This is a genomic window from Rhodoferax sp. ZS1R8, assembly GCF_056521325.1.
Genome location: NZ_JBWMBA010000007.1, coordinates 1 through 56,994, shown reverse-complemented (window position 1 = coordinate 56,994; position 56,994 = coordinate 1). Strand labels below are relative to the sequence as shown.

Here is a 56,994-nt window from a genome sequence, read left to right as displayed (position 1 = left end):
GCAGGTGCTGCGGGTGCCGACGGCACGGCCTCTGACAGAGCCCCTATTGTCAATGCTCCAGTTGTTTTGTCAGATAGCGCTGGGCATTCGGTTAGTACCACTACGGACGCGCAGGGCTACTATCGCGTCAACATTAAAGGTTTTGTCCCTCCCTTTGTTGCAAGAGTCACGCGAACTGACGGCACGGCTTGGTACTCGCAATCGTCAGCAACTGTAAAGACGCGTGGTTTTATCACCGTGAACATAAACGGTTTGACCGACAAAGTGGCGGGGTATGTGGCTGTTGCAATGAATCTGGGTGGGGATGCATCAAAAGTCACGCCGACGATGCTGGCGGCAAATCCGAGCCTTCTGCCGGCGTCCCGGAATAAGCTGAACGGCGGGTTGACGTCGCCCTTGGCGTTTGTGGGTCTTAGCCCGGAGTCTTTTGATCCGGTAGGGCTGCCATACCAAGCCTTGGGGACCCAAGCCTACAACCAACTTCTGGAACGCGTATACGCCACAAAAGACAAGGTGACGGGCAAAACGGTAGTGGTTGGCACCTTTGCAGGCACAACGGAAAATTATGTCGACGGCCCACTTTCGTTGGCAGGCTTCAAGTACCCAGCGGATGTCGCCGTGGACAGCAATGGCACGATCTTCGTGGCAGATACTGGCCATCACGCGATTCGAAAGATCTCCCCGGCTGGGTTTGTCAGTACCTTGGCTGGCATCGGAGCTTCGGGTTTTACCGATGGCGTCGGTGCCGCGGCGACTTTTAACGCGCCGAAGGGTATAGCAGTAGACCGAAATGGCAACGTCTTCGTGGCCGACTCAGGCAACCAAGCCATCCGCAAGATCACTCCGGCAGGGGTGGTTAGTACTTTGGCAAGCAGCGCACTGTTAGGTATAACCTATAGCGTTAGCCAAGAGGCTGGTTTCGTTGCTCCTACGGGTATCGCCGTGGATAGCAACGGAAATGTGTTCGTGGCCGATACCACTAACCATGCGATTCGCAAGATCACACCAACTGGTGTCATCAGTACTTTTTCTGGTTCTGGAACAGCAGGCTTTGACGATGGCGCTGGCGTGGCGGCGAGCTTCAACCAACCAAGGGGTCTCGCAGTGGATGCCAATGACAATGTGTTTGTCGCAGACACCGGAAACCAAGCCATCCGCAAAATAACCCCAAGTGGTTCAGTCAACACACTTGCCGGAAACAGGAATTTTGGCTTTATCGACGGCACTGGTGTGGCCGCGCGCTTCAGTCAACCAAGTGCCGTCGCTGTAGATAGCGGTGGCAATGTGTTTGTCGCAGACACCAGCAATCACGGCGTGCGCAAGATCACTCCTTCGGGCGTTGTTAGCACGCTGGTGGGCGATGGACCGGTGGGGCTCATTCTTCACCGGCCAGGGCGGCTGACCGGTCCCAGCGGGTTGGCGGTAGGCGTTGACGGCAATGTCTTTGTGACTGGCACTGCCGACAGTGTCATATGGATACTTTTACAGTAGGGTGGCGGAAGTGGCGATCATTAGCTCGCTCGGAGGGAATCCTCTGTCACCATCTGTATCTCTGCTGTGACCGCCCCTGAGGAAACTCGCTGCCCCTGTATGTCCAGGGGCAGCGAGTTTCAGGCTGTTGACGAAGGGGCAGGCAACGTCTTTACGCCAAGTGCCGCAGCTCCCGCAACGCCACCGACACGGGCGCCAGGTCAGGCCCTTGCGTGCTGATGGTTGTCAGCAGCGCTTGTAGACGCCCGATGGCCTGACCGTGCTGTGAGCGCCAGGCCTCTACGCCTTCGGCACCGCGCGACAGCTGGCCCAGCGTGATCTGGCGGGCGATGGAGTACACATCGTCACGCGCACTGCCACGCGCCTGGGTTTGCCACAGTGTGTCGGTGGGCAGGCGGTTGATCTGGGTGCGCCAGTCGGTCAGGCACAGATCGGCCTCGATACCAAAGTAGGCGCGTGCGGCCTGCTCCAGACCGGTATTTGCGCTTTGGGCCAAGTCCACCAAATCCAGTGCCGGGAAGATGAATTCCAGCGCTGTCAGGTTTTGCGCCAGGGCCGCGTCCACCCCGGCTTTCACCAGTACATCGGTGGCCTGTTGCCAGCTGTCTTGTGCGCTTTGCGGCAACCAAGCGGCCAGGTTCTTGCGCAGTTCGCGCGCTGCCGGCTGGTAGCGCTGGATCAGTGTGGGCAGATCGGTGCCCTGGGCGCGGATGCGCAGCATCCAGCGTGAGGCGCGTTGTGCGATGGCGATCAGCTTGCTGAGCAAATCGAGTTGCAGGCTGGCGTCGATCTTGTAGTCCAGCGCATCGAGTTGGTCCCAGATCGGTTCCAAATCAAAGATCTCGCGGGCCAGCGTGAAGGCGCGGATGACGTCTGCTGCCGTCGCACCCGATTCGGCCGCGATGAAGTTGACAAACGTCGCACCGGTGCGGTTCACCACCGTGTTGGTGATAAAGGTCGCAATGATTTCGCGCTTCAGCGGGTGGGCTGCAATGGCGGGGGCAAACTTCTCGGTCAACACCTGCGGGAAGTAGGCCTTCAGAGCGCGGCTGAAGAACGGATCATCCGGCAAGTTGCTAGCCACCAGTTCGTCAAACACACTCATCTTGGCGTAGGCGAGCACCACCGCGTTTTCGGGTGAGGTCAGGCCGACCTTGCGGGCACGGCGCTTGGCGATCTCATCATCGGTGGGCAAAAATTCGATGGCGCGGTTCAGGCGGTTGCTGCCTTCCAGCCACTGCATCAGGCGCTGCTGGCCATCCAACACATACAGCGGACGGTGTGTCGCAATGTCCAGCGCCTGGGTCTGGTAGTAGTTGTCTTGCAGCACCAGGTGGCCTACTTCGTCGGTCATGGACGCGAGCAGGTCGTTGCGCTGCTTCAGCGTCAGGTCCCCAGCTTCGACCACGCCGCCCAGCAAAATCTTGATATTGACTTCGTGGTCGGAGCAGTCCACACCGGCCGAGTTGTCAATGGCGTCGGTGTAGATCAGGCCACCCTTTTGGGCGTATTCGATACGGCCGTTTTGTGTGCAACCCAGGTTGCCGCCTTCGGCCACGACCTTGCAGCGCAGCTCGCTGCCGTTGACACGGAAGGCATCGCTGGCCTTGTCGCCCACCTGTGCATGGGTCTCGAAGCTGGCTTTGACGTAGGTGCCAATACCGCCGTTGTACAGCAGGTCCACGGGCGCCTGCAGGATGGCTTTTAACAGCTCCAGCGGTGGCAGTTCTTCGGCCGTGATACCGATGACGGCACGCGCTTCGGGGCTCAGCGGAATGGACTTGGCGCTGCGGGGGAATACACCACCGCCTCGCGAGATCAGGCTCTTATCGTAGTCATCCCAGCTGGAGCGGGGCAGGTTGAACAGGCGTTGGCGTTCTGCAAACGACTTGGCCACATCCGGCGATGGATCGATAAAGATATGGCGGTGGTCAAAGGCCACGACCAGCTTGATGTGTTCGGACAGCAGCATGCCGTTGCCAAACACGTCGCCCGACATATCGCCAATACCGGCCACCGTGAAGGCCGTGGTCTGCGTGTTCACGCCCAGGCTGCGGAAGTGGCGCTTGACGGCCTCCCATGCACCGCGTGCGGTGATGCCCATCTTCTTGTGGTCGTAGCCCACCGAGCCACCTGAGGCAAACGCATCGCCCAGCCAGAAACCGTAGTCGGCAGAAACGCCGTTGGCAATGTCGGAGAAGGTGGCCGTGCCCTTGTCAGCGGCGACGACCAGGTAGGGGTCGTCCACGTCATGGCGCACCACGTTGAGCGGAGGCACCACGGTACCCTTGACCACGTTGTCGGTAATGTCCAGCATGCCCGACAGGAAGAGTTTGTAGCAGGCAATGCCCTCGGCCTGGTAGGCCTCGCGGTCGCTGGCAGGGGGTGCATTTTTCAACACAAAACCGCCCTTGGAGCCCACCGGCACGATGACCGTGTTCTTGACCTGCTGCGCTTTGACCAGACCCAGAATCTCGGTGCGGAAGTCTTCGCGGCGGTCCGACCAGCGCAGGCCACCACGGGCCACCTTGCCACCGCGCAAATGCACACCTTCAACCCGCGGCGAATACACCCAGATCTCGAACAGCGGCTTGGGCTCTGGCACGCCCGGCACTTCGCGTGGGTTGAGCTTGAAGCTGATGTAGGGCTTCTCGGAGCCCGAGGCAGCGGCCTGCCACAGATTGGTACGCAGGGTTGCGATCACGGTGGCGACAAACTGGCGCAGGATGCGGTCTTCGTCCAGGCTGGCGACGTTGCCCAGCGCGGTGTCAATCTGTTGCTTGAGTTGTTTTTGTGCGGACGCACGGTCGCCAGCAAAGGCGGGGTCAAAGCGGGCCATGAACAGCTCGACGATGGCCTGGGCGATGCTTGCGTTCTTGTTCAGCGCCGCTTCGATGTAACTCTGGCTGAACGCAAAGCCCAATTGCTTGAAGTAGCGGGTGTAGGCTCGCAGTACGGAGATGGCGCGGGCGTCCAGGTTGGTGACCAGCACCAGGCGGTTCAGGTCATCACTCTCCACGCCGCCGCGCCAGGCGGTGGCAAACAACGCCTCAAAGCGCGATTTGACCTTGGCGATGTCGGTGTCGGGCGGCAGTTGCAGACCCAGATCGTGTATCCACAGCGTGTCGCCGTTGCTGCCGATGCGGTAGGGGTGTTCGTCCAGTACACGGGCGCCCATGCGTTCCAGCACGGGCAGTGAGTCGGACAAGGCTACCTTGGACGTGTTGTAGATCTTCAGGCGCAAGATGCCGGCGCCGGCATCCAGCGGACGGTACAGCTTGACGGCCAGCGGCGAGGTGGGGGACAACGCCAGCAGCATGTCGGCGTCTTCTGCACCCACTTGCGGCGAGAAGTCTTCGCGGTAAGCGGTGGGGAATGCATCGGCAAAGCGGTGGGCCAGGGCAAGGCCGAGGCCTTCACCGTGGGCGCGCAGCAGCTCGGCAGTAGCGTCGTCTTCCCAGCGCTGGGTCAGGCGGGTGATACGGGCCTCCAGCGCGGCAAAGTTGGCAACGTGGGGTGCATTGTCCTTGGCGCGCACCAGGTAGTGGATGCGGGCCTGCGGGCTGTCGGTCAGCATGGGCGTGAACTCGATGGACTGGCCGTCCAGCGCGGCCATCAGCTCGTTGCCGATCTTGATGCGCAGCTCGGTATTGAAGCGGTCACGGGGCACAAACACCAGGGCCGACGTGAAGCGGCCAAACGGGTCGCGGCGCAGGAACAGGCGGGTGCGCTGGCGCTCTTGCAGGCGCAGGATGCCAATGGCGTGCTCGGTCAGCGTGGGAGTGTCGATCTGGAACAGCTCGTCGCGCGGGTAAATGTCCAGAATGGATTGCAGGGACTTGGCGGCGTGGCTGTCGGGCACGACACCCGCCGCAGCCATCACAGCGGCTACGCGGCTGCGCACCTGGGGGATTTCGCTGACCGGTGCCGTGTAAGCGGCAGCTGTGTAGAGGCCCAGGAAGCGCGCCTCGCCGATCACTTGGCCGGCCTCGTCAAAACGTTTGACTGCCACATAGTCCAGCCAGGCCGGGCGGTGCACGGTGGCGCGGGTCATTGCCTTGGTGACCAGCACCAGTTCATTGGATTCCAGCAGCGCCACCGCCTCGGGCGGCAACACGGTCTCCAGCGTGTGGACCGGGCCGCGCAAGATGCCCAGGCCAGTCTCGGGTTTGGCCACCATGCTGACCACTTCGCCATCGCGCTTCAGGTCGTAATCGCGTGCACCCAAAAAGGTGAAGTGGCGGTCTTCCAGCCAGCTCAAGAAATCAACGCCTTCCTGGCGGCCGGTGGGTGACAAGCTGGAGCGGGATGCGTCAGCGGCCATCTTCTGCGCGCGTTCCAACATGGCGCGCCAGTCTTGCACGGCGCTGCGCACATCGTTCAACACGCTTTCCAATTCAGTGGCCAGTGCCTGTTGTTCGGCTGCGCCGACGATGCGGTCGCATTCAACCTGGATCAGCGATTCGACTGGGTCAGTACGACCGGCTGCCGCAGCGGCAGCTGCGCTGCTGACAGTTTGTACCTTGCCTTTGGCATCACGCGCGACGCTGAGCAGCGGGTGAACGATCCAGTGGGCTGTGCGGTTGCTGCGGTTGATGGCCATGGTGACCGAATCCACCAGGAAGGGCATGTTGTCATTGACGATCTGCACCACGGTGTGGTCGCTGACAAATCCGTCTTCGGCCAGTGTGGGGTTGAAAACGCGGACTTTGGCGGTGTTGGGTGCACGGGGCGTGTCCAGCAGGCGCCAGTGCGCATTGGCGATGGCGAAGAGCGTGGCCGGGCCACGGGCCACCAACTCATCGGGGTCTGTGCTGTCAAAGTAGGCCGCTACAAAATCATTGATGCGACTGGGGGCCGGGCCTGCGTGTTCTTGGGTATAGGACAGCAGCTCGGTGAGCGCGGAAGAGGTCATTGGTTGCTCCGGGTTATCTTTTGGATGACGCGGATTCTAGGCTTGCAAAAGCCCTTTAGGGCACCCAGAGCTGGGGCATTCATGGCCTTATGCAAGAGTCGCATTAAGCTGCTGTAAGCCCCACGCGCTACCATTACAGGCTGACCCAACCATTTGTACCCACACTGCCATGCCGCTCCAATTCGCCACCCGTCTCGACAACGTAGAAACATCGGCCATCCGCGAACTCTTCAAGCTGCTGGGCAAGCCCGGCATCATCAGCTTCGCCGGTGGTTTCCCGGACCCGGCCATGTTTGATGTGGAGGGTATTCGCGAAGCCGTCAACACCGCGTTGACCGAGGAGGCCGGCGCCACGCTGCAATATGGGGCCACCGAAGGGCACAACCCGCTGCGCGAGCAATTGGCTGCTTTCATGCAAGGCAAGGGCGTGAAGGATCTGGCACCCGAACAACTCATCGTGACCACCGGCAGCCAACAGGGCCTTGACCTGCTGGGCAAGACCATGATCAGCCCCGGTGACAAGGTCATTGTGGAAGGCCCCACCTTTCTGGCCACCATTCAGTGCTTCCGCCTCTACGGTGCGGAACTGATCAGCGCACCGATCGATGCCAACGGTGTGCAGGTGGACAAACTGGAAGCGCTGATCGCCGAGCACAAACCCAAGTTCGTCTACCTGATCCCCACCTTTGGCAACCCCAGCGGCGCAATGCTGAACCTGGAGCGCCGCAAGCGTGTGCTGGAATTGGCGGTGCAGTACCAGACACTGATCGTCGAAGACGACCCTTATGGCGACCTGTACTTCAACGATGCGCCACCACCATCGCTGTTGACATTGAGCGCCGGCGTTCCGGGCAGCCGCGAACTGCTGGTGCACTGCGGCTCGTTGAGCAAGGTGCTCAGCCCTGGCCTGCGCGTGGGCTGGATGGTTGCGCCATCCGAGCTATTGGGCAAGGCCACGATGTGCAAGCAGTTTAGCGACGCACACACCAGCACCTTCGCCCAGGCCACCGCCGCCCAGTACCTGAAGGCGGGCCGCATGCCCGCCACGCTGGCCCATGTGCGCAAGGTCTACGCCGAACGGGCCCTGGCCATGGGCAACGCGCTGCGCAAGGAGCTGGGTGACGCAATCGAGTTTGTACAACCCCAGGGCGGCCTGTTTGTGTGGGCGCGCCTGACCGGTGCCGGTGGCAAAGTGAAGGATGGTGCCGAGTTGGCCAAGCGCGCGATAGAGAAGGGTGTGGCCTTTGTGCCCGGTGCGCCGTTCTATGCCAGCAACCCTGATTTATCCACGTTGCGATTGAGCTTTGCGACCGCCGATGTGGCGAAGATTGAAGAAGGTGTGGGTCGCCTGGGGCAAGCCCTATAACCGACCCACTCAGTTGAGTCCACCGCCATGTTGACCATTGAGAAGTTCTTGCTGTTGGTAGCAGCACCGACCATTCTGGCGTTGTCCTTGCTTGAGGCCCTGGTGCTGTCACGTATCCAGCACTTCGACTGGCGGGCCTTCGGGGTGTCGATGTTCGACTATGTGCTGCGGATCGCGGTTGCGTTGTTTGTGCCGTTGACTATTGCAGCACCGCTGATCACGTGGACTATTGAACACCGGCTGGCCCGCATCGAGCTGGATAGCGTGGGCGCCGTGCTGCTGCTGTTCTTCGCACTGGAGTTTTTCTACTACTGGCTGCACCGTGCCGGGCACCGCGTGCGCTGGTTTTGGGGCAACCACGCGGTACACCATTCGCCCAACCAGCTGAACCTGTCGGCGTCGCTGCGCATAGGCGCTTTCGGAAAGCTGACGGGCAACGTGGTGTTCCTGCTGCCGCTGGTGTGGATAGGGTTTGATTTGCGCCTGGTGCTGACTGCGCTGACGCTGAATTTGTTGTACCAATTCTGGATCCACGCCACGTGGATTCCCAAGCTGGGTTGGCTGGAGTATGTTCTCAACACGCCGTCATCGCACCGCGTGCACCACTCGGCCAATATCGAGTACCTGGACAGTAATTACGGCGGTGTTTTGATCATATTTGACCGCCTGTTCGGCACCTATATCGCCGAGCGGGATGATGTTCCCTGCCGTTATGGCCTGGTACACCCCATGACCAGCTACAACCCGCTTCACGTGGAGTTTGCGCAGTGGATCAGCCTGGGCCGCGATGTGGCAAAGGCACGCAGCCTGCGTGCCGTGTTGGGTTATCTTTTCATGCCACCGGGGTGGTCACCGGATGGCCACGGACAGACGACCGAGGAGCTGCGGGCGCGCAAAGCGCAGTCGACTGGGGCGCCGACGTCTGCGTTCGCACACTTGGATCCCATCAACCAGGAGGTCGCATGACCATAGAAACCGAAGACGACGTCGTTGCTCTCAAACGCATAGGAAAAATTGTCTCCAGTGTGCTCCACCAGATGCTGGATGCGGCCGAACCCGGCATGACGACGCGGGAGCTGGACGCGCTGGGTGCGGAGCTGCTGGCGCGCCACGGTGCCCGGTCTGCGCCCAAGCTGACCTATGACTTTCCCGGCTCAACCTGCATCAGCATCAACGAAGAGGCCGCGCACGGCATCCCCGGTGACCGGGTCATCCGGCCGGGAGACGTCTTGAACGTCGACGTGTCCGCCGAGCTGGACGGCTACTTTGCCGATACCGGCGGCACGCGCGTTGTGCCCCCCACCAACGCCGTGAAAACGCGGCTGTGCCACGCTACCCGCGTGGCCCTTGCACAGGCGATGCGGCAGGCCCGGGCTGGCCAGCCGATTAACGGCATCGGCGCGGCCATCGAGCGCACCGCAAAGACCTATGGCTTCAAGATCATCGAGAACCTGGGCAGCCACGGGGTGGGGCGTGCACTGCATGAAGAACCCGAACACATTGCAGGTTACTTTGACCGGACCGACACCCGTATCCTGACCGAAGGCATGGTCATCACGATCGAACCGTTTTTGTCTACCAAGAGCCGGATCGTCAAAGAGACTTCTGACGGATGGACGCTGGCTGGCGTGCGCGGCAACCTGTCCGCACAGTACGAGCACACGATGATCATCACCAAGGGCGACCCGATCGTCGTTACGCAACACTGAGTTCACGTAGTGCATCAGCGGCGATCCATCGCGCCGACTTGCTGCCCTGCTGCTGAGGTTGTCCCACAAAGCCTGGGCCAGCGCATGCTCACGCCCCAGCGTCCGGGCGATGCCGCGCATGGCGGGCACCGACAGACCCAGGCGCCCGTCGCCGATGATGCCGAAGCGCGCCAGGTCCTGCAGCGCCTGTGGGCGCGCGTGCGCGTGCAGCAAGGCCAGGGCCTCGGGCAGGCGTGCGATTGCAGGCATCCGCGGTGTGCTATGAAATCAGGAGCTGCTTACGCACGCTGCACGGGGGCTGGCGGCCAATTTGGTATATAACCACGGGTCGATGGCCGGCTCAGTAGCCCTTGGCCAGCCCGGTATTGCGCCGAGGGTCATTGGCGCCATAGAAGCGGTTTCTGCCCACCGGCTTGCCGTTCAGTGACGGCGCACCGACCAGGATGGCGGCCAGGTGGTTGGCCGGCTGGGGCGCGCCCAACTTATGCCCCATGCCTTCCAGGATCTTGCGGGTGTCGGGGCTGATGCCGAAGGTGTCCATATTGGTCAAATCCGGTAGCCATTGCTGGTGGAAGCGGGGCGCGTCCACGGCCTCCTGCACGTTCATGCCGTAGTCGATGATGTTCAGCAGCGTGTGGGTGACCGCTGTGATGATGCGGCTGCCGCCCGGCGTGCCCACCACGATGACGGGTTTGCCGCCCTGGGTGACGATGGTCGGGCTCATGGAGCTCAAGGGCCGTTTGCCCGGGGCGATGGCATTGGCCTCACCCTGCACCAGGCCGTACATATTGGGCACGCCCACCTTGACCGTGAAGTCATCCATCTCGTTGTTCAGCAGCACGCCGGTGCCGGCCGCGGTGACCTTGGCGCCGAACCAGTCGTTCAGCGTGTAGGTGACGGCCACCGCGTTGCCGTACCGGTCGACGATGGAGTAGTGCGTGGTGTTGCTGCCCTCGTGCGGGGCCACACCGGGCTTGATCTCTTGGCTGACGCCCGCCTTGGCCGGGTCTATCGCGGCGCGGATGCTGGCCGCGTAGGCCTTGTCCAGCAGGCGGTTCAGCGGGTTCTTCACAAAATCCGGGTCACCCAGGTAGCTGTTGCGGTCTACGTAGGCGTGGCGCATGGCCTCGATCTGGTAGTGCACGGCCTGCGCAGAGCGGAATCCCAGTTCCTGCAGCGGGTAGCCCTCGACAATGTTCAGGATCTCGCAGATGACAACCCCGCCCGAGCTGGGTGGCGGCGCTGACACAACGTGGTAGCCGCGGTAATCGCATTCCACCGGTGCCATTTCGCGCACGGTGTACTGGTCCAGGTCGGCCTGGGTCAATATGCCCTTGCCGGCGGTGCTGGCCGCCACGAGCGCGCGGCCGACCGGGCCTTTATAAAAACCGTTAGGGCCGTGCTGGCTGATCAGGCGCAGCGTCTTGGCCAGGTCTTTTTGCACCAATGCCTGGCCGGGCTCGAAGGGCTCACCCTTTTTAAGGAAGATGGCGGCGGACGGGCCGTCCTTGCGGAAATCGGCGGTGGCGGTGCGCAGCATGTCCACATCGCCTTGTTCCAGCGCAAAGCCCTTGTCTGCCAGCGCGATGGCCGGCGCCAGCAACGCGGCGCGGCCCATGCTGCCGTACTTGACCCGCGCCGCCTCCAGGCCAGCAACCGAGCCCGGCACGCCGACCGCCAGGTAGCCTTTGGTGCTCAAGCCCTTGACCACGTTGCCGTTGGCATCCAGGTACATATTGGCGGTGGCGGCCAGTGGAGCTTTTTCGCGGAAGTCCAGAAAGGTCTTGCGGCCATCTGCCAGTTGCAGCGTCATGAAGCCGCCACCGCCCAGGTTGCCGGCAGCAGGGTAGACCACCGCCAACGCATAGCCCACGGCCACGGCAGCGTCGATGGCATTGCCACCTTTCTTCAGCACATCGACACCGACCTGGGTGGCCAAGTAGTGGGCGCTGACAACCATGCCGTTTTCGGCGGCCACCGGCGCGACGGAAGCAGCTTGGCTGCCGTGTACGCAGAGCAGCAGGGCAATGGAACCCACCAGAGTGGTGCGGGTGAGGGGTTTTTGCATGGAACGTGTCTCCTGTAGTGGGCCTGAACGGCTGTTATTGCAGATCCTTGACGAGGCGCTTGAATTCCGGTGAGTTGTCCAGCAGTGTGCGCCCCGCCTGCTGTAGCGCCTGCACCTGCTCGGATTCCAGTTTGAAGGTGGTGGGAATGGCCATCATCGCCTTGCGTTCCGCGGGGTCGGCGATGTCGCGCAGGCTGGTCTCCACCAGGTAGAAGTCGGGCACGCCTTCGTAGGGGCTGCCGGCTTTTCCCGCCAGTTCGCGCGCCTCTTCGCGCCAGTAGTGGAAGCTGGAGCGCAGCCAGGTCTGGGTCTCGAACGAGATGTTGCCCATCAGCGTGTCCAGCACGCGCGACGCCATCTGGCGGATGCTGGGTGGATCGCCTGAGTGGTCTATGCCCGACTCCGGCAGCACCTCTGCGCTGACCACCAAAAACACCACCTTGCGCACGCCGTGCACACCCAAGCGGTTGAGCAGCGGTGCAAAGCCACCGCGCGCGATGCTCGATTCGAGCGGGCCGCGCAAACCCAGGTTGTCCGAGATGCCGCCGTCGATCAGGTGTATCCACGGGCGGCCACTCTCCGCGCTGGAGTCCAGGTAGGAGTCCACGTCCGCGGCGTGGCGTTGTGCCCGCAGCGTCCAGCTTTGGTCTTGCGGGCCGTTCAGCGCCGGCTGCACCCAGCTGGGGCGCTTGTAGCCGCAGCGCCCGCCGTGGTTCTTCAGCACGACCGGGCCAAACAAAATGGGCACGGCACTGGATGCGGCCACGGCCCGCGACAGGGGAAGCGTGGACAGATCCGTGCACATCGGGTCAAACTGGTCCTGCGTGAACTGAAAATCAGCCCCGCGGTTCAGGTCGGTGGCGTGGATGACGACCAGCGGTCGTGTCTTGCGCGCCAGCAGGTCGGCAAATGTTTTCTTGGCAAACAGGCGGCGCTCCAGAATGGCGCTGAGCAGGTCCACACGGTCGTTGGTGGACCAGCCCATGACCTGGGTCATGCCAGTGACGGAGATGTACCGGTCCCACAGCTCGGTCTGGAAGTCGGCGTTTAAAAACCGGTCAGGAAATTCGTCAAAAAAAGCATCGCCATACAAGCCGTAATAGGCGGCCGCATAGCTGCCGCCCGACACTGAGTTGATGACGTCGATTTCGTCGATCAGCCGGCGTGGCCTGCCACCCCAGCGTATGGGGGTGGTCCGCAGCTTGTCGAGCACACCATAGGCCAGCGCGGCAGAACGGGTGCCGCCACCAGAGAAGGCCACGACCATGAACAGGCCGTCGCTGTTGTCAGGCCCTGCCTGCAGGTTGGAGAAGCGGTAGCCGTATCTGGGGTTGACGGCGTCCAAGGGTTTGGCGGGCTCGGGCGGTGGCACTAGGCTCACACAGCCGCTGACCAGCAGCGCAATCCAAATGGCCAGCAATGGTTTGCGCACGGGGCAGAATCCCTTGGACGTTGATCAGGGTTTGCGTACGGCGAAGGTCCAGTAGCGGGCCAAGTCGGTCAGCCCTTCGGGGCCGGACACGGTAGCCAAAGTCTGCAACGCCTTGTCGGTTTGGCCGGCCTGGGCGTAGGCGGCAGCCAAGCGCAGCCGGCCGTCTTCGGCACGGCGCGGCAGGCCCTTGGCAATACCCTTTTCCATCAACTCCAGACCTTTGTCGAATTGCTGCATGCCGACCAGGTTGAGTCCGATATTGAACAGCGCCAACCCATCTGGCTTCTTTTGCGCGGCGGCAATGTCGGCAGTCATCGTCTTTTTGTCCTGCTCATTCTCTTGAACCAGTTTCGCGCGTAGCTTCTTGTGCGCCTCCGTGGTGCCCAGCTGTCCGGCGGCGACACCCTGGTCATAGGCACGCAGCGCCTCGCCGGAGAAGCCGGCTTTTTGCGCAAAGTCGGCGTATTCAGTGAAGTCGGTGGCTTCTTCCGGCGTGCCGGTGAAAAAAGCCAGGCGGAACACATCCAGCTGCAGGCGGCTGGCCAGGTCGGAGCGGCCCCACAGGCGGTTGATGACCGAGCGCCAGTGGTCTTTGCTGGGGTAGTACTGCACCAGCAATTCCAGCGCACGGGTGTAGCCGGCGGTATCTTTCAGGCTGTTACGGGCTTGGGCCAGCATTTCCAGGTAGTTCTGGGGCGGAGCGGTCTTGGCCAGTTGGGCTGCGGCAATCTCCTCATTGATCAGCTCGCTGCCACGCTGCAAGTTGCCCCCCAGTAGATATGCCTGGATGCGTGCACTCTTGACAGCTGGATCAGTACCCCCGGCTTTGATGTTGCGATCCATCCAGGCTGCGGCCTGGGCGTAGTCCTTGGTGCGGTAGTGGGCAATGCCCACCGCATGCATCAGCGGCAACGTTTCCTCGGGCTTGAGCCATGCGCCGCTGGTGTTGAGTTGCAGCACCTGTTCCAGCAGCTTGCTGGCGTTGGGGCCGTCGTCCTCGGCAAGGGCGACGGACAGCGCAACGCGGGCAACAATATAGGTCTCGTACGGTGTCTTGTCTGCTACCGCATTGGCAGCCTGGAGCTTTTCCTTGACCTGCGGGTATTTCTTCTCACTCAGCAAAGGTTGCGTGTCCAGCAACAGGGTGCGCAGTTCGGGGCGAATGGTGGGGCCGGCAGGGGCAGAGGCCGCAGCCACTGGCGCCACAGCAGTCTGCGCCCATGCCAGAGGCGCCGCAAGAGCGCAGGCCAGCACGATCGCTTTGATACACCCTGGGGACGAGAGGGGACGTGGCACGCTCATCGGATCAAGCCTTGCCGGGGTTGCACAGAGAGTGTTGGCCCATTTGGGTGACCAGATCACTTGCCTTTCGCACCTCTGCCGACGTGGCAACGGCCGCAATATTGGATGCCAGACCGCCTACATATTTGGCGTTAGCTTCGCTCAAGGTCTTGAGCGCATTGCAGCGGGTAACCAGCTGCTTCTTGGCAATGGCCATGTCACCAGCGTCCCGCACTTCCGCGGCTACCAAGCCCAGCGCAACCACGCCATCTGCAGTGGCATCGACCAGACCCAGTTGGGTGGTCACTAGTTTGAGCATTTCCTTGTCGTTGGGAGATGCGGTGCCTGCGCGCTTGGACAAATCGGCCAAGCTGGTAGCCAAGCTCTGCGATACCTTGATGAATTCGGCAACAGACTTGCCGACAGCGGCCTTGTTTTGGGCCATGGCTGGTTGGATCAGCAAGCTTGCTGCCAATATCGAGTAGGAAAAAATGCGAATCGTGGACATAGAAATGGAGTCTCTGGGGTTGAACGTGGGCGGAACTTTACACGGGTTTTGCAGGCGGTCGTTTCAGGCGAGCAAGTCCTGTGTGTCTGCTTGTAAGCCTTCGGTCTTTTCTGCGCACACCATGGACCGAAAAGGCCGCAGAATAGGGAAACTATGCACTCTACCGCACAGATAGTGGCACCATAATCTGGCTCATCCGCGGGCGTTTGGTTACTTTTTGCGAAAGACTGCAGCATGAATTTTTCGAACACAAAAATCAGTGTGAAGTTAAGCGGTGCGTTTCTACTGATGGTTCTGTTGACAGGCGCCATTGGCATGTTTGCCCTGGTGCAGTTAGCCCGTATCAACACCAGTACGGAAGAGATTGCCAGTAATTGGCTGCCCAACATCCAGTACACCGGAGAGTTACAGGGCCTGCTAAACGACCTGCGCCAGGCCGAGACCCAGCATGCAATGGCGGTGACGGCGGAGGAAAAGAAGCTCGAAGCCGACCGCATCAGCGCCGACAAGGCCAAGTTGGTAGATGTCGGAAAACGGGTCGAGGCCCTGCTGGACACCGCGGCAGAGAAGCAGGACTGGGAAAAGTTTTCGAAGGAACTGGGCGGTTATTACGCGGTGAGCACCAAACTGTTGGCGCTGTCTGACATTGGCCCGGCTGAAGCACTGGCGACCACGGAATTATTGAATGGTGAGTCCCGCACTGCGTTTCGCGCATTGTTCAAGAACATTGATGGTATGAATGCGCACAATACGCAAGGCGCAGCGGCCGCGCGTGAAGGAGCGAAGGCGACCTACGCCAGCTCCAAGTGGAGCGTGACATTAATGCTGGGCGTCACAGTGTTGCTTGCGGCAGGTATGGCGTTGTGGATCATTCCCCAGATCACCAAGCCGATCGAATTTGCCGTCGGCGCTGCCAAGGAATTTGCTGGCGGCAACCTGACCCATGCACTGCACCCCCGCGGCAGTGACGAGCCGGCCCAATTGCTGCATGCACTGGAATCTATGCGGCTGGCCCTCGTCAAGGTGGTAACCAATGTGCGGCAGGGGGCCGAAGGTGTAGCCACCGCAAGTTCTGAAATCGCACAGGGCAACCACGACCTGTCGTCTCGTACCGAGCAGCAGGCTAGCGCACTGGAGCAAACCGCCTCGTCCATGGAAGAGTTGGGATCGACGGTGAGGCAAAACGCTGACAATGCCCGCCAGGCCAATCAGCTGGCAATGAATGCGTCCACGGTGGCCATCAAGGGTGGCGACGTGGTAGCGCAGGTCGTGGAGACAATGAAGGGAATCAATGATTCGTCGCGCAAGATATCGGACATCATCAGCGTCATCGACGGCATAGCTTTCCAGACCAATATCCTGGCGTTGAATGCGGCAGTAGAGGCAGCGCGCGCCGGGGAGCAGGGTCGCGGTTTTGCGGTGGTGGCGTCAGAGGTTCGCAGCCTGGCTGGCCGTAGCGCCGAAGCCGCCAAGGAGATCAAGGGCCTGATCGGTGCCAGCGTGGAGCGTGTGGAGCGTGGCACCACTTTGGTCGACCAAGCTGGTACAACGATGACCGAGGTCGTCAGCAGTATCCGGCGCGTGACGGATATTGTCGGAGAGATCAGCGCTGCCAGCGACGAGCAGGCGCAGGGCGTGTCGCAGGTGGGCGAGGCTGTCGCGCATATGGACCAGGCCACGCAACAAAACGCCGCACTGGTTGAGCAAATGGCCGCCGCCGCCAGTGGGCTCAAGTCACAGGCACAAGACTTGGTGCACGTGGTGGCCGCCTTCCGGCTCAGCGACGTCGAGAATGCTGCGAACGATCGCTCGGCAGCCCGGCCGGTGGCTGCTGCGGCCGTAGCGAGGTCCCCGGCTAAAGCCTTGCCACGTACGACTACACAAGCCGCACCGAGGTTGGGCGCGCGGCCCCCCGCCAAGCCCACGCCTGCCGGTGGCGATGATGACTGGGAGTCTTTCTGAAATCTAAGGCATCCGGCCTTGCCGCACTGGGCGGCCTGGTCTATTCCACCGACAGTGGGCGCATGTGCCCAGACTGCCGTCAACCCGTTGCACAATGCACCTGCAAGCTGGCCGTGGCCCCTACCGGTGACGGCATTGTGCGCGTGTCGCGCGAAACCAAAGGCCGTGGCGGCAAAGCCGTCACGCTGGTCAAGGGCGTGCTACTGGACGCGGTGGCGCTGGCCGAACTGGGTAAGCAACTGAAAGCGGCCTGCGGCACTGGCGGAACGGTCAAAGACGGCGTTATCGAAGTTCAGGGCGACCATATTGATCGCATCATGCAAATCCTCAAGACCCAGGGCCACACAGTCAAGCGCGCAGGAGGCTAGCCACCAGCAGTAGCGGGTACGATGCGTCTTTAACAGCAGACCATACGCGCCCCATGGACAGTATCAACCCCGCCTCTGTAGCCCTGTACTGGGATTTTGAAAATCTCCACGCCGCCTTGTGCGAGGCCCGGCAAGAGGGGTCCTACGGCAAGCAGGACAACCGTTTCAGGGTGCAGGAGCCGCTGGTCAATGTGCATGCGGTGGTGGCGCTGGCCGCATCGCTGGGGCCTGTTGCCATCCACCGCGCCTATTGCAACTGGCAATACTTCGGCCGCTACCGCGACGCATTGCTGCACCATGCGATCGAGCTGATCCAGCTGTTCCCGCCCGGTGGCGCTGCCAAAAACGGGGCAGATATCCGCCTGAGCCTGGATGCCGTAGAAGATGTGGCGCGCTTTGACCACATCGGCGCCGTTGTCATCGTCAGTGGCGACAGCGATTTCATGCCGCTGGCACAAAAGATCAAGGCCAGCGGACGCCGCGTCATTGGCCTGGGTGCACGCAGCACCACCAACGGGCACTGGGCCAACAGCTGCCACGGATTCCATTACTACGAAGATTTGATAGCGACCACATGCTGACATTCAATGCAGACGAAGTAACCCACGGCATACAGCTGGCCGTGGCCCCGGTGTTTTTGCTGACCGCGGTGTCGGGCATGATTGGTGCGATCGCCGGCAGGTTGGCTCGCATCATTGACCGGGCGCGCCTGATTGAGGACAGGGCCCGCGAATCCACTGACCCCGAATTTCTGGAGCGCGCCTTCAAAGAGTTGGGCGAGCTGCGTTTGCGGGGGCGGTTGGCCAACGGCGGCATTGCATTGCTGACCTTTTGTTCTTTTTTGATCGGCCTGACCATCATCGTGCTGTTCGTGGGTGAAACCACTGGGTTCAAGATCAGCCGCTGGGCGGTGGGGGGCTTCCTGTTCGGCGTGGTCAGCTTTTTGCTCGCGCTGCTGTGCTTTCTGGCCGAGACGCTGATCGCTACGCGCCTGCTGAATTTCCATTTGCCCGGCAAGGGCTAGGCACCGGCCGCCTTCAGGCCATGGCCTGCGCGGCCAGTTCGTAAGACCGCTTGCGCGCCGTGTGGTCAAACATCTGCGACGTGATCATTAATTCGTCGGCACCTGTGCGTGCAACGAAATCCTCCAGACCCTTGCGGATGGTGGCTGCTGAGCCAATGGTGGTGCAGGACAGCACACTGCGCAGCAGGGCCTGCTCGGCCGGGCCGACCTGCTCCGCGTAGCCAGGTTTTGGCGCAGGCAGGCGGGCGGGGTGGCCGCTGCGCAGGTTGACAAACGCTTGCTGCATCGAGGTAGCCAGAATTTTTGCCTCTTCATCGGTATCGGCCGCAAACACGTTGAAGCCCAGCATGACATAGGGTTTGGCCAGCTGGGCCGACGGCTTGAAGCGGGCGCGGTATAGGTCAATAGCGTCCATCATCTGCGCGGGCGCAAAGTGCGACGCAAACGCATATGGCAGCCCCATCATCGCCGCCAACTGGGCGCCAAACAGGCTGGAGCCCAATATCCAGATGGGCACCTTGAGCCCTGTTCCCGGCACCGCGCGGACCTTTTGCTGTGGTTGGTCGGACATGAAATCCATCAACTCGGCCACGTCTTGCGGAAACTCATCGGCGTCGGACGCAAGGTTGCGCCGTAACGCACGGGCGGTCATCTGGTCCGAGCCCGGGGCGCGGCCCAGGCCCAGGTCTATGCGGCCGGGGTACAGCGACTCCAACGTGCCAAATTGCTCGGCAATGACCAGCGGCGAATGGTTGGGCAGCATGATGCCGCCGGCTCCCACCCGTATCGTGGATGTGCCACCTGCCACGTGGCCTATCAACACGGCTGTGGCGGCGCTGGCGATGCCGGGCATGCCATGGTGTTCGGCCAGCCAGTAGCGGTTGAAACCCAGGCGCTCTGCATGGCGCGCCAAGTCCAGCGTGTTGCGGAACGACTGGGCGGCATCGCTGCCTTCGGTAATGGGGGAGAGGTCGAGTACGGAAAACGGAATCATGGCCATGATTGTGCGGCGATACCTGTTCGGTACAGCGGTGCCCTGGATATGCCCCCTGCGCGGACGGAGAATAGGGCCGCGTGACTCTCACAAGGTACGCGTTGCGCTAGGGTTTAGACTGGCGTTAGCCCAGCTTCAGCGCCTGGAACACCCTAAGCGCGGCATACGCATCGTTGGCCGCGTAGACCAGTTGGGCTTCAGTCAGCTGCGGGTTGGCCCAGTTGGATGTAGCGGCCTTCTTGGACTTGAGGAAACGCTTGTTGAACAGCACGGCCACGGCACCTTTTACGCCCATGTCTTTGCGGTACCCACGTTCCCTGAAAACGGTATTGAGTTCTAACACACCACCGGGCTCCACGCCCAATTTGGAAATGATGCGTTTGCGGTCATCGCCGAGGCCAAAACCCGCTTTGGTAATGCCGCTGGTGGCCAGCAACTCTGCCACCAGGGCACTGCACTGCGGATCGTGCAGCTGGAAGACCCAGGCTCTGTCGGCGGTGGACAATTGCACAATGTGTGGCCCCTCCGACACCTGGTCCTTGAAGAACGTGGGTTTGGATTCTGTGTCGAAGCCCAGTACCTTGGCAGCCGCCAGCTCCGACGCCGCCCGGCTGGCCTGCTCGGCCGTGGCCACCAGCACGATGCGGTTCAGGCCCAGGCGCTCAAAGGGTTCCAACAGTGCGATCTCTTCCTTGCTGGGCGTCGGGTGGGTGGTATGCATAAGGGCAGAGTGTGCCGGATTTTTCCGCCCCCCCACACTCCGCCGCTATGCGGGTCGCTGCCGGCAGAGGGGCGCGTTTGCCTGGGGGCGGCCCGGCTGTGAAACAGCGCCAAGTAGTGGCGCAGCATAATCGCGGCATGAAAAAAACATTCAAACTCAATATCGAAGGCAAGAACCGTGACCGCGTGCTGGACGCCGTCAAACACGAGATCCGCAAATACGTCAAGCGTGAACGCCGCCGCGAGTTGCCCGAGGGCGTGGACTTTTGGGACTTTGATTGTCGCTTTGGTGCCACCGAGGAGCAGGCCGTTGTGGTCCACTTTGCAACGCTCACCAGTCTGATTGACGGTATTGCCAATGACGGCGGAGAGCAGTTTTACGTGGAAATTTTGGCATCGCATGGACGCCGCCAGGCGCGGCCTGCGGGTGCCGCTCCACTGGAGTAATTTGTTTTTGAATCTTGACCAGGAGAAAGTTTTATGCTGACGCTGTGTGGTTTCCCCGTTTCCAACTACTACAACAAGGTCAAACTGGCACTCCTGGAAAAGAACGTGTCTTTTGTCGAAGAAAACGTCAAGACCGGCCTGACCGACGAAGCGGTGCTGTCTGCCTCTCCGCTGGCCAAAATCCCTTTTATCCGCACGCCGCAGGGCACGCTGTGCGAGAGCGAAGCCATTGTGGAGTACATCGAGGCGGCGTACCCCAACCCGCCACTGCTGCCCGTTGACCCGTTTGCCGCAGCCAAGGTGCGTGAGTTGTGTATATACATCGACCTGCACTTGGAGCTGGTGGCCCGTGAGCTGTATTACCAGGCATTTTTTGGTGGCGCGGTCAGCGAAGGCACCCTGGCAAGGGTTCGCAAGCAGCTGGATAAAAGCATTCCCGCTGCCAAGCGTTTGCTCAAGTTCGCTCCCTATGCGGCAGGCGACACGTTTACGCTGGCCGATTGCGCTGCCTATGCCAGTCTGCCGTTGGTGGGAATGGCCACCAAGGCCATCTATGGAGAAGACCTGTTACTGGCCGGTGGCATCGATTACAAGAACTACATCAAGTTCATTGGTGAGCGCCCTTCGGCCCAACGGGTGGCGGCAGACCGCAAGGCGGCGACTGTTAAAGCCTAGTCTGGTTTGGGCTGGGCAGCCGCAAGTGCCCGCAGCTTGTCTTTCTTGCTAGGGCGCTTGCCCTTGATTCCGCCCTTGTCCGCAGCTACCTGCGGGGCGATGGGGGTGGCCACCTCGGTAGGCTCAAAGCCTTCAATTTCTTCCAGCGGCAGGCTCAGGCCCTGGCGCTTTTCAATCAGATGAAAGTGGGCTTCGGTATCGGCACTGACAAAGCTGACGGCCAGGCCGGGCTCGCCGGCGCGCCCCGTGCGGCCTATGCGGTGTACGTAATCTACGGCTGAGCGGGGCAGGTCGTAGTTGACCACTACGGGCAGCTTGGCAATATCAATGCCGCGCGAGGCCAGGTCGGTTGTGATGACCACTTCCCATTGCTCGTCCTTGAACTCGGCCAGCACCTGTTTGCGTGCACCCTGGCTCAGATCGCCATGGAAGGCCGTTGCGTAGATCTTGGCCTTGTACAGCTTCTCTGCCACCAGTTCGGCCGCGTATTTGGTGGCCACAAAGACCAGCACCCGTTTCCAGCCTTGGTCCTTGATCAGGTGGCGCAGCAGCTGTGTGCGTTTGTCGGTGTCGACCCGAATGGCCCGTTGTGTGATGTCTGCGGGCGGCAACTCGGTGGAGGCCACCGAGATATTGACTGGGTCGCGCAGCATCTGGCTGGCCAGGGCGCGCACATCTGGGGGAAACGTAGCCGAGAAAAACAGGCTTTGGCGGCGCGGCGGTAGCAGGGTCAGTACTTTGCCCAGTTCTTCTGCAAAACCCAGGTCCAGCAGGCGGTCGGCCTCGTCCAGCACCAGCAGGCGCACGGTGGCCAGTTGCACGGCGTTTTGAGCGGCCAGGTCCAGCAGGCGGCCGGGGGTCGCGACCAGCACGTCGGCACCGCCGCGCAGGGCCATCATTTGCGGGTTGATAGAAACGCCGCCTGAGGCCACCACGACCTTGGGGCTTTGCGGCAGGGCCTGGGCCAGGCTGCGCACCACGTCACCGACCTGCGCGGCCAGCTCGCGGGTTGGCACCACGATCAGCGCCCGAACCGCCCGGCCATACTGGTGGCGGTTTTCAGCGGGCAACTCTTGCAGGCGCTGCAGCAGTGGCAGGGAAAATGCAGCCGTCTTGCCAGAGCCGGTTTGGGCCGACGCCAGTACATCGGCACCGGTCAAAACCGCCGGGATGGCTTCGCTTTGAATGGGGGTGGGGTCCGTAAACCCGAGGGCGCTGGCGGCTTGGGCCAGCGTGGGGAGCAATCCGAGGGAAAGAAATGGCATGGCCGTATTGTCGGTCCTGCCGCTTGTGTCACGCCAGCAGCACCGAAATTTCGTAGAAGAATTCACCAACTGCCTGATGAAATCCAGAAATCAGCCCCAAGCTTTGTGTATTGATCCCAAGAACCGATGACCATGACCACAACCCTGAAAATTGATTTTGTATCCGACGTATCCTGCCCTTGGTGTGCCGTGGGCCTGGCTTCTTTGCAAACCGCGCTGGACCGTGTGGCGCCCGATGTGAAGGTGAACATCACTTTCCAACCCTTTGAATTGAACCCCCAGATGGTGCCCGAGGGCGAGGACACGACGGAGCACCTGCGCAACAAATACGGCTCCACGCCCGAACAGGCTAATGCCATCCGCGAGACCATTCGTGCCCGCGGCGCCGAGCTGGGCTTTACCTTCAACCTGGATAAACGCTCGCGTATCTACAACACCTTTGACGCCCACCGCCTGCTGCATTGGGCGCACGAAGAAGGTGGCGACCACCAGCTGGCTTTGAAGCAAGCCTTGCTGAAAGCCTATTTCACCGATGGTGAAGACCCCAGCAACCATGCTGTGCTGGTGCGGGTCGCGGGTGAGGTGGGGCTGGATACCGAGCGTGCCAAGGCGATTTTGGACAGCGACACTTACGCGGCTGAAGTGCGTGCGCAAGAACAGTTTTACCTGCGCCAAGGCATCAACTCCGTGCCTGCTGTGGTCATCAATGACCGCCATTTGATTTCTGGTGGCCAGCCGCCCGAGGTGTTCGAGCAGGCGCTGCGCCAGATCGCAGCAGGCTAATAAGCCCCCACGCTTGCCACTGCGTGTGCTGCGAACGGTTTCAGTTCTGCAGCACTTCCAGCAGCCGGTCCAGGCCACCCGATTCAATCGACACCATGGCCTGATCGCGTACCTTGGGCTTGGCGTGGTAGGCCACTGACAGGCCAGCTGCGCCCATCATCGGCAGGTCGTTCGCGCCATCACCCATCGCTATACATTGCTCGGGCGCTATGCCGAGCAGCGAAGCCACTTCTAACAAAGTGCGGCGCTTCTCCGCGCCGTCGCAGATTTCGCCCCAGGCTTGGGCAACCAGGCCGCCTGTCAGCTGGCCGCAGTTAGGGCCGCTTCGCACTTCCAGCAAGTTGGAGCGGGCAAAGTCGATGCCCAGGCGCTCCTTGACGCGGTCGGCAAAAAAGGTAAAGCCACCGGACACCAGCAACACCTTGAGCCCGGCCGCCTTGCAAGCCATGACCAACTCGGCCGCGCCGGGATTGAGCTGCAGGCGCTGCGCATACACCGCCTCCAGGTCGGCCACGGTGACACCCTTGAGCAGCGCCACGCGGCGGCGCAAGCTGGTCTGGAAGTCGGCAATCTCGCCCCGCATCGTGGCCTCGGTGATGGCGGCTACTTCGGCTTTGCGGCCCACGGCATCGGCAATCTCGTCGATGCACTCGATGTTGATCAGTGTGGAGTCCATGTCAAAGGCAATCAGCTTGAAGTCGGACAGCTTTTTGCCAGGCGTGTAGTTGCGCAGGACCAGGCCGGGGGATACTTCTGTGGCTTGCATGAAAATTGCTATTCTTTATATAGCTGCCAATGCAGCAATCACGGGGGCTAGAAAGGTATGTGGCCATGGGGTTTGTCCCACGACCGGATTGGAGTAGTTTAATCGCTCACCACCCTGGTGCCTGCGGCGAACGAAGATGCCAAGTCCGTTGCGGAGGTCGCTGAAGAGGGCAGCAGCAGCGCGTCCGGCCTGTATTCAGGTATTCTTGCCCACGGATTTCCCGTCTTCTTTTGTCGTTGCCAGAAGGTGGGAGGTCCCTTCGTATTCCTTGCGGATCGCCGACAGCGTCCGCTGAACTCCAACACTAGGCGTCTTCACGATACTATGCGCGCACCCATCCTCGCACTCATCGGCATCGTCTCTGCTCAGCCAGCACTGACCGCGCTAGCGGAAACCTCAAAACCTGCCCCTCGACAACTGTTGTCTCGCGCTGAGGTGCGCGCATGTTTTCTGCGGGAGATGGAACTGGGCTGGCGGGGTGCGATGCTGCGCGAAGCGCAAGAGGCCCACCGGCCCAATGGTTCGAAGCTGCTGGCCGAGGCACTCGAGCTCTCGCAGACTCTCCGCACACTGAACAGTGCCGATGAGGCTGCCGTCGATAACTACAACAAGCGCAACGATGCGCGCAACCTGGAGGTCGACGCCTACAACAAACATTCCGATGCCCTCAATTCCTCTGCGGACGAACTTCAGGCCGCCGAGGCGGACCACCTTGTGGCCTGTACCGCGCGACCCTTCCTGAAGTCGGACGAAGACATCGTCCTCAAGGAGCTCGGTCTCAAGCAACGGCCCTCGCGGAGGAACCTTGCAGCGCCCACACCTCGCCCCAAGCCGCTCGCTCTCCCGGCTACTTCGCAGCCGCCGCAGTAGCCACAGCCTCCACCACCGGTTGCCCCAGCGACTTCAAAACATCCCGAACCATCTGCGCCCGGTCCTTGGCCTGGGGTAGCTCCCGCTCAATCCGCAGCTTCTCATTCCCCGCCAGCTTGATGTGCTTGTGCTTCTGGATCAGGTGGATGATCTTCATCGGGTCAATCGGCGGGTTCTTCTGGAACGTGATGCTGATGATGCCGGGCGCGGCGTCTACTTTCAGCACGCCATAGGGCTTGGCCAGCACGCGCAGGCGGTGCACGTCGATCAAGGTCTGGGCTTGCGGGGGCAGCTTGCCGAAGCGGTCCACGATTTCTTCCAGCAGCGTGTCGACCTGGTCTGTGGTCTTGGCGGTCGCCAGTTTTTTGTAGAAACTCAGCCGCAGGTGCACATCGCCGCAATAGTCGTCTGGCAGCAGCGCCGGGGCGTGCAGGTTGATGTCAGTGGTGACGTTCAGCGGGCTCAGCAGATCGGGCTCAATGCCCGCCTTCAGGCAGCGCACGGCTTCACTCAGCATCTCGTTGTAGAGCTGGAAACCCACCTCCAGCATATTGCCGCTTTGGTTCTCACCCAGCACTTCGCCTGCACCGCGGATCTCCAGGTCGTGCATGGCCAGATAAAAGCCGCTGCCCAGTTCTTCCATGGCCTGGATGGCGTCCAGGCGTTGGGTGGCCTGCTTGGTTAGTCCTTCGATATCGGGCACCATCAAATAGGCATAGGCCTGGTGGTGGCTGCGGCCCACGCGGCCGCGCAGCTGGTGCAACTGGGCCAGGCCGAACTTGTCGGCGCGGCTCATCACAATGGTGTTGGCGGTAGGCACGTCGATGCCGGTCTCGATGATGGTGGAGCACAGCAGCAGGTTGTAACGCTGGGCGATGAAGTCGCGCATCACGCGCTCCAGCTCGCGCTCGGGCATCTGGCCGTGGGCTACTGCAATACGGGCCTCGGGCAGCAGCTCCTCCAGCTTGGCGCGGCGGTTTTCTATCGTCTCCACTTCGTTGTGCAAAAAGTAGACCTGGCCGCCGCGTTTCAATTCGCGCAGCACGGCCTCCCGGATTACGCCGTTGCCTTCGGTCCGCACAAAGGTCTTGATGGCCAAACGGCGCTGAGGTGCGGTGGCGATCACGCTCAGATCGCGCAGACCTTCCAGCGCCATGCCCATGGTGCGGGGGATGGGCGTGGCGGTCAGCGTCAGCACGTCGACCTCGGCGCGAAAGGCCTTCATCTGCTCCTTGTGGCGTACGCCAAAGCGGTGCTCCTCGTCGATGATCAAGAGGCCGAGGTTCTTGAAATGCGTGTCTTGGCTCAGCAGTTTGTGGGTGCCGACCACGATGTCCACCGTGCCATCGGCCACGCCCTTCAGCGCCAAGTTGATCTCCTTGGTGGAGCGGAAGCGGCTCATCTCAGCCACCTTGACCGGCCATTTGGAGAAACGGTCGGAGATGGTCTGAAAATGCTGCTCGGCCAGCAGCGTGGTTGGCGCCAAAATCGCCACCTGTTTGCCGCCGGTGACCGCGATAAAGGCGGCACGCAGCGCGACCTCGGTCTTGCCAAAGCCCACATCGCCGCAGACCAGGCGGTCCATGGGGCGGGGGCTGACCATGTCCTGGATCACGCAGTGGATGGCCGCCTTCTGGTCGGCGGTTTCTTCAAAGCCGAAGTCGTTGGCAAAGGTCTCGTAGTCATTGGCCGAGTAGCGGAAGGCGTGGCCTTCGCGCGCTGCGCGGCGGGCGTAGATGTTCAGCAGCTCGGCGGCAGAGTCGCGCACCTGCTCGGCGGCGCGGCGCTTGGCCTTTTCCCACTGGCCGCTGCCCAGCTTGTGCAAAGGGGCTTCATCGGCGCTGACGCCGGTGTAGCGGCTGATGAGTTGCAACTGGCTGACTGGCACGTACAGCGTGGCCTTGTCGGCGTATTCCAGGTGCAGAAACTCCTGCAACTCGGGCTCGCCATTGGGCATTTTGTTGCCCAAGTCCATATTGATCAGGCCGCGGTAACGACCAATGCCATGGGACGAGTGGACGACCGGGTCGCCGACATTGAGTTCGCTCAGGTCCTTGATCAGCGCTTCAACATCGCTGACCTGTTCCTGCTTCTTGCGCCGGCGTGTGGTGGGGGCGCTGGCAAAAAGTTCGGTCTCTGTGACCAGATCGATACCGTATTCCAGCCAGCTAAAACCTACGCTCAGCGCCGCAGTAGCAATACCAAATTTCTCGTCGCTGGTCTGGAACTCCAACAGCGAGTCAAACGACGGTGGGTTGATGCCACTGGCGCGCAAAAAGTCCAGCAGGCTTTCGCGGCGGCCATCACTCTCCGCCAGCACCAGGATGCGGTGCTGGGTGTTGCGGGCATGGGCCTTCAGACGGGCCAGCGGATCTTCGCTGCCGCGCTCGGCAGCCATGGGGGGCAGGGTGTCCAGCTCCGTATAGGGTGAGGCCGGAACCTCATTGCCAATCTGGGCTGTAGCCCCCGTGGAATCTACGGGTGCCGCTGCGGATTTGATAGCGAGCTGCGCGTAGCCATTGGCTCGCGCATAAAACTGCTCGGTTCCCAAAAATAGCGATTCGGGCGGCAGCGCCGGGCGCTCGGGGACGCCCTGCACCAGGCGGTAACGGTCCTTGGTGTCCTGCCAGAAGCGCTGGAAAGCCGGCTCCAGGTCGCCGTGCAGCACCACGGTGGCGTCCGGCCCCAGGTAGTCGAACACGGTCGCGGTTTCTTCAAAGAACAGCGGCAGGTAGTACTCGATACCGGCCGTGGCCACACCGGCGCCCATGTCCTTGTAGATGCGGCTCTTGGTCGGATCGCCCTCCAGCAACTCGCGCCAGCGGCTGCGAAAACGCGCACGGGCGTCGTCGTCCATCGGGAACTCGCGCCCGGGCAGCAGGCGCACTTCAGGCACCGGGTACAGGCTGCGCTGGCTGTCGGGGTCAAAGGTGCGGATGGAATCGATCTCGTCGTCAAACAGATCCACGCGGAAGGGGACTAGTGATCCCATCGGGAACAGGTCGATCAGCCCGCCGCGCACCGCGTATTCACCAGGGCTCACCACTTGCGTCACATGGCTGTAGCCCGCCAGCGTCAACTGCGCCTTCAGCTTGGCCTCGTTGAGCTTTTGCTTGACCTTGAATTCAAAGGTATAGCCGGCCAGAAAGCTGGGCGGTGCCAGGCGGTACAGCGCCGTGGTGGCGGGCACGATGACGACGTCGGCACCCGTGTCCTTGTCGCGCTGGCTGATGCGCCACAGGGTTGCCAGGCGCTCGCTGATCAGGTCCTGGTGCGGCGAGAAGGTGTCGTAGGGGAGGGTTTCCCAGTCGGGGAATAGGGCACAACGCAGGGTTGGGGCGAAGAAGCTGATCTCGTCCAGCAGGCGCTGGGCGTCATTGGCGTTGGCCGTGACCACGGTCATGGGCTTGCCAGCAGCCTTTTCGCGCTCACCCAGGCGGGCCAGCAGCATGGCGTCGGCGGAGCCAGCGGGGCGGGGCAGGGTGAAGCGTTTGCCGACCGTTAGTTTGGGTAAATCCATGGAGGGTTTGGGTGCAGAGCGGGCCTGGGAGAGCGCCCCTTCCGCAGAGAGAAAGGAAAGAAAATGGATTTGGTTCAGTCGATTTTAGAATGTCGCACCCTATCCCGACCGCCAGCCCACCAAAAACCTATTCCATGACAGCTCCGGTCACCCCTGCAGACAGCCCACCCCCCGCCCGCCTATGGGCGCTGATCCCCTGTGCCGGCAACGGCTCCCGCGCCGGTGCGGATGGGCCCAAGCAATACCAGCCTGTGGCAGGCCAGCCCATGGTGCTGCACACGTTGTCGGCCTTTGCAAGCGTGCTGCGCCTGAGCGGCGTGCTGGTCGTAGTGCCCCCGGGGGATACGTTTTTTGATGGTCAGCTCGCTACAGTTTTGGTAGCTGCTTGTGGTGGATCCACGAGGGCTGCAAGCGTATTCAATGGTTTATCTGCGCTGCTGGAGCATGGCGCTGGGCCCGCGGACTGGGTGCTGGTACACGACGCTGCCCGCTGCCTGATCACGCCCGAGCAGATCAATGCACTGATCGATGCTTGCCAGTTTGATGCCGTAGGCGGCCTGCTGGCGCTGAAGCTACCCGACACGCTGAAGCGCGAAGTCGGGGGCAGGGTTGCTGAAACCGTGGAGCGCGGCGACAAATGGCTGGCCCAGACCCCACAGATGTTCCGTATTGCCGAGCTGCAGCAGGCCCTGAAGGCCGCGGGCGACGCGGTAACGGATGAGGCCAGTGCGCTGGAGTTCGCTGGCAAGGCGCCGTTGCTCGTGGAGGGCAGTGCGCAGAACTTCAAGGTCACCTACCCGCAGGACTTTGCGCTGGCCCAAGCCGTGCTGCAGGCGCGGCTTGCTACCCAGGCAACATAGGCAGATACTGCAAGCAGAAATGGTGACACGATGACTTCTCGCAGACGCATGATTGGCCAAACCGCCTGTGCGGTGTTCGGCGCAGGCTTGCCCATGGCCGCACGGCCCGATGCCGACCGGTTTGCACCCTACCGCGGGCAGACCGTGGTCATCAGCATCCCCGAACATCCGCACTACGCCGCCATGCAGCAACTGTTGCCGGCCTTCACGCAGGCCACCGGCATCAAGGTGGAGGTACTGAAAGATCCCATCCTGCGCATGAAGCACGTCCAGTTGCGCGAACTGTCTAACCCCGACGGACAGTTGGACCTGGTCTGCTATGTGGTGATGTGGAAGACCGAGTACGTCAGCAAAAACCTGCTGCGTCCGCTTGCTCCGTTTTTTGCCAACCCCGCGCTGGCCGATCCCAACTACAAGATGCCGGACATCGTGCCCGGCTACCTGGCCAATCTGGGCCTGGTCGGTGGCCCCAAGGGTTACCTGCCGGGCCCGGGCGCACAGTTGTATGGCCTGCCGTATGGTGCCGAGACCTCGGTGCTAGCCTACCGGCGCGATGTGTTTGCCAAGCTCAACTTGCAGCCGCCTGCCACTTACGCCGAGCTGCAGGCGCTGTTGCCGGTCCTGCGCGACAAGGCGGGCATGGGGGCGCTGGCCACCCGCGGTGAAACCGGCCACCAGTGCGTGCATGCATGGCTGCTGCACCTGAACCCGCTGGGAGGGCGCGTGTTTGATGCACATTGGCATCCGACGTTTCAAGGCACGGCGGGAGTACATGCACTGCAACTGCTCAAAGACATCGTCGACACCGGCCCCGCCGGCGCTGCCAACATGAACCAGGGCGACATGTTGAAGTCGTTCCTGCAGGGCGACGCGGCGATGTACCTGGATTCCACGGTGGTGTTCGGTCCGGTCAAGGGTGCATCGTCCAAGATCGATGGCAAAGTGAGTTACGTGATGCATCCCAAGGGTGTGCGGCACTCGTCCCAATCGGGCGGCTTGGGGTTGGCCATACCTCGCAATGCAAAACGCGCCGACGCCGCATTTTTACTGATGCAGTGGCTTACCTCCGAAGCACAGGACAAGGCCGTCTGCCGCCTGGGCGGCGCCCCCACGCGCCTGTCCACGTTGTCGGACGCGGACCTGGTGCGCCAATACCCGGAGTACATCACGCTGAAAGAGCAGTTGCGCTATGCCGACCCCGACTGGCGCCCCATCATCGCGCCGTGGGACGACATCAACCAGGGCCCGCTGGGCGCGGCCATCCACCAAGGCATGACTGGCGCCAAGCCGGTGGCGCAAGCGCTGAGCGACATCGTGCCTCGGGTCAGCGCCATCATGCGCGGTGCAGGACTGCTGACAGGAAAGCCGGGGTAGTAGAGTTTGCTATCGTTTGAGTAGCGGGTTACGCGCGTCCCATGCGGGCGGTGGGCTGTTTTTATGTGCGTATTGCAGAGCGGAAGCCCCCCTCGGGGATAGGGGATCTTTTAGGGTTTTCCCGCAAACTTAGCAATTCTTTGGCTTTTTTTGCACTGCTGTGTAAGGTATCGCCAATAGGCACGACTGACGAAGGCAAGCGGGAGCAAAGCACCCATGGCGCAAGCCTTTATTGCACATTGACTTCTTCTAATTGTTTAAACCCTTCAAGGAAATACCATGCAATCCAAAATGAAATCCGCTATCGCCCTGGCCAGCACCGCAGCCGCTCTGTTCGCCCTGGGTGGCACAGTCACCACGGTCCAGGCCGCCGAGGAGATGACTGTCCATTGCGCCGGCATCAACAGCTGCAAGGGCACGTCGGACTGCAAGACGGCCAAGAACGAGTGCAAGGGCCAGAATGGCTGTAAGGGCCAGGGCTGGAACAGCAAGGCGTCTGCCAAGGAATGCACTGCCGCCGGCGGCAAGGTCGTCAAGTAAGCAGAGATTCCCTACGCCCAGCGCACCCTTCCCATATGGGGTACGTTGGGCCTCCTCTCCATCTTCTCACTATCGATAGCTCTCATGCAATCCATCCAAGGTTTTGGTGTCGGGCTGCGCACCGAGCACTACACCGCGTTTGAAACGCAAGCCCAACCCCGTGTCGACTGGCTGGAGATACTGTCTGAAAATTACATGGTTCCCGGTGGCGCCCCGCTGTGGCACCTGGACCGTATACGCCGTGATTTCCCCATGGTGATGCACGGCGTGTCGCTGAACATTGGCAGCACTGACCCGCTTAACTTGAACTACTTGCGAGACCTGAAGGCGCTTGCCGACCGTGTGCAGCCCGCCTGGGTGTCGGACCACCTTTGCTGGACAGGCGTCAACGGGCTCAACATGCACGACCTGTTGCCTGTGCCGTATACCGAAGCATCTTTGCACCACATTAGCCAGCGCATCTTGCGTGTGCAGGACTTTCTGGGCCAGCGCCTCGTGATTGAGAATTTGTCGACCTATGTGGCTTTTGGTGCCGACGCCATGCCCGAGTGGACCTTCATCGCTGAGCTGCTGCGCCGCGCCGATTGCGAGTTGCTGCTGGACGTCAACAATGTTTATGTCAGCAGCGTCAACCATGGTTTTGACCCACTGACCTACCTGCAGGCCATACCGGCCGAGCGGGTGCGCCAGATCCATCTGGCCGGCCATGAAACCCACAATGGATATTTGATCGACACGCATGACCACCCGGTGTGCGAGGCGGTGTGGCAGCTGTATGCCCACGCCCTGCAGCACTGCGGCAGCGTGCCGACGATGATCGAGCGTGACGACAACATACCCGCACTCCACGAACTGCTGGACGAGTTGGACCAGGCCCGCGCGGTGCATGCGCAGGCGCTGGTGGCAGAGGAGTGCGCAGCATGAGCGCTGCATTGCTTGCCACGCAACTGCAGTTCCAGACCGCACTTCTGCACAACCTGCCTGCTTCGCCCGGCTTGCTCAGCGCGCGTGGCGACACACAGTTTGGTATCTACCTGAATGCCTACCGTGCTCGCCTACGTGGTGCTCTGCGCGAAAACTATGAAGTTTTGCCGCTGGTGATGGGCGACGATGATTTTGACGCGCTGGCCGATGCCTACATCGGCGCCCATCCGTCGCAGCACTATTCGCTGCGCTGGTTTGGCCACCAATTGCCGGACTTCATGGCCCAAAACGAAGAGTGGATACAGCATGCAGCCGTGGTGGATGTGGCGCGTATGGAGTGGGCTCTGCGTACGGCATTTGATGCCGCGCCTGCACGGCCGTGGACGCCTGATGCACTTGCATCCGTGCCGCCTGAACTATGGCCTGAGCTTCGCTTTGCGCTGCACCCCAGCGTGCAAGTCCTGGCACTGCAATGGGCAGTTGGCCCGGTGTGGCACGCGCTGAAAGCTGGGCATGAAGATGTGCCCGCGCCCGAACCACTGGCCCACAGCATGCTGGTATGGCGAGATGCCAGCCAGCACTCGCGGTGGAAGTCGCTGTCGGACGCCGAATCCACATTTGCGTGCGGCTTGCAAAGTGGCCACGCTTTTGGCGAATTGTGCGAGGCGCTCGTTGAAACCGTGGGCGCGGACGAAGCTGCGCCCACTGCCGCCGCGCTGCTGCGCGGCTTCTTGGAAACCGGCGTGGTCTGCGGCCTGCAAACCATTGCGCAAGAGACTCACTGACCATGACAACTTCCCGAACCATGTCCCACACCATGCCGACACTTACCGTTCCCTGGCAGCGCAAGGCCGTGCCGCTGTTGCGATCCGCAAGGGGCTTACTCACCCGTTTGCAGGATCCGGCTGCGCTGGCTGCCCGGCTATTTGTGGGTCTGGCGTTTTTCCGCTCCGGCCTTACCAAGATCATGGACTGGGAGACCACGCTGGCTTTGTTTCGGGACGAATACCATGTGCCCCTGCTGCCACCCGATTTGGCTGCCTACGCAGGTACCTTTGGGGAACTGTTTTTTCCGGTGCTGCTCATCCTTGGCCTGTGCGGGCGCCTCTCTGCGTTGAGCCTGACCGCGATCAATATCATGGCCGTGCTCAGCCTCACCGACATCGCGCCGGCGGCCTTGCAGCAGCACCAGTTCTGGGGCGCACTGTTGGTGGCGCTGTTGTTATGGGGCCCCGGAAAGTGGTCGCTGGACGCTTGGTGGTGGCCCCGTTTTGCAGGAGTCGACTGATGCACCTTGGTAGCTCACCACCATGGGAGCAACGCAGTACGGTACGCCGTCTGCGCTGCTGTTCTCGGTAGGCCGGTAGCGGCTGAAGACGTTAGCGCCGCTACCCCCCCACCCGCAAGCTACTTCTTCGGCGCCTTAGTCGAGGCGGGCTCAGATCCCTTGGCCGCTGGATTTGCTGGCAGACCCAGGTGACCAGAAATTGACTGCTCCAGCGCCTTTACCTTAGGCCCTACGCTGGCCTGAGTTTGAGCTACCAGCTTTTCGCCCAGTGCCTTCTGAAACTCTCCGCCCATTTGCGAGAATTTCTTGTTGACCGGGGACTCGATGATGGCGATCAATTGCTTGAGTTCATCCTCAGTGAATTTTTCCTCCAGCATGGTGCCGATCGTCGTTGCCGCCAGTTTGATGGCTTGTTGCCGCACACCAGGGGCGACATCATCAACGTACTTCTTCAGATCGGCCTGTATGCTTTTGGCGACCGCCTCACGCTTCTCGGGTGCCACGCGGGTTTGTAGAGCCATGAAAGCTTGTTGCTGCATCTGGACGGCAGGGCGCTCGACAATGGCCTGCGCGGTTTGCTCTATCGCTGGCTGCTGCAGCACGAGTACGCGGGCGACCAGTTCTTTTTTGGACGCGGTGGACGCTGCGGGTGCGGAAGCCGCAGTGGTTTGCGCATGCACCGTGCCGCTTGCCAACACAATGGCCAGGGCCAGGACAGTTAACTTCTTCATTTCGGATATAGGGTGTTTTTGATCAAGCCGTTAATGTAACGCTGCGCTCTGTGCCATGGGCTGCGTGGGTGGATTGTCGTTGTCCACCCACGCGCCGATACCAGCCAAGCATAGACACTGTATAGCTGCGATTTCGGGGTTTACAACATCGCAAAGGCAACCACCCATGGCGTGTTAGCGGTCTGGTAGGGCGCCAGACCGATAATCGCGTCTTTTAATGGCTACAGGACAGCGGCACCATGAATATGCGGATCGGAGAGGGATGGGATATCCATGCATTGGTCGAGGGGCGACGGCTGGTACTGGGCGGTGTCGACATTCCCCACAGCAGGGGATTATTGGGCCACTCGGACGCTGACGCCCTGTTGCACGCCATCACTGATGCGCTGCTGGGTGCAGCAGCCATGGGCGACATCGGCACCCATTTTCCGGACACCGATGCCCGTTTCAAAGGTGCAGACTCCACCGTGCTGTTGGCAGAAGCGGCGCGGCGCGTGCGTGAAAAAGGTTTTGCAATCGGCAATGTGGACAGCACGGTGATTGCACAGGCACCGAAGCTGGCACCGCACATCGCAGCGATGCGCGCGCGCATCGCCCAGGTGCTGGGCGTGGACGTGGACCAAGTCAATGTCAAGGCCAAGACGGCCGAAAAGATGGGTCCAGTGGGTGAGGGCGTAGCCATGGAGGCGCGCGCGATCGTGCTGCTCACCCATGTCTAGCCACATCACCACCGCCCACCCCCACCTGCTGCAACCTTTGAACCTGGGTTTCACCACGCTGCGCAACCGCGTGATGATGGGTTCCATGCACACGGGGCTGGAAGACCGGTTCTACAACTACCCCAAACTGGCAGCGTATTTTCGGGAGCGGGCCAAGGGCGGGGTCGGGTTGATCGTGACCGGTGGCATTTCTCCCAATCGCCAGGGCTGGCTGCTGCCATTCGGCGGCACGTTGAATTCAGTCTTTGACGTGCGCAACCATCGCAAAGTGACGCAGGCGGTACACGAGGAGGGCGGCAAGATTCTGATGCAGATCCTGCACTCCGGGCGCTATGGCTACCAGCCGTTTGTGGTGTCGGCTTCCAGCATCAAATCCCCAATCTCCCTGTTCAAGCCCAAGGCTTTGACCGAGCGCGGCATCCAGTCCACGATCAAGGCCTATGTGCGCTGCGCCCAGCTCGCGCAAAGGGCCGGTTACGACGGTGTCGAGATCATGGGTAGCGAAGGCTATTTGCTGAACCAGTTCTTGTGCAACCGCACCAACCAGCGCACCGACCGATGGGGCGGCAGCATTGAGAACCGCATGCGCCTGGCCGTAGAGATCGTCCGCCAAGTGCGCGCCGCGGTAGGGCCGAATTTCATCCTGATGTACCGGCATTCCGTGCTGGATCTGGTGGAGGGCGGCAACACTTGGGCCGAGGTGGTGCAGGTCGCCCAGGCGCTCGAAGCCGCCGGCGTGACTTTGTTCAACACCGGCATTGGCTGGCACGAGGCGCGCACGCCGACCATCGTCACCTCCGTACCCCGCGCGGCATTTGCCAGCGTGGCCGCGCGGCTGAAGCTGGCGGTCACGGTGCCGGTGATTGCCAGCAACCGCATCAATATGCCGGACGAGGCCGAGGCGCTGATCGCCAGCGGCAGTGTGGACATGGTGTCCATGGCGCGCCCCTTCCTGGCGGACGCGGACTGGGTCACGAAGGTGGCCACTGGACGCGTGGACGAAATCAACACCTGCATCGGCTGCAACCAGGCCTGCCTGGACCACACCTTTGCCAACCAGCGTGCCAGCTGCCTGGTCAACCCACGTGCCGCGCATGAGACCGAACTGGTCTACCGCAAGGCCGCGCAGAAAAAGAAGGTCGCCGTCGTGGGGGCCGGGCCGGCCGGACTGTCCGCCGCCACGGTCGCCGCTGAGTGCGGCCACGACGTGACACTGTTTGACAGCAGCGACCGCGTAGGCGGCCAGTTCAACATCGCGATGCAGGTCCCTGGCAAGGAGGAGTTTGCGCAGACGCTGCGCTACTACGCGCGCCGGTTGGAGATCACCGGCGTTACCGTCAAGCTCAACCAGCGCGTCAGCCGAGAGGAACTGCTAGCCCAGGGGTTCGACGACATCGTGTTGGCCACCGGCATTGTGCCGCGCACGCCGCGCATTCCCGGTGTGGAGCGGGCGAACGTGGTGTCATACCTCGATGTACTGCAGCGCAAGGTTACGCTGGGCAAGCGTGTTGCCATCATCGGCGCAGGTGGTATTGGTTTTGATGTGGGCGAATTCCTGCTGCACGACCCGGCCGTGGCCCTGCCGGTGTCGGTTGAGCACTGGTGCCAGGAGTGGGGTGTCGATTTACAGGCACAAGCCCATGGCGGCCTGGTGCCCGCAGCGCCGGCCCAGCCCTACCGTGAACTCTACCTGTTGCAGCGCAAGACCACGCGCGTGGGCGCCGGCCTGGGCAAGACCTCGGGCTGGGTGCACCGTGCCGTGTTGCAGCGCAACGGCGTCAAGATGTTGGCGGGTGTGGAATATGTCCGCATCGATGATGCCGGCTTGCATATTACGGTGAACGGCGCGCCCCAGGTGTTGGAAGTGGACCATGTGGTGCTGTGTGCGGGGCAGGAATCCCTGACCGAACTGATGCCCGCCGATACAGCCCTGGTACCGGGCGCGCCGCGCTTTCACAAGATTGGCGGCGCCGCGTTGGCCAGTGAACTAGATGCCAAGCGTGCCATCCGGGAAGGCGCAACCCTGGCAGCCAGTCTTTAGGGGCTAGTCACACCGGGCTGCCCCAAGGTGACCAGGGCAACATTCAAGCGCTGGTGACGCGGTGTAAACGGATGTTGGCCGACAGGCCACCGGAAGGCGCGTTGCCTAGCGAAAACGCACCCCCCATCCGCTGCACAGTTTTCTCCACAATGGCCAACCCAAGCCCCGCGCCGTTGGCTGCGGTGCGGGCTGCTTCGCCGCGATAAAACGGCTGGGTCAGGTTGGTAAGTTGCTCCGGCGCAACACCTACCCCGTGGTCCCGTATCTTGATCAGCACCCATTTGTCACGGGATATTGCAGCCAACTGGATGCGGGCGATACCGGTATCCACCGATTTACCATAGCGGCGCGCGTTTTCCAGCAAATTGGTCAGGATGCGGCCCAATTCCACTTCGTCAGCCATAACCAGAAGGTTGTCTTCCAGCTGCACTTTGATCTTCACGTCGGTCTGCTTTTGGTAGGAGTAGATGCAGGCTTCCACCACGTCGGCCAGCACGACGGGCGCAAGCTTGGCCCTGTCGGGGCGAGCATAGTCCAGAAATTTGCCGATGATCGCGTCCAGCTGTGCGATGTCGGCCGACATGTGGGCGCGGGCATCCAGGTCCGTGACGCTCATCTCGGTCTCCAGCCGCAGCCGGGCCAGGGGTGTGCGCAGATCGTGCGAAATACCGGCCAGCATCACAGCCCGGTCTTGCTCAATCTTGGCCAGTCTCTGCGCCATTCGGTTAAAGCCGATATTGACCTCACGTATTTCTCCGGTCTGCACGTTCTCGTCCAGCCGGCTGGCCTCGAAATCGCCTTCGCGGACACGGCTGGCGGCAAACGACAGCTGCTTGAGCGGCCGGTTGATCAGGCGGGCAATCAGCGCAGCGCCTACCAGCGACAGCGCAGTGGCCACCGCCAGCCAGACTCCCCAGGTCTTGCCCTCGGCCGCGCGAAAGCGCGTTTCGTCGGTTAGCAGCCAGTAGTCATCTCCGTCTATGACAAAGCCAATCCACAGTCCGGTCTGGTTGTTGACGCTGTTGGCCACCACGGTGCCCGCGCCCAACCGCTTGGCCAGTTCACTGGCCACACGCCGGCTCAGCGCGTCGCCGTCAAACAACGTGAACTTGTCGCTGGGCTCGCGCGGGACGATGCGCAGCCCCTCCTGGTCGTTCATGGTTTTGAGCAACGCGACCCGGGCTATGGCGTCGGAGTAGACCAGTGCTGCACGGCTCAGGTTGACCTGCGAGGCCAGCTCTTGGGCGGTACCTACCGCGTGCGCCTCAAACTCCAGCGAATGCAGGGTCTGCAGCCACGCCAGCATGCTGCCCATAAGCAGCACAGCGATCAGGAAAAAGGTCCGCCAAAAGAGATTCAGCCCAACCGGAGTAGGTTCGTACTCGGAGTCGTCTTGCGACACCGTTTGCGTTTGCTGGGCGGCAAAAAAGCCCAAGCTAGGGCCTGCTCGCACTATTTTTGCAAGTGCGAATGGGGTCAAAACAGCGCCAATCTAGGCGCGCGACGACGCCCAGACTGGCTGTCTGGGCTAGGAGTGCAACGACGGGTGGCGCTGTTTTCACCCCATTCCCTTCGGGTTGCAGCCAAAAAGGCCATGCGCGGCGTTGCGAAACGAAGCCGGGGCAAACCCCGGCTTCGTTTCGCGCCTTGCGCATGGTCTTTTTGATCCGCAACGCATCTTGCAAAAATAGTGCGAGCAGGCCCTAAGCCGCTTCGTCGGGCACAAACACATAGCCTACGCCCCATACAGTTTGTATGAAGTGGGGGGAGGCCGGGTCTTTCTCGATCAGCTTGCGCAGCCGCGAAACCTGTACATCCAGGCTGCGGTCAAAGGGCTCAAATTCGCGCCCACGCGACAGCTGGGCCAGTTTTTCGCGCGACAGTGGCACGCGTGGGTGGCGTACCAGCGCTTTCAGCATCGCAAACTCTCCGGTGGTCAGCGTCAGTTCTTTGCCCTCCTTGTGGAGCGTGCGGGCTGCCAGGTCGAAGGTGAACACGCCGAAACGCGCCACTTCGTTTTCAGTAGAAGGTGCGCCGGGAACCTCGGGTACCGGGCGGCGGCGCAGCACAGCGTGGATGCGGGCAAGCAACTCACGGGGGTTGAACGGTTTGCCCAGATAGTCGTCGGCGCCGACCTCCAGACCCACGATGCGGTCGATGTCTTCGCCCTTGGCTGTCAGCATGATGATGGGGGTTACATCACCGGCGGCACGCAGGCGGCGGCAGATTGATAGACCGTCTTCGCCGGGCATCATCAGGTCCAGCACGATCAGGTCGGCTGTTTCCCGCAACATGATACGGGTCAGAGACTTACCGTCTTCTGCCAGCAACACATCGAAACCTTCTTGTGACAAATAGCGCCTAAGCAAGTCGCGGATGCGGGTATCGTCGTCCACAACAAGGATCTTGTTGGGACGGGTTGTCGTATTCTGCATATGTGGTCTGAAATTTGTAACAGCCGTGATTTTGCGCGGTTCCGGAGGCCTATCCTGCTTAATTTGGAGGCGTTGACATAAAGTTACAAAAATCGGCAGATTGTTGCGGGGCACAGTCGAACAATGGTCAGCATGAAAAGCGCACCGCAAATGGGTATCCCGAACAACATGTTTAAGCCACGCTCTGTTTTGCTATTTCTGGCCTTGCTGGCGGTTGCGGCTTATGCGCAGTCCGGCAAAGAGTCACCGGAACCGGCGAAGCCCGCTCCGCGCGAACCGTCGCGTGATCTGGACACCGTGCAACGCCGCGCCATGCTCAGAGCGTCGCTGCGTTCACAACCGGAGCTTGTCTTGGTACGAGAAGCACCTGGGCCGGCCACGCGCTTGTTGAGTGACCAGGAGCGGGCTGAGTTGCGTCAGCAGTTGCGTCAACAATAGCGTCAGCACTTGCATAGTCTCCATCGTCGAATAAGAGGGTATTTATCCCCGGAAAGGGCGCTTGGCTGAGCGGCCATCGGGTGTCATACTGTGGTCATGAAGCCCACACTGCGCACCGTCCCTTCCATCTGAGCATGGCTGCTTTCCCCACATTTTCCAACGGTCGTTCCACTTTATCCACCGGTGCTCTGCGCGTCTCTGACATGCTGGGCCGGTTTGAGTTGCGCAAAGTGCTGGGGCGGGGCGCGCAGTCCACCGTCTGGCTGGCTTTCGATCCCCGGATGGAGCGAGAGGTCGCGATCAAGGTCATGCGCCCAGGCGGTGACGCCGATCCGCAGGCTCTGGTCCAGTGGTTGGAAGAGGCCCGTAGCGTGGGGCGGGTCAAGCATCCCAATATTGTCCCGGTCTATGAAGCCGACATCCATGACCAGCAGCCATATCTGGTGTTTGAGTACATCGCCGGCAACACGCTGGACCAGCTCCTCAAGGAGCGAGGGGCCATGGCTCCCCAAGAGGCAGTGGCGCTGATGCGCGACGTGCTGGACGCCGTAGCTGTAGCCCACGCCGTCAATGTGGTGCACCGGGATCTGAAGCCGTCCAACGTGCTGGTAGACGCCAGCGGGCGCGCCCGCGTACTGGACTTCGGCATCGCGGCCCGGATTCCGGACCGTCACAGCAGCGATCCGGTCGTACCAAGCGGCGGCACGGTGGGGTATCTGTCCCCTGAGGCTGCAAACGGAGGAGCGCCTTCTGCGTCCATGGACATTTTTTCGGCGGGCGTGATACTTGCCGAACTACTGACCGGAAAGCCGTTGATTGACGAGCCCGATCCGTACCGCGCAATCTACCGTGTGGTCCATGAAGAGATGGTCCTGCCGGTGGAAATGCACGCAGACGTGGACGACCGTTTGCGTGCCATCGTGCTGCGGGCGCTGGCGCGGGATGCCCGGCAGCGGTTCCCCACCGCACGTGCGTTCCAGGCGGAACTTGAGCAATGGGCCAAACCTGCGGCGACTGCAGCCGGCGCGGGCAGCAACAGCACGCTTGATTTCCTGCTACGCCGCATGCGCCACAAGAGCGATTTCCCGGCGCTTTCGGATTCGGTCGTGCGGATTCAGAACATGGCCAACTCGGACACCGAAAGTGTTAATAGTGTTACCAATGAAATCCTTAAGGATGTAGCGCTGACCAACAAACTGCTGCGCATGGTGAACAGCGCGCATTTTGGGCAGCGCGGGGGAATCAACACGGTATCGCGTGCTGTCAACCTGGTGGGATTCAACGGTATACGCAATATGGCTTTGAGCCTTGTGCTGTTGGAGCATATGCAGGACAAGGCCCATGCCGGACAACTGAAGGACGAATTTCTGCGCTGCCTTATGGCGGGTGCTATTGGCGGCGAACTCTGCCCTGCGGCAGGCGCCAGTGAAGAGGCTTTCATTGGTGCGATGTTTCAGAACCTGGGTCGGCTGTTAGTGCAGTTTTACTTCCCGGAAGAGGCCAGTCAAGTGCGCAAGATGGTTCAGTCCACGCGTGAACCAGTCAACGAGACGACCGCAGCCGTCAACGTACTTGGCTTGAGCTTTGAAGATCTGGGCTTGGGCATCGCGAAGGCCTGGGGGCTTCCGCCCAGCATTCAGTGTTGCATGCGCAGGCCCACCGGCACAGTTCCCTCCAAGGCGCCGACCGACCATGACGAGAGCATGCGCTGGATCGCGCTGGCCGCCAACGAAATTGCCGACGTGTTGCTGCATTCCGCGCCAAAGGATGTTGACGCGCGCGTGCAGGCCGTTACACGCAAATACACGTCGGCCCTTGGTGTCGGGTCCAAGGCAGTCCAGGCTGCGACCACGGTGGCCCGCCAAAAGCTGATCGAGCTGGCTGCCGCCATGGAAATTCGCGTGACCCCCGGCTCGGCCGGTGCGAACCTGCTGACCCAGCCAACGGCCGGCGCTCACGATGATGGATCCCACCAACCCGACGCAGACAACGGGCTCGCGGCGTTTGAATTGCACGCGACGAGCACCGCGCTGCCTGGAGGCCAGGCGCCCCTACCGCCGAGCCAGTCCCAGGTAACACAGATATTGACCGCTGGCATACAGGACATCACCAATGCCATGGTGGAGGACTTCAAACTCTCCGATGTGCTGCGCATGATTCTGGAGACCATGATCCGTGCCCTGTACTTCGACCACATCATCTTTTGCATGCGCGAGGCCAAGACCGAGACCATGACCGGCCGCTTTGGCCTGGGCGATGGCGTAGAGGCTTTTGCCAAGGGTTTCAAGGTTCCGCTAAAAGCCGCTATGCCAGACCTGTTTGCGGTGGTGTGCAGCAAGGGCACCGACACCATGATCAGCGATGCTACCGAGCCACGGCTGGCGCAGCGGTTGCCCGATTGGTACCGCAGGGGTCTGAATGCTCCCACCTTCCTGCTGCTGCCGCTGATGATCCGTGGTGCCCCTTTTGGGTTGATCTACGCCGACAAGAAAACCCGCGGTTCCCTGGAGCTGGATGAAAAAGAGTTGGCTCTGCTACGCACTTTGCGCAACCAGGCGGTCATGGCTTTCAAGCAATCCAGCTAAGAGAATTGGCCCCCACGCTCCGCCGCTATGCGGGTCGCTGCCCCCCGAGGGGACTAAATCCGCTTGGGGCGGCCCGGCGCGGATTTGTGGCCTCCGCGGCCTGTCGAGACACCGACCGGCACTGTTGAGCAAGTTTCTCGGAATTCGATTACATTCGGCCGACCCGGCCACCGTGGCCGCGATTCCAGACCCAGGAGAATCCATGCCGACGCTCAATATCAATGGCAAAGACACACAGGTTGATGCCGATTCCTCTACCCCCATTCTCTGGGCCCTGCGCGACACGCTGGGCATGACCGGCACCAAGTTTGGTTGCGGTGCCGCCCTGTGCGGTGCCTGCACCGTGCACCTGGATGGCGCTGCCATTCGCTCCTGTGTCACTCCTATTTCCGCCGCGGCGGGCAAGAAGATCACAACGATAGAAGCCGTAGCCGGCGACAAGGTTGGCCAGGCGGTACAGACTGCCTGGGTTGCGCACGACGTTGTGCAGTGCGGCTATTGCCAGAGCGGCCAGATCATGAGTGCCACTGCACTGCTCAAGACCAACAAAAAGCCCAGCGACGCCGACATTGACTCCGCAATGGCCGGCAACATCTGCCGCTGTGGCACCTACGCCCGCGTGCGCAGCGCCATCCACGCAGCCGCGGCAACTTTGGCTTGAGGAGATCACCATGCATTTCGACTCCATGAACCCGGATCTGGCACTGAATCAATTGCCTAATGGGCTGCTAGCCCGCATGCAGAGCGCGCAAGCAGCTACTAAATCCGTAGCATCCGATAAGGGCCTGGCGCGCCGCAGCTTCCTCAAAATGAGCGTGACGTCCGGCTTTGCCCTCGGCGCCTACCCGCTGGTGGCCGGCACCCAGACCGCTGCACCGACCGCGCCCGCGGGTTTGAAGCCGTTCGAACAACCCTCCGCCTTCGTCCGCATCGCCAAGGATGGCACCGTCACGGTCACCATCAACCGGCTGGAGTTTGGCCAAGGCGTGCTGACCGCCTTGCCCATGTGCCTGGCCGAGGAGCTGGATGCCGACTGGAGCAAGGTCAAGGCTGAGCACGGCGACGCTGACGCCGCCTATGTGGATCCAGCCTTTGGCATCCACCTGACCGGCGGCTCCGGGTCCATCAAACGCTCTTTCATGCAGTACCGCGAACTCGGCGCCCGCGCCCGCGCGATGCTGGTGGGCGCTGCAGCAACCCAATGGGGGGTGGATGCCAGCACGCTGCGCACCGAGAACGGCATGGTCATTGGCGCCGGTGGCAAGTCCATCAGTTATGGCGATCTGTCGGATGCTGCCATGAAGATGTCGGTGCCAGACAAGGTAGCCCTCAAAGACGCCAAGAACTTCCGCATCATCGGTAAGGCCACGCCACGGTTGGATGCGCGGGCCAAGTCCAGCGGCCAGCAAAACTTTGGCATCGATGTGCAACTCCCCGGCATGCTGACGGCCGTGGTGGCCCACCCTGCCGTGTTCGGCGCCAAGATCAAGTCGCTGAATGACACAGCCGCCAAGGCTGTACCAGGCGTCAAGGCCGTGCTGCGCATGCCCACCGACAGGGGCGGCGAGGGCGTGGCCGTGGTTGCCCAAGGCTACTGGGCGGCCAAGCAGGGGCGCGATGCACTGAAGCTGGAGTGGGACACGTCTGGCGTCGAGAAGGTAGACAGCACCGCCCAGTTGGCCAGCTACAAAGCATTGGCCAAGAAGACTGGAGCGCTGAAGTACAACGCCGATGTGGGCGCGTTAGCCAAGGCGCCTAAGAAGATCAGTGCCGAGTTCACTTTCCCCTACCTGGCCCACGCGCCGATGGAGCCGTTGAACTGCACCGTGCACATGACCGGCAGCGGCGCCGACGCCAAGGCCGCCATTTACCTGGGCACGCAGATGCCGGGTTTTGACGGCATGGCAGCGGCTAAGGTGCTGGACTTGCCGCCGCAAAACGTCAAGGTCAATGTGCAGATGGCTGGTGGCGGTTTCGGCCGGCGCGCCGTGCCCACGGCCGACTATGTGGTGGAGGCATGCACAGTGGCCAAGCTGGCACGCGCGGCAGGTGTGGATGCACCGGTGCGGGTGTTGTGGAGCCGCGAGGACGACATCAAAGGTGGCTACTACCGCCCCATGCATGTGCACCGCGCTGAGATCGGTTTCGATGCCAAAGGCAAGGTGTTGGCGTGGGACCATGTAATCGTAGGCCAGTCGATTGTGGAGGGCACGCCGTTTGCAAGCATGATGATCAAGGACGGCATAGACGGAACCATCGTCGAAGGCATGCGCGAGCCGTACGACGTGCCGATGCGCCTATCGGTGCACCACCCCAAGGTCAACGTGCCGGTATTGTGGTGGCGCAGCGTGGGCTCCACGCACACCGCCTACGTCATGGAAACTCTGGTCGATGAAATTGCCCGCGCCACCAACCAGGACCCCGTGGCCTACCGCCTGCAACTGATAGGCGACAAGCACCCACGCCACAAAGCTGCGCTGATGTTGGCAGTGGAGCAATCCGGCTATGGCAAGCGCAAGCTGCCCAAAGGTCAAGCCTGGGGCGTGGCGGTGCATGAATCGTTTGACACCGTTGTCGCTTACGTGGCCGAGGCATCGGTGACCAAGGGCGTGCCCAAACTGCATGCGGTCACCGCCGGCGTGCATTGCAACCTGGCCGTCAACCCCAAGACCATCGAGGCGCAGGTGCAGGGCGCCGCGCTGATGGGGCTGGGCACCTGCCTGCCCGGTGCGGCCATCACGTTCAAGGACGGCATGGTTGAGCAAAGCAATTTTGGCGACTACACGGTGGCGCGCATCACCGACATGCCCAAGATCGCCGTGCACATCGTGCCCAGCGCCGAACCGCCCACCGGCATGGGCGAGCCCGGCCTGCCGCCACTGGCCCCGGCCTTTGGCAATGCCATCGCCAAGCTGACCGGCAAGACGCCACGCGGCCTGCCGTTCAAATTGGCCTGACCGGTTCCATGGAAAGTTTGGATCTGAGGGTGCTGGCAGATGCGCTGCAGTGGCGCAAGGCCGGCCACGCAGTGACTTTGGTCACCGTCGTCGAAACCTGGGGCAGCGCGCCCCGGCCGCCAGGCGCCTTGCTGGCCGTGCGGGACGATGGTGCCGTCAGCGGTTCGGTGTCGGGTGGATGTGTGGAAGATGACCTGATCGCGCAGACCAAGGCCGCGCTGCAAGCACGTGCCACGTCACCCGCGCAGACGCCCGAGCGCCCGTCCATGCTGGCCTACGGCGTCAGCAAGGAAGAGGCGGCCCGATTTGGCCTGCCTTGTGGCGGCACACTGCGCCTGGTGCGTGAGCCCTTGTTGGACACAACCTGGGTGCAAGAGTTGTTGGAGCGCACGGCGCGCCATGAACTGGTGGCGCGACAACTGACCTTGTCCACAGGCGGCGTGCAATTGCTGGACGCCACCCGTGGCCAGGCCATGGTTTTTGACGGAAGCGTGCTTACCACCGTGTTCGGCCCCAAATGGCGCCTGCTGCTGATCGGCGCAGGCCAGTTGTCCCAAGCTGTCGCCCAGATGGCGCAGATGTTGGACTTTGAAGTGCTGGTCTGCGACCCGCGTGACGAGTATGTGACCACACTGCGCATGGACGGCGTGACCCGTGCGATGGGCATGCCCGACGACGCCGTGCGCGCGCTGGCGCCAGATGCGCACACCGCCATCGTCGCGTTGACGCACGACCCCAAGCTGGACGATATGGCGCTTTTGGAAGCGTTGGGTTCGGACGCGTTCTACGTGGGCGCATTAGGCTCGCGGCGCAACCAGCAGGCGCGCAAGCAGCGCCTGGCCGAGCATTTTGACGTGCCCCCGGAAGCCCTGGCGCGCTTGCACGGCCCTGTCGGTTTGTCGATTGGCGCCAAGACGCCGGCAGAGATCGCTGTGTCCATCATTGCCCAGATCGTGCAGGTCAAAAACGCGAGACCCCATGGGCAGTCGCATGCGGAGACCGGCGCTTGTCTGGCAGCAACCCACCCACCGTCCTGATACTGGCCAGTGGCCGGGGCGAGCGTTTCATTGCGTCCGGCGGCACGGGTTCCAAGTTGCAAGCGCTACTGCACGGCAAGACCGTGCTTCAGCACACCGTGGACGCGGTGCGAGCCAGCGGCTTGCCGTTCCACATCGAACACGGGCCACACCCTGGCATGGGAGACTCGATCGCAGCAGCGGTGCGTGCCACGGCTGATGCAGCCGGGTGGCTGGTGCTGCCCGGTGACCTGCCACTGATCCAACCCGCCACGCTTCACGCGGTGGCGGCAGCACTGGCAGACCACCCGGCCGTCTACCCCAACTTTGAAGGCCAGCGCGGCCACCCGGTAGGGTTCGCGGCGCGCTGCCGTTCCGATCTGGAATCTTTACAGGGAAATCAAGGTGCAGCCCCCGTGCAGCGCGCGTGGGCAGCTATGGAATTAATAGTGTCCGATAGCGGTTGCGTGACCGATATTGACACGCTGGACGACTTGAGAAGGGTGGCGCAGAAGCTGGCCTAGCTAAATACCGGCTGCCAATGCGTCTAGTGGGCTCGCCGTGCCACCCGCCGCCACCTTGAGCACGTGGGTGTAGATCATGGTGGTGGAAACATCGGAATGACCCAGCAACTCCTGCACGGTGCGGATGTCGGTGCCAGCCTGCAATAAGTGAGTGGCGAATGAGTGGCGCAGCGTGTGCACCGAAACCGGTTTGTGAATGCCTGCCAAAGGCACGGCTTTTTTGAGTGCCCGCTGAATCCTGTCTTCGTACAAGTGATGACGCCGTTCTATGCCGCTACGTGGATCGATTGACAGCGTTGGGGAGGGGAACAGCCAGAACCAACCCCAAGTGTGGCCAACCTTGGGATACTTTTGCTCCAGCGCGTGTGGCGTCTCAACCCCGCCCCGCTGCATCTGGCGATCCGCCTCCCACTGCGCGCGCGCCGCAAGCATTTGGGCCCGCAAAGCCGGTGCCAGCGATCGCGGCATCATTACGACACGATCTTTGCCGCCTTTGGCCTCGCGAACGATGATGACGTGGCGGTCAAAGTCCACGTCCTTGATGCGAAGGCGCATGCCCTCCATCAGCCGCATGCCTGTGCCGTACAGTAGGCGAGCCAACAAAGCGGCTTGACCATCCATGTGTGCGAGAAGACCCGCCACTTCATCTCTGGTTAATACGCTGGGAATGCGCCGCTTTTGGGTAGGCCGGTTAATGTTTTCAAGCCAAGGCAATTGCACACACAGCACTTCGCGGTACAGAAACAGCACTGCGCTGAGAGCCTGGTTGTGTGTGGAGGCAGACACTTTGCGTTCGGTCGCGAGCATGGTGAGAAAGGCTTCCACGTCGGGAGCCCCCATGTCGCGCGGATGTCGCATTTGGCCATTGCGTGCCGACCACCGAATGAAAAAACGCACCCAATAGACGTAGAGCTGCTCAGTGCTGAGGCTATAGTGCATGTACCGAATGCGCTCACGCAACTGATCCAGCACACGGGTAGATTGCAGCGGTGGGTTGCCGGGTTTCATGGAAAGTTTATAGCTGGTGTTTTATCCAGTATATTTAACGAACTGCAAGGCTGCAAGCCATTTTTGGGAGATTTTGATGTTTAACTTATGGAGCAACGGCCAACTTATAGAGCAGGTTTTGCTCTATACATTACGTTAGCCAAGCCACTAAGGAAATTTTCGTGTTGAAAATAAAATGGAAATTAGCAACTTCTATATCTTTGATTTTAATTGGCTTGACTGCATTTGAATGGAGCCTGATAGATCGAATTACCCCGTTTTTATATATGCCAATTTTGGGGAGCGTTTGGTTAACTTTTTTAATAACGCTAATCTTTAGTCTCATTGAACTAAAAAATTATAAATCTATCGGGTATAAGTCACTTACTTCCTTATTAATTCAGACTTTTGCATTCTTAGTGGTTGTTTATGTACCGTTTACAGCCATTGGGCTCAATATTGATTTTAAGCTTCATAAATCGCAGCGTGAAGCTGTGGTTGAAAGTGTAAATTCAGGCGGTCTTTTACCAAACGTAGAGCACAACGATTCCTTAATTGATCTTGGAAATCGTTATCCTGATCTATCAGCAGGTGGTAATGAAATCGTTGTTGAGGAGCATGAGGGTTTGAAGTATGTGTTCTTTTTCACGTTCCGTGGCATCTTAGATAGTTATGCAGGTTTCCTATATGTTCCTAGCGGTGGTAAGCCAACTGAGTATTCAGATTTAAACGAGCTGGGTAGAGTAGAAATTGAGCACTTTGGTGGTAATTGGTATTATGCATCGCACCACTAGTCAGTGGCTAACAAGTCGTTGCAGCATCGTTCCGCTTCGCTCCACTGGACAGTTTTTAAGTCGCGGTTTTATGGTTTTGCTGCGCAAAAATTTCCCATAAAACCACAACTTAAAAACTGCCGCTGAACTCGGCGTTAAACCCCAAATGCAAAAGCTGTCGCATCAAGTCGCTGGCGAGTGGGTACCTCATTCATACCCTCCGAATTTTTCGTTGGTATCTAAAGACAACACCAGTCCGAAAGTCGTGGCTGGTGTACCTGGAGGTGATCCGGCAGCATTTGCGCAACTGGTTGGGTGCCTAGAGCCTCCCTACTTTTTGCTGTATGTACTTCACACGCCGAGAGGTGAAGCAGATGCAGGTCGATACCAAAGTCCACCAGTATCCGGTGAACAATTTCGCGAGTTCCTAAAGGAATTTGGCAACTATATGTCGGCAGATGCTCGGTTCGACATCTGGGCACATTCATCAGCCGAACAGGCTACGGTGGTATGGGATCGCCACAACCAGCTTTTCGCGTATGGGCCTACGGAGAAGTTTCTGTCTGTTCTAAGGGCTTACGGTTTTTCCGAAGGAGTGGTGGACGTTTCCTTTCCACACCAGCATCATTACCGCCAAGAGTTCGATGAGCGAGCAGCCGCCGTGCTTGATGCATTTGAGTGGTCGTACTCGCCACTAAGAACGGAGGACGAGCAATGACTTTGTGGTTTAACTGGTCGCCCAAGGCGGAAGCCTGCGGCCCCGCTTGGCTTCAACGTTGAGGCTGTAAAAAAACATCTTCTGGCACGCCCTTTGCGACACTTGCTGCCAAGGAGATCGCACCCATGGCCCGCTACAAACCCCAAGACCACAACAGCCTGCTGCTGCCGGTGGTCTTGTCAGAGCAAATCATCCCCGGCAGCTTCGCCTTTGCGCTGAACTACCTGGTCGATCACGAACTCGACCTCAAGCCCTTGGATGCCCAATTCAAGAACGATGAAGTGGGAGCCAGTGCCTACGACCCCCGCGTCATGCTCAAGATCGTGCTGCTGGCCTACAGCCAAGGCCTCATCTCCAGCCGCAGCATCGAACAAGCCTGCGCGCGCAACGTCCAGTTCATCGCCCTCAGTGGTGACAGCCAACCCAGCCACACCCACATCGCCAAGTTTGTTGCCAACCTCAACACCCAAATCAAACCCCTGTTCAGCCAAGTGCTGATGACCTGCGATGCCCAAGGCCTCATTGGCCGTGACATGTTTGCCATTGACGGCGTCAAGCTCCCGAGTAACGCCAGCAAAGAACGCAGCGGCACGCATGCCGAATTGCGCCACCGCGCTGATCGCCTGGACAAAGCCGCCGACAAGATACTGGCCCTGCATCAGGCCCAAGACAAAGCAGGCGCAACCGAAGCTCTGGAGCCCAAACGCCAAGCCCAGATGAAAGCCCTGCGCAAGGAAGCACAGCGTACTCGGGAGTTCTTGGCAAGTAACCCACCACGCCAGAACCGCAAAGGCCAGGAACTCAAGACTAACGTCACCGACAGCCAAAGTGCCAAGATGGCCACCAACAAAGGCGTCATCCAGGGCTATGCAGCACAGGCAGCCGTCGACAATGCCCACCAAGTCATCGTGGCCGCAGACGTCATCGGTTCAGGCTCCGAGCAAGCCATGCTGCTGCCCATGATTGAACAGGCAAGTCCGTTTCGCACACCACAAACATTGGTCACCGCCGATGCGGGCTACCACAGCGATGCCAACGTGCGCCACCTCCAAGACCACAGCATCCCCGCACTCATTGCCGACAACCAGATGCGCAGCCGCGATGAGCGCTTTAAGAATCAGGAGAAATACAAAGCCAATCCAGACCCACTGTCCGAGAAGAAGGCTACCGGGCAGGAGAAAGAAGTCAAACGCTTTGGACCCAAAGACTTCACCTTCAACGATGACAACACGGCTACGTGCCCGGCGGGCAGGTTGATGAGCAGCCCTGGCACCATCCACACCACAGCCAGGGGACTGCACTACCAGAACTACACCGCCAAAGCGGTGGACTGCAATCACTGCGAACTTAGCAAGCAATGTCTCAGAGGGCCCATCAAGCCCAATGACGGCAGAGGCCGCCAAGTCACCCGATTCGTGCCCAAGCCCAAAGACCCAACCCACCCCAGTCAGCGCATGCGCCAGGCCATTGACAGCCCCAAGGGACGTCAGCTTTACAGCCAACGCATTGGCACAGTGGAGCCGGTGTTTGCCAACATCCGGCACAACAAGCGTTTAACCCGCTTCAACCACCGTGGGCGCGAGAAGGTCAACACGCAGTGGAACCTGTACTGCATGGTGCACAACATAGAGAAGTTGGCCAAGACGGATATGGGACGAAGAATGGATCGATAGGGGCAACAGAAGGCCGGCAAGCGGCCGTTTGGCGAAAAGAGGGGAGAAATTGCGGCACACTGTGGGCATGCAAGCCCAATTCAACGATTTCGATTTGCGCGCGATGCAATGCAAAAATTGTGCGCGTGGAAATCCTGTTTTTTTACAGCCTCGTTAGCCACCCACACAATGGAAAAACAACCTGAGTTCGCAGAGGAATACACAAATCAAGAGCGGGTGCGCTTTGTCGTGCTCGGCAGTCTGGCTGGCGCCGTCATGGTTGGTGCGAGCAAGCTCTTTTTCTTTCCGTGGCTACGTGGATTCTCAGATTCTGCTCATTGCCAAAGCATCATGGGTGTGAACGGCGTTACTGTTCTCTTTTATGGCATGTTTGTGGGCCTACCTCTGCTCAGTGCAGCCCTTGTTGGCTGCACATTTGGCCGTCGGGGCGTCACGATCCTTCGGCAGGGTCAAGAGCCGCCTGAAGGCGAGAAGGTTTTCCGTCCTACGCGAATTGTTAGAGGACGTAAGGCAAAGGCGTCTGGCTTTTTTCACACCGTCGCGGTTCTGCCGTTGCTCGCTCTCGCCGCTTGGGGGTTTTTCCAGGCAGCCCACAATGTGAACACCGCCAGGCTGCCTAGCACGACATGTACGGCTAACCTTTCGCTCGGCGCGGACATGCAACTGACGGTTACCGCTTCACGGCTAGTGTTGCCTGCCGGGCAGCTCGGACGTTAGCCCGCGCAATCCATGTTCGCACGCGTCCGTCGCCTTCTTCGATATGCAGTCGGAACACGCTTCATCGACATCGAGGAGGAGTCGCCGGAGCGTTTAGAACTGAGATGTGGAATGACTCGAACCGTCTTCGAGAAGGCCAAAACCCGGGTCATCCAAGATTCAAGAACTGTGGGCACATTCGCAGCAATCGAAGCGATCGAACTGCACCAACCAAAGAACGAGGAAGGACCTCTCAACTGGATTATCACAATTCGCCTTACCGGAGGCCAAGCGATTGCGGTCGGCCAGGTCACAGACCAGACTGACGCATCGATCGTTGGCGCTCGAATCTCTACAATCAACCGGCCATCTGGTAACCGTCAAAACCTGAGCAATGGCCAACACCCAAACCACACTCAAACCGTCTCTGGCGAGGGCTAACGGGTTCTATATGGACTCCCCCACAAGTACAAGAAACTGATCGATATTTTGGCTGTTGGGGATGCGCCTGCAGTCGTATATCCGGCATCTAAAGTGGACTCTGGTGTGGTCCGTGCCGACATGGAATCTGCGTCACCGAAGCGCCAGTCGGTACGAACGGCAGGCAAGCTGCCGGAAACGTTATCGGCGTCTATTGGTGTGGGGTGAACCCGGTTGGCCATGATGGTCGATCAATCTCGTCGCAAGCGTGGATGGGTGTTCAGTTTCTTCTTGATAACGGCTGTTTTGAATGCTTGCGACTTACGCTGGCATCGCAAAACTCTCCCTGCTGATCTTCTTGTTTAACCGCACGGTTTGCTCACCAAACGGCTCCTTGTCTCTGAGCGTGGCATAACAAATCCGCGCCAGCTTGTTGGCCAGCGCGCACGCCGCCTTGTTGTGGTTGCTGCGGGCCTGCACATCCAGCGCCCAGCGCCGCATCCCACAGACCTCTCGCCCCGCGTTGTCCGCCACCTGAGATGCTCTGAGTACGCTCCTGGCGCCATGGGTTAGCAACATACGCAAGTAGCGATCTCCCTTCTTTGAGATGCGTCCCAAGTAGCGGTTATTGCCCGAGCTGTACTCCTTGGGCGTCAGGCCAAACCAGCTGGAGAAGTGCCTTGCATCTTTGAAGTGGCTGACGTCGCCTGAAGTTGCAGCGACCATTGCGGTCGCGGTCAGCAAGCCGATACCGGGAATAGAGAGCAGTGTCGTGCAGGCGGCGCTCAGCTTGGCCAATGCTGCCAGCTCGCGTTCCAACTGCGCGATTCGGCCTTCGAGCAAGCGAATCTCCTCAACCAACAACTTGGCCGTGCCACGGATCAAATCCGGCACAGCGGTGTTGGGATCGGCCAGCACCCGGCTGATTGCCTCAATGCCGGTGCGTGCGCCCACGGGGATGGCGATGCCAAACTCACGGCAAAAGCCACGCAAGGCATTGATGCGTGAAGTACGGGTACCCATCCAAAGACTACGGATGCGGTGCATGCCTTGTAGTGCCTGCTGCTCCACCGACTTGATACGCACCGGGCGCATGTCAGAGGCCCGGGCAGCTTCCAGGAGTGCCGCCGCGTCTGCGGCATCGGTCTTGTTGCGTTTGACGTAGGCACGGATATATTGCGCGGGCAGCAGGCACACCTCGATTCCCAGGCCATTGAGCCAGCGACCCCAATGGTGAGCCGAGCCACAGGCCTCCATGATCACCAGATTCACATCTCGGTTGGCAAACCAACGTTCAAACTGGGTGCGTGTGAGGCGGTGTGTTTCAACCACGCGCCACTGTTCGTCGGCAACGGCGAGTTGAAATACGGACTTTGCAAGATCGACAGCAACAGTAGTAGCATTCATGTCGGACTCCTTTGTTTAAGAACCTGATCTCCACGCCAATGAAAACCAGGACGCAAATATTGCGCAAAAAAACGGGGGAGTCCATCCCATCAGTCGAATGGACCCACAACGGCGGCCATCGTGGTCGCCATTCTTCAATGCCGAGTGCGCCGTTGCGGCCCATTCACGGCCGACGTTAGACGGCACCAAATGAACCGTTCTCGATACTTCATTGCTTCGTTTGTTGCCCCCGTCACAGCCCTGCTACTGCCGAGCCTTCTCGCACTGGCCCAGCTATTCGCTGAGACCGAGATTCTCCAGGACGGCTCGTCGGATGACGCTGGTATGCGAGGTGCCGGTCTTTTTTTGGTGATAGGCCTGCCTATCTGTTATCTCGTCGGGTGCTTGTACTACGCAGGGGTAGGTCACATTCTTGCCCGCTTGAGGCGCCTCACGCTGAAGACAACGGTCTATCTCGCCGTTGCTGCTCCATGGCTACTCGTCGCTGTAGCAACTGTTGGTCTGGTTTCAAATAATCGGAGCATCGCACCGGGCTTGATCATCCTCGGAATCATCGGCGCACTCATGAGTTTCTTTGCCGCTCTCGGCGCATTGGCATGGTGGTTTATCGCCATTGGAAAGGCGCCGTCTAACCCGTTGCTCCAACGGCTGCGCCGCCCGTTGAGCGCCAACGTTAAACCTCGCAAGCAAGATGTCACGGATCGCCGCCCTTCTCGATGCACTCGCGGCGATTGCTGCGAGCAACAACGAACTTCTGCCGAGTGAGCTTCAGCCCGGCTTGTCGCGAACCGAACTGGACGCATTGCTTATGGAGGTTGACTTTCCTGTGATGCCACCAGAGGAGTGGTTTCAAGCTTACGAGTGGCGAAACGGCGTCGTGGACGATGGCCGAGACCGCCAACTCTTCTATTACCACCGTTTTGCGCCCGTACAAGAGGCCCTTGCCGAGCGCCACTTTCTGGAAGCACTGCACGACGACTCATCGCGCCCACCACCCCTTTTTCCACTCTTTGCCTTCATGGGCGAGTGGTACGCGATGGATTGCAGTTCGGACACTGTGATTCGCGGCCGAATCCTGTTCCTTTTTCAAGGCGACAACGTCGCTTACGACAGTCTTGAGATCATGCTCGAAAGCATCTTAGAGTGCTACAGGCAGGGCGCGTACCGATATGAGAACGGGGAGACTGTCGTCGACGAGCCACTGGTCGCTCAGATCAAGCTCCGCCGAAATCGTTGCCGGGCGGCGGAGCCCTATCTTGCGGAAGCGGCGCATCCATGACGCCGATCGAGGCTTAACATGTCAATCGACACGGACCCACAACAGCAGGAGGCGGCTCCACCGCTCATGTTGGTGGTCCGGTCATCTTTACGTTATGCAGCTCACAGCTAGACCCGTTGGCGCTGCGCGCACGCCGCGGACGAGATCCAACATCGCCGAACTCATACTTGGCCTCACTGGCTTGAAAGTGGTTGTGCAAACGCATCTCCGCAACAGCGATGAGCAACTTGCAGTCGAATACGCTCCGAGCGAACGTGGGCTCGGCGTTTGTGCGTGGAGTCGTGGTTGGCGGACTGACTGCGGCAATTGCAGTTGGCGTTGCGATGTGGGTGTTTGGCCCGCCATATTCCGCGCTATCAGGACCCGCACTCGAAGGAGCTGGGTTCGTATGGGTCGCATTCGGTGCGGCCTCATATTCACGAGCATTGGCGTTGGTGCCTATGCGACCTCAACGCAATCTTCTCTGAACCAACCATGGACAAATCGCGCTTTAACGTGCCTATCGATACGGATCCACAACAGCAGAAGGCGGCTTCGCCGCGAGTTTTTGTGATTCGGTCATCTTCACGTTAAATTTTGCCTTGCGCCCCAGTATTTTGTAGATACAATTAGATATGCTCACGTGGGACGAACCAAAGCGCAAGCTGAACATCAAGAATCACGGGCTTGACTTCGTCGGATGCGATGCAATCTGGGACCACTTCACAGTGACCCGCGAGGACAAACGGCAAGACTACGGCGAAGAGCGCTTGGTTTGCTTCGGTCTTCTTGAGGCAGATGTGGTTGTGATGGTTTACACCGAGCGCCCGAAAGGGCCTCACGTGATATCGCTGCGAAAGGCAGAAAAACATGAAGCTCGCTACTACCGCCAAGTTGCCAAAGAAAACCTCGGCTAAGGTCAACGACCCGGACAATCCGGCATGGACTGAAGACATGCTGGGTACGCCTGTGCTGAAGCGTGGACGTGGGCCGCAGGCTACCCCGACAAAGGTCCTCACCTCTGTCCGTTTGGATGCGGACATTTTGGAGTTCTTCAAGTCGCAGGGGGCTGGCTATCAGTCACGGATCAATGCAGCGCTTCGCATGGAAGTGGAGCGAAATTTAACTGGTCGTCCAAGAACGACAACGCGTAAGCGCGTCGAGGCTTGACTTCGACGTTATGTCGCAGTCGGCGCGCTGTAGGTCATTTCTCGTGACCCTGTTCGGGCGTCGGTCTACTTCCGGTCGATGGATCTACCTCATCGCATTGCTCTTCCCGGCTTGGGGTTCGCTCCCTCAAATTTTTGGCCCGTACCCAATCTACGGGTATGAAGTATGGGCTGCCGCAGTAGTAGCAGTTCTCTGCGCTATACAGTTTTTCCGGCCAATGCTGGCTATGGGGCTGCCGGTTAGCCTCTGGTACCTGGTTGTCGCTGTTGTGTCCATTTTGGGGCAAATTGAGGCATTCGAGGACATTGGCAGTGAGGATCACAGTCGGTAGGAGGGTTGGTACACCCAGGGGATGTTTATGGCGCTGACAGCCTTCTTCATTTTGGTGGCTGTGATGGTGGCATTGCAACTTCGACGGAGCGACAGGAATGCCACATAACGAGTTGATCGATTGGACAGCCATTGGCGGTCGCGCCGTTGCCCCCCAATCATCGCCAACCTTGGCGTCACTAAGCCAATGAGAAGCGAATACGGTCGGGTACTGAGACTCTCAATCGAGCGGGGCCTTAAACGTTCCCCGTTCGGTTGGCAAGCCCAGAAAATAAAGTCACCTTATCTCTTCCCGGGCGAGCGTGTCTATAGCAAGCTCGGGACTGATCGTCTCATCTGGTGCGCCCTCGTGGTGCACGAGCGCTTCGAGAAATTCACCTTTGAGGTTGGTTGGTCGCAGCAAGGCCGGTTTCCCGAATTGAAGATCCGGCCCTCTCTCCAGTCTCCCATCGAGTTCCATCATTTATCGGAATACATGGTTCGCCTGGGGCAGCTTATCGACGGCACTGATCGATGGTGGGAAGTCGAAGCGTTTGCGGGAGCGTCAAACTTGCAAGACCTTATAAAGTTAACTCAAGCAATATCGCCGGCGGTTGCCCGAGCCAAAGTGGAGCCCGTTGCAGCGAGTGCGTTGGCAGCCCTAGAAACGCACGCGGTGCCTTTCCTAGAGGCAGTATGCAAGGCGCACAGATGACGGCCAAGCCCTCATTCGAGAGGACTTGCCGCGTCAAGCCCGGGCACGTCTTTCATGTCAAACGGAGAAAACCTTGGGACTCTTGACTTTCAGTATCAACCTCACCCTGGACGGCTGTGTCGACCACCAGGAAGGAATCGCCGATGACGAAACACTGTGGTGGTCAAGTTTTTTCGGACACATCAATAGATTGTTGTTTTGCCGATTCACGCTCGAAAGCGTTGGGTGACAAATTCCCCAGTGTTGAGTGCAATCGGGTGCAGTTGTAAAAG

Annotated in this window: 50 protein-coding genes (1 of these 50 only partly in view); 35 read left to right on the top strand and 15 right to left on the bottom strand. The window is 60.5% G+C overall.

Annotated elements, in window-relative coordinates; genetic code table 11:
- A protein-coding gene (locus tag AC097P_RS20945; protein ID WP_479612381.1) for an NHL repeat-containing protein crosses the window boundary here: on the top strand, positions 1–1,491 show its 3' portion. Its footprint begins 162 nt before the window's first position; only the last 1,491 of its 1,653 coding nucleotides appear in the window; its start codon lies beyond the left edge, outside the window; it ends in the stop codon at positions 1,489–1,491.
- Positions 1,492–1,642: 151 nt separating this feature from the next.
- Here AC097P_RS20945 and AC097P_RS20940 read toward each other — a convergent pair whose 3' ends face one another.
- Positions 1,643–6,406, bottom strand: coding sequence for an NAD-glutamate dehydrogenase (locus AC097P_RS20940; RefSeq protein ID WP_479612380.1), 4,764 nt, complete (start codon positions 6,404–6,406; stop codon positions 1,643–1,645).
- A gap of 169 nt (positions 6,407–6,575) precedes the next feature.
- Here AC097P_RS20940 and AC097P_RS20935 point away from each other — a divergent pair, with 169 nt between their 5' ends.
- Genes AC097P_RS20935 through map form a run of 3 tightly spaced genes read left to right on the top strand, consistent with a single transcriptional unit; the run spans position 6,576 to position 9,481 of the window.
- Complete coding sequence (locus AC097P_RS20935; RefSeq protein ID WP_479612379.1) at positions 6,576–7,772, top strand: aminotransferase-like domain-containing protein; 1,197 nt, start codon at positions 6,576–6,578, stop codon at positions 7,770–7,772.
- A 27-nt stretch (positions 7,773–7,799) separates the two neighbouring features.
- Positions 7,800–8,738 (top strand): sterol desaturase family protein, encoded by a 939-nt coding sequence (locus AC097P_RS20930; RefSeq protein ID WP_479612378.1) that lies wholly within the window; start codon positions 7,800–7,802, stop codon positions 8,736–8,738.
- Positions 8,735–9,481 carry a type I methionyl aminopeptidase gene (gene map, locus AC097P_RS20925; protein ID WP_479612377.1) on the top strand — a complete coding sequence of 249 codons (747 nt, stop codon included), beginning with the start codon at positions 8,735–8,737 and terminating at the stop codon, positions 9,479–9,481. The genes AC097P_RS20930 and map overlap by 4 nt, the downstream gene beginning before the upstream one ends.
- A 340-nt stretch (positions 9,482–9,821) precedes the next feature.
- Here the strand turns inward: map and ggt are convergent, their stop codons facing one another.
- The 4 genes from ggt to AC097P_RS20905 are packed head-to-tail and all read right to left on the bottom strand — an operon-like array spanning position 9,822 to position 14,770.
- Entirely contained in the window at positions 9,822–11,549 is a 1,728-nt protein-coding gene (ggt, locus tag AC097P_RS20920) for a gamma-glutamyltransferase (RefSeq protein ID WP_479612376.1), read from the bottom strand.
- A gap of 34 nt (positions 11,550–11,583) precedes the next feature.
- Positions 11,584–12,981, bottom strand: coding sequence for a patatin-like phospholipase family protein (locus AC097P_RS20915; RefSeq protein ID WP_479612375.1), 1,398 nt, complete (start codon positions 12,979–12,981; stop codon positions 11,584–11,586).
- A gap of 24 nt (positions 12,982–13,005) precedes the next feature.
- Positions 13,006–14,283 carry a hypothetical protein gene (locus tag AC097P_RS20910; protein ID WP_479612374.1) on the bottom strand — a complete coding sequence of 426 codons (1,278 nt, stop codon included), beginning with the start codon at positions 14,281–14,283 and terminating at the stop codon, positions 13,006–13,008.
- Positions 14,284–14,287: 4 nt separating this feature from the next.
- The gene (locus AC097P_RS20905) at positions 14,288–14,770 is read right to left on the bottom strand and encodes a hypothetical protein (protein WP_479612373.1); all 483 of its coding nucleotides are present in this window, start codon (positions 14,768–14,770) and stop codon (positions 14,288–14,290) included.
- 234 nt (positions 14,771–15,004) lie between these two features.
- Here AC097P_RS20905 and AC097P_RS20900 point away from each other — a divergent pair, with 234 nt between their 5' ends.
- The 4 genes from AC097P_RS20900 to AC097P_RS20885 are packed head-to-tail and all read left to right on the top strand — an operon-like array spanning position 15,005 to position 18,124.
- A complete protein-coding gene (locus AC097P_RS20900; protein WP_479612372.1) occupies positions 15,005–16,732 on the top strand; it encodes a methyl-accepting chemotaxis protein in 1,728 nt (575 codons plus the stop codon).
- Complete coding sequence (locus tag AC097P_RS20895; RefSeq protein WP_479612513.1) at positions 16,729–17,100, top strand: translation initiation factor Sui1; 372 nt, start codon at positions 16,729–16,731, stop codon at positions 17,098–17,100. Before AC097P_RS20900 ends, AC097P_RS20895 begins: the two co-directional genes overlap by 4 nt.
- 53 nt (positions 17,101–17,153) lie before the next feature.
- Positions 17,154–17,681 (top strand): NYN domain-containing protein, encoded by a 528-nt coding sequence (locus AC097P_RS20890; protein WP_479612371.1) that lies wholly within the window; start codon positions 17,154–17,156, stop codon positions 17,679–17,681.
- Positions 17,675–18,124, top strand: a complete 450-nt coding sequence (locus tag AC097P_RS20885; protein WP_479612370.1) for a DUF2721 domain-containing protein — start codon at positions 17,675–17,677, stop codon at positions 18,122–18,124. The genes AC097P_RS20890 and AC097P_RS20885 overlap by 7 nt, the downstream gene beginning before the upstream one ends.
- A 13-nt stretch (positions 18,125–18,137) precedes the next feature.
- Here AC097P_RS20885 and AC097P_RS20880 read toward each other — a convergent pair whose 3' ends face one another.
- Both AC097P_RS20880 and AC097P_RS20875 read right to left on the bottom strand, forming a co-directional pair.
- Complete coding sequence (locus AC097P_RS20880) at positions 18,138–19,118, bottom strand: LLM class flavin-dependent oxidoreductase (RefSeq protein ID WP_479612369.1); 981 nt, start codon at positions 19,116–19,118, stop codon at positions 18,138–18,140.
- Positions 19,119–19,242: 124 nt separating this feature from the next.
- Complete coding sequence (locus AC097P_RS20875; protein WP_479612368.1) at positions 19,243–19,839, bottom strand: 3'-5' exonuclease; 597 nt, start codon at positions 19,837–19,839, stop codon at positions 19,243–19,245.
- A 137-nt stretch (positions 19,840–19,976) separates the two neighbouring features.
- Between AC097P_RS20875 and AC097P_RS20870 the strand changes: the two genes are divergently transcribed.
- A complete protein-coding gene (locus AC097P_RS20870) occupies positions 19,977–20,285 on the top strand; it encodes a DUF6172 family protein (RefSeq protein ID WP_479612367.1) in 309 nt (102 codons plus the stop codon).
- A gap of 33 nt (positions 20,286–20,318) precedes the next feature.
- Entirely contained in the window at positions 20,319–20,960 is a 642-nt protein-coding gene (locus AC097P_RS20865) for a glutathione S-transferase family protein (RefSeq protein ID WP_479612366.1), read from the top strand.
- On the opposite strand, the gene AC097P_RS20860 is transcribed toward AC097P_RS20865, so the two are convergent.
- The gene (locus AC097P_RS20860) at positions 20,957–22,225 is read right to left on the bottom strand and encodes a DEAD/DEAH box helicase (protein WP_479612365.1); all 1,269 of its coding nucleotides are present in this window, start codon (positions 22,223–22,225) and stop codon (positions 20,957–20,959) included. The two genes, AC097P_RS20865 and AC097P_RS20860, sit on opposite strands and share 4 nt — an antisense overlap.
- Positions 22,226–22,357: 132 nt before the next feature.
- On the opposite strand from AC097P_RS20860, the gene AC097P_RS20855 reads away from it, so the two are divergent.
- Positions 22,358–23,008, top strand: coding sequence for a DsbA family oxidoreductase (locus tag AC097P_RS20855; RefSeq protein WP_479612364.1), 651 nt, complete (start codon positions 22,358–22,360; stop codon positions 23,006–23,008).
- A gap of 40 nt (positions 23,009–23,048) precedes the next feature.
- On the opposite strand, the gene serB is transcribed toward AC097P_RS20855, so the two are convergent.
- Positions 23,049–23,774 (bottom strand): phosphoserine phosphatase SerB, encoded by a 726-nt coding sequence (serB, locus tag AC097P_RS20850; RefSeq protein WP_479612363.1) that lies wholly within the window; start codon positions 23,772–23,774, stop codon positions 23,049–23,051.
- 324 nt (positions 23,775–24,098) lie between these two features.
- On the opposite strand from serB, the gene AC097P_RS20845 reads away from it, so the two are divergent.
- Positions 24,099–24,644, top strand: coding sequence for a hypothetical protein (locus tag AC097P_RS20845; protein WP_479612362.1), 546 nt, complete (start codon positions 24,099–24,101; stop codon positions 24,642–24,644).
- Here AC097P_RS20845 and mfd read toward each other — a convergent pair.
- Positions 24,622–28,164 carry a transcription-repair coupling factor gene (mfd, locus tag AC097P_RS20840; RefSeq protein ID WP_479612361.1) on the bottom strand — a complete coding sequence of 1,181 codons (3,543 nt, stop codon included), beginning with the start codon at positions 28,162–28,164 and terminating at the stop codon, positions 24,622–24,624. The two genes, AC097P_RS20845 and mfd, sit on opposite strands and share 23 nt — an antisense overlap.
- Positions 28,165–28,298: 134 nt before the next feature.
- Here mfd and ispD point away from each other — a divergent pair, with 134 nt between their 5' ends.
- The 6 genes from ispD to AC097P_RS20810 all read left to right on the top strand — a co-directional run bounded on the left by ispD (position 28,299) and on the right by AC097P_RS20810 (position 33,150).
- Complete coding sequence (gene ispD, locus AC097P_RS20835) at positions 28,299–29,024, top strand: 2-C-methyl-D-erythritol 4-phosphate cytidylyltransferase (protein WP_479612360.1); 726 nt, start codon at positions 28,299–28,301, stop codon at positions 29,022–29,024.
- A 30-nt stretch (positions 29,025–29,054) separates the two neighbouring features.
- Entirely contained in the window at positions 29,055–30,398 is a 1,344-nt protein-coding gene (locus AC097P_RS20830; RefSeq protein WP_479612359.1) for an ABC transporter substrate-binding protein, read from the top strand.
- A 279-nt stretch (positions 30,399–30,677) separates the two neighbouring features.
- Entirely contained in the window at positions 30,678–30,938 is a 261-nt protein-coding gene (bufA2, locus tag AC097P_RS20825; protein WP_479612358.1) for a BufA2 family periplasmic bufferin-type metallophore, read from the top strand.
- Positions 30,939–31,022: 84 nt separating this feature from the next.
- Entirely contained in the window at positions 31,023–31,862 is an 840-nt protein-coding gene (bufB, locus tag AC097P_RS20820; RefSeq protein WP_479612357.1) for an MNIO family bufferin maturase, read from the top strand.
- Positions 31,859–32,647 carry an HvfC/BufC family peptide modification chaperone gene (locus tag AC097P_RS20815; protein ID WP_479612356.1) on the top strand — a complete coding sequence of 263 codons (789 nt, stop codon included), beginning with the start codon at positions 31,859–31,861 and terminating at the stop codon, positions 32,645–32,647. The genes bufB and AC097P_RS20815 overlap by 4 nt, the downstream gene beginning before the upstream one ends.
- A gap of 2 nt (positions 32,648–32,649) precedes the next feature.
- Positions 32,650–33,150, top strand: a complete 501-nt coding sequence (locus AC097P_RS20810; protein ID WP_479612355.1) for a DoxX family protein — start codon at positions 32,650–32,652, stop codon at positions 33,148–33,150.
- Positions 33,151–33,269: 119 nt separating this feature from the next.
- On the opposite strand, the gene AC097P_RS20805 is transcribed toward AC097P_RS20810, so the two are convergent.
- Positions 33,270–33,881: a hypothetical protein gene (locus AC097P_RS20805; RefSeq protein WP_479612354.1), complete on the bottom strand. Its 612-nt coding sequence runs from the start codon at positions 33,879–33,881 to the stop codon at positions 33,270–33,272.
- A 239-nt stretch (positions 33,882–34,120) separates the two neighbouring features.
- Between AC097P_RS20805 and ispF the strand changes: the two genes are divergently transcribed.
- Positions 34,121–34,600, top strand: coding sequence for a 2-C-methyl-D-erythritol 2,4-cyclodiphosphate synthase (gene ispF, locus AC097P_RS20800; RefSeq protein WP_479612353.1), 480 nt, complete (start codon positions 34,121–34,123; stop codon positions 34,598–34,600).
- A complete protein-coding gene (locus tag AC097P_RS20795; protein WP_479612352.1) occupies positions 34,593–36,641 on the top strand; it encodes an oxidoreductase in 2,049 nt (682 codons plus the stop codon). The genes ispF and AC097P_RS20795 overlap by 8 nt, the downstream gene beginning before the upstream one ends.
- Positions 36,642–36,684: 43 nt before the next feature.
- On the opposite strand, the gene AC097P_RS20790 is transcribed toward AC097P_RS20795, so the two are convergent.
- Both AC097P_RS20790 and ompR read right to left on the bottom strand, forming a co-directional pair.
- Positions 36,685–38,043, bottom strand: coding sequence for a sensor histidine kinase (locus tag AC097P_RS20790; RefSeq protein ID WP_479612512.1), 1,359 nt, complete (start codon positions 38,041–38,043; stop codon positions 36,685–36,687).
- A gap of 301 nt (positions 38,044–38,344) precedes the next feature.
- Positions 38,345–39,076, bottom strand: a complete 732-nt coding sequence (gene ompR, locus AC097P_RS20785; protein WP_479612351.1) for an osmolarity response regulator transcription factor OmpR — start codon at positions 39,074–39,076, stop codon at positions 38,345–38,347.
- Positions 39,077–39,208: 132 nt separating this feature from the next.
- On the opposite strand from ompR, the gene AC097P_RS20780 reads away from it, so the two are divergent.
- The 6 genes from AC097P_RS20780 to AC097P_RS20755 all read left to right on the top strand — a co-directional run bounded on the left by AC097P_RS20780 (position 39,209) and on the right by AC097P_RS20755 (position 46,596).
- Entirely contained in the window at positions 39,209–39,514 is a 306-nt protein-coding gene (locus tag AC097P_RS20780; protein WP_479612350.1) for a hypothetical protein, read from the top strand.
- Between the two features lie 134 nt (positions 39,515–39,648).
- On the top strand, positions 39,649–42,099 hold the full coding sequence (locus AC097P_RS20775) for a protein kinase domain-containing protein (protein ID WP_479612349.1): 2,451 nt from the start codon (positions 39,649–39,651) through the stop codon (positions 42,097–42,099).
- Positions 42,100–42,301: 202 nt separating this feature from the next.
- The gene (locus AC097P_RS20770; RefSeq protein ID WP_479612348.1) at positions 42,302–42,760 is read left to right on the top strand and encodes a (2Fe-2S)-binding protein; all 459 of its coding nucleotides are present in this window, start codon (positions 42,302–42,304) and stop codon (positions 42,758–42,760) included.
- Between the two features lie 10 nt (positions 42,761–42,770).
- Positions 42,771–45,056, top strand: coding sequence for a xanthine dehydrogenase family protein molybdopterin-binding subunit (locus tag AC097P_RS20765; protein ID WP_479612347.1), 2,286 nt, complete (start codon positions 42,771–42,773; stop codon positions 45,054–45,056).
- An 8-nt stretch (positions 45,057–45,064) separates the two neighbouring features.
- A complete protein-coding gene (locus tag AC097P_RS20760; RefSeq protein ID WP_479612346.1) occupies positions 45,065–46,093 on the top strand; it encodes an XdhC family protein in 1,029 nt (342 codons plus the stop codon).
- A complete protein-coding gene (locus tag AC097P_RS20755; RefSeq protein ID WP_479612345.1) occupies positions 46,063–46,596 on the top strand; it encodes a nucleotidyltransferase family protein in 534 nt (177 codons plus the stop codon). The genes AC097P_RS20760 and AC097P_RS20755 overlap by 31 nt, the downstream gene beginning before the upstream one ends.
- Here the strand turns inward: AC097P_RS20755 and AC097P_RS20750 are convergent, their stop codons facing one another.
- Complete coding sequence (locus tag AC097P_RS20750) at positions 46,597–47,604, bottom strand: integron integrase (protein WP_479612344.1); 1,008 nt, start codon at positions 47,602–47,604, stop codon at positions 46,597–46,599.
- Between the two features lie 161 nt (positions 47,605–47,765).
- On the opposite strand from AC097P_RS20750, the gene AC097P_RS20745 reads away from it, so the two are divergent.
- The 5 genes from AC097P_RS20745 (at position 47,766) to AC097P_RS20725 (ending at position 51,884) form a co-directional block, all read left to right on the top strand.
- A complete protein-coding gene (locus tag AC097P_RS20745; RefSeq protein ID WP_479612343.1) occupies positions 47,766–48,377 on the top strand; it encodes a hypothetical protein in 612 nt (203 codons plus the stop codon).
- A 145-nt stretch (positions 48,378–48,522) separates the two neighbouring features.
- Positions 48,523–49,074, top strand: a complete 552-nt coding sequence (locus AC097P_RS20740; RefSeq protein ID WP_479612342.1) for a hypothetical protein — start codon at positions 48,523–48,525, stop codon at positions 49,072–49,074.
- 125 nt (positions 49,075–49,199) lie between these two features.
- A complete protein-coding gene (locus tag AC097P_RS20735; RefSeq protein WP_479612341.1) occupies positions 49,200–50,747 on the top strand; it encodes an IS1182 family transposase in 1,548 nt (515 codons plus the stop codon).
- A 168-nt stretch (positions 50,748–50,915) separates the two neighbouring features.
- Positions 50,916–51,464 carry a hypothetical protein gene (locus tag AC097P_RS20730; RefSeq protein ID WP_479612340.1) on the top strand — a complete coding sequence of 183 codons (549 nt, stop codon included), beginning with the start codon at positions 50,916–50,918 and terminating at the stop codon, positions 51,462–51,464.
- 12 nt (positions 51,465–51,476) lie between these two features.
- Complete coding sequence (locus AC097P_RS20725) at positions 51,477–51,884, top strand: hypothetical protein (RefSeq protein ID WP_479612339.1); 408 nt, start codon at positions 51,477–51,479, stop codon at positions 51,882–51,884.
- 300 nt (positions 51,885–52,184) lie between these two features.
- Here the strand turns inward: AC097P_RS20725 and AC097P_RS20720 are convergent, their stop codons facing one another.
- On the bottom strand, positions 52,185–53,270 hold the full coding sequence (locus AC097P_RS20720) for an IS110 family RNA-guided transposase (protein WP_479612338.1): 1,086 nt from the start codon (positions 53,268–53,270) through the stop codon (positions 52,185–52,187).
- 189 nt (positions 53,271–53,459) lie between these two features.
- Between AC097P_RS20720 and AC097P_RS20715 the strand changes: the two genes are divergently transcribed.
- The 4 genes from AC097P_RS20715 to AC097P_RS20700 all read left to right on the top strand — a co-directional run bounded on the left by AC097P_RS20715 (position 53,460) and on the right by AC097P_RS20700 (position 55,698).
- Positions 53,460–54,035 carry a hypothetical protein gene (locus AC097P_RS20715; protein ID WP_479612337.1) on the top strand — a complete coding sequence of 192 codons (576 nt, stop codon included), beginning with the start codon at positions 53,460–53,462 and terminating at the stop codon, positions 54,033–54,035.
- The gene (locus AC097P_RS20710; protein WP_479612336.1) at positions 53,962–54,549 is read left to right on the top strand and encodes a hypothetical protein; all 588 of its coding nucleotides are present in this window, start codon (positions 53,962–53,964) and stop codon (positions 54,547–54,549) included. The genes AC097P_RS20715 and AC097P_RS20710 overlap by 74 nt, the downstream gene beginning before the upstream one ends.
- A 614-nt stretch (positions 54,550–55,163) precedes the next feature.
- Entirely contained in the window at positions 55,164–55,445 is a 282-nt protein-coding gene (locus tag AC097P_RS20705) for a BrnT family toxin (RefSeq protein WP_479612335.1), read from the top strand.
- Positions 55,399–55,698, top strand: coding sequence for a BrnA antitoxin family protein (locus AC097P_RS20700; RefSeq protein ID WP_479612334.1), 300 nt, complete (start codon positions 55,399–55,401; stop codon positions 55,696–55,698). Before AC097P_RS20705 ends, AC097P_RS20700 begins: the two co-directional genes overlap by 47 nt.
- The last annotated feature ends 1,296 nt before the right edge of the window (positions 55,699–56,994 follow it).

What these genes read in the sequence shown, in the direction of transcription:
- AC097P_RS20940 (WP_479612380.1), bottom strand. Translation starts at nt 6,406, where the DNA reads ATGACCTCTTCCGCGCTCACCGAGCTGCTGTCCTATACCCAAGAACAC.
- AC097P_RS20935 (WP_479612379.1), top strand. Translation starts at nt 6,576, where the DNA reads ATGCCGCTCCAATTCGCCACCCGTCTCGACAACGTAGAAACATCGGCC.
- AC097P_RS20930 (WP_479612378.1), top strand. Translation starts at nt 7,800, where the DNA reads ATGTTGACCATTGAGAAGTTCTTGCTGTTGGTAGCAGCACCGACCATT.
- map (WP_479612377.1), top strand. Translation starts at nt 8,735, where the DNA reads ATGACCATAGAAACCGAAGACGACGTCGTTGCTCTCAAACGCATAGGA.
- ggt (WP_479612376.1), bottom strand. Translation starts at nt 11,549, where the DNA reads ATGCAAAAACCCCTCACCCGCACCACTCTGGTGGGTTCCATTGCCCTG.
- AC097P_RS20910 (WP_479612374.1), bottom strand. Translation starts at nt 14,283, where the DNA reads ATGAGCGTGCCACGTCCCCTCTCGTCCCCAGGGTGTATCAAAGCGATC.
- AC097P_RS20905 (WP_479612373.1), bottom strand. Translation starts at nt 14,770, where the DNA reads ATGTCCACGATTCGCATTTTTTCCTACTCGATATTGGCAGCAAGCTTG.
- AC097P_RS20900 (WP_479612372.1), top strand. Translation starts at nt 15,005, where the DNA reads ATGAATTTTTCGAACACAAAAATCAGTGTGAAGTTAAGCGGTGCGTTT.
- AC097P_RS20890 (WP_479612371.1), top strand. Translation starts at nt 17,154, where the DNA reads ATGGACAGTATCAACCCCGCCTCTGTAGCCCTGTACTGGGATTTTGAA.
- AC097P_RS20885 (WP_479612370.1), top strand. Translation starts at nt 17,675, where the DNA reads ATGCTGACATTCAATGCAGACGAAGTAACCCACGGCATACAGCTGGCC.
- AC097P_RS20880 (WP_479612369.1), bottom strand. Translation starts at nt 19,118, where the DNA reads ATGATTCCGTTTTCCGTACTCGACCTCTCCCCCATTACCGAAGGCAGC.
- AC097P_RS20875 (WP_479612368.1), bottom strand. Translation starts at nt 19,839, where the DNA reads ATGCATACCACCCACCCGACGCCCAGCAAGGAAGAGATCGCACTGTTG.
- AC097P_RS20870 (WP_479612367.1), top strand. Translation starts at nt 19,977, where the DNA reads ATGAAAAAAACATTCAAACTCAATATCGAAGGCAAGAACCGTGACCGC.
- AC097P_RS20865 (WP_479612366.1), top strand. Translation starts at nt 20,319, where the DNA reads ATGCTGACGCTGTGTGGTTTCCCCGTTTCCAACTACTACAACAAGGTC.
- AC097P_RS20860 (WP_479612365.1), bottom strand. Translation starts at nt 22,225, where the DNA reads ATGCCATTTCTTTCCCTCGGATTGCTCCCCACGCTGGCCCAAGCCGCC.
- AC097P_RS20855 (WP_479612364.1), top strand. Translation starts at nt 22,358, where the DNA reads ATGACCACAACCCTGAAAATTGATTTTGTATCCGACGTATCCTGCCCT.
- serB (WP_479612363.1), bottom strand. Translation starts at nt 23,774, where the DNA reads ATGCAAGCCACAGAAGTATCCCCCGGCCTGGTCCTGCGCAACTACACG.
- AC097P_RS20845 (WP_479612362.1), top strand. Translation starts at nt 24,099, where the DNA reads ATGCGCGCACCCATCCTCGCACTCATCGGCATCGTCTCTGCTCAGCCA.
- mfd (WP_479612361.1), bottom strand. Translation starts at nt 28,164, where the DNA reads ATGGATTTACCCAAACTAACGGTCGGCAAACGCTTCACCCTGCCCCGC.
- ispD (WP_479612360.1), top strand. Translation starts at nt 28,299, where the DNA reads ATGACAGCTCCGGTCACCCCTGCAGACAGCCCACCCCCCGCCCGCCTA.
- AC097P_RS20830 (WP_479612359.1), top strand. Translation starts at nt 29,055, where the DNA reads ATGACTTCTCGCAGACGCATGATTGGCCAAACCGCCTGTGCGGTGTTC.
- bufA2 (WP_479612358.1), top strand. Translation starts at nt 30,678, where the DNA reads ATGCAATCCAAAATGAAATCCGCTATCGCCCTGGCCAGCACCGCAGCC.
- bufB (WP_479612357.1), top strand. Translation starts at nt 31,023, where the DNA reads ATGCAATCCATCCAAGGTTTTGGTGTCGGGCTGCGCACCGAGCACTAC.
- AC097P_RS20815 (WP_479612356.1), top strand. Translation starts at nt 31,859, where the DNA reads ATGAGCGCTGCATTGCTTGCCACGCAACTGCAGTTCCAGACCGCACTT.
- AC097P_RS20810 (WP_479612355.1), top strand. Translation starts at nt 32,650, where the DNA reads ATGACAACTTCCCGAACCATGTCCCACACCATGCCGACACTTACCGTT.
- AC097P_RS20805 (WP_479612354.1), bottom strand. Translation starts at nt 33,881, where the DNA reads ATGAAGAAGTTAACTGTCCTGGCCCTGGCCATTGTGTTGGCAAGCGGC.
- ispF (WP_479612353.1), top strand. Translation starts at nt 34,121, where the DNA reads ATGAATATGCGGATCGGAGAGGGATGGGATATCCATGCATTGGTCGAG.
- AC097P_RS20795 (WP_479612352.1), top strand. Translation starts at nt 34,593, where the DNA reads ATGTCTAGCCACATCACCACCGCCCACCCCCACCTGCTGCAACCTTTG.
- ompR (WP_479612351.1), bottom strand. Translation starts at nt 39,076, where the DNA reads ATGCAGAATACGACAACCCGTCCCAACAAGATCCTTGTTGTGGACGAC.
- AC097P_RS20780 (WP_479612350.1), top strand. Translation starts at nt 39,209, where the DNA reads ATGAAAAGCGCACCGCAAATGGGTATCCCGAACAACATGTTTAAGCCA.
- AC097P_RS20775 (WP_479612349.1), top strand. Translation starts at nt 39,649, where the DNA reads ATGGCTGCTTTCCCCACATTTTCCAACGGTCGTTCCACTTTATCCACC.
- AC097P_RS20770 (WP_479612348.1), top strand. Translation starts at nt 42,302, where the DNA reads ATGCCGACGCTCAATATCAATGGCAAAGACACACAGGTTGATGCCGAT.
- AC097P_RS20765 (WP_479612347.1), top strand. Translation starts at nt 42,771, where the DNA reads ATGCATTTCGACTCCATGAACCCGGATCTGGCACTGAATCAATTGCCT.
- AC097P_RS20760 (WP_479612346.1), top strand. Translation starts at nt 45,065, where the DNA reads ATGGAAAGTTTGGATCTGAGGGTGCTGGCAGATGCGCTGCAGTGGCGC.
- AC097P_RS20750 (WP_479612344.1), bottom strand. Translation starts at nt 47,604, where the DNA reads ATGAAACCCGGCAACCCACCGCTGCAATCTACCCGTGTGCTGGATCAG.
- AC097P_RS20740 (WP_479612342.1), top strand. Translation starts at nt 48,523, where the DNA reads ATGCAAAAGCTGTCGCATCAAGTCGCTGGCGAGTGGGTACCTCATTCA.
- AC097P_RS20735 (WP_479612341.1), top strand. Translation starts at nt 49,200, where the DNA reads ATGGCCCGCTACAAACCCCAAGACCACAACAGCCTGCTGCTGCCGGTG.
- AC097P_RS20730 (WP_479612340.1), top strand. Translation starts at nt 50,916, where the DNA reads ATGGAAAAACAACCTGAGTTCGCAGAGGAATACACAAATCAAGAGCGG.
- AC097P_RS20725 (WP_479612339.1), top strand. Translation starts at nt 51,477, where the DNA reads ATGTTCGCACGCGTCCGTCGCCTTCTTCGATATGCAGTCGGAACACGC.
- AC097P_RS20720 (WP_479612338.1), bottom strand. Translation starts at nt 53,270, where the DNA reads ATGAATGCTACTACTGTTGCTGTCGATCTTGCAAAGTCCGTATTTCAA.
- AC097P_RS20715 (WP_479612337.1), top strand. Translation starts at nt 53,460, where the DNA reads ATGAACCGTTCTCGATACTTCATTGCTTCGTTTGTTGCCCCCGTCACA.
- AC097P_RS20710 (WP_479612336.1), top strand. Translation starts at nt 53,962, where the DNA reads ATGTCACGGATCGCCGCCCTTCTCGATGCACTCGCGGCGATTGCTGCG.
- AC097P_RS20705 (WP_479612335.1), top strand. Translation starts at nt 55,164, where the DNA reads ATGCTCACGTGGGACGAACCAAAGCGCAAGCTGAACATCAAGAATCAC.
- AC097P_RS20700 (WP_479612334.1), top strand. Translation starts at nt 55,399, where the DNA reads ATGAAGCTCGCTACTACCGCCAAGTTGCCAAAGAAAACCTCGGCTAAG.